Genomic DNA, 57,671 nt, shown 5'->3' with positions numbered 1-57,671 from the left:
GGTTTAATGTGAAAAGCTTAATGACTTACAAAACTTGTTTTTTGAGCAAGAAATAGGCAAAAGAAACCCCGTTAGCTAGTTATTCACTATCTATTTTATAATATTAGCGTCTTTATAATGTTTTACGCTTAATAAGCGCAATTCACAGCACTGGCTAACAATGTAAAAAACATAAGGTGCACATAGTGCAAAAAATTAAACATGACACGCCAAACATGTTAAGTTTTTTACCGTTTAATCTGCACAGACTGAAGATAAATAAATAGCTTCAGTTTCATAGTAAGGAAGCTGGCAAAGCTTGTCAAGTAGTTTTTAGTCACGTTTTTATGGGTAAAAAACGTGCTGCAAGCTGTTTCGATTTTACTTCCCTTTATCCTTTGGTTCGTTGTCAATATCTTCAAATTCATCATCTTCGTCATCAAACCCATCATCATCTTCTTCCTCATTAAATTCATCATCACTTTCTTCATCTTCAAACTTGTCGTCAAAATCTTCATAGTCGATATCTGTCTCTTTAAGTTCATCACCGGCTTCCAATTCATCATACACTACATCTTCGGTTTGATCTTCAACAGGATAATCAGCAGTGTTAGGCCCTTCAATAGCATTATTCTCTTCGTTGCCAACCTTGTCATTGTTGGCAGAAGAAAAAATCTTATTTGGGTCATATGGCTCCTGTGTAGGTACACGAGTTGGCTTGAGTAGCTTCCTTGTGAAGGTGCTGTCACTATAGTACAAAATTTTCTTTGATTTAATCGGGTAAGTTGATTCTATTAAAATTATCTGCTCATCACGTGGCAACATAATAATTTCTTGAGGTAGCAGCAATGCTCTCTGCGTTTCAGAAATATGTAACGACCTTGAAGCGGGATTCAAATCTAAAAATTTCGGCTTGTTTAACGACTCTTGCCGTACAGTTTTGTTTCCTATAAGTTGCGATATTAAATTAGCCGTTTCAATGTTATTTGCCGCAAAAGTTATTCTATAAGTCGAGTTTGATAAAAAGGAGTTCATTCCTGCTTCCTCGTATATTCCTTTGAGCTGCTCAGTATCCTGAACAATTAAGAATAATCTTACTCTATAACCACGAAAATATGCAATACCTGTTTGAAATTGCTCCATTTTTCCAAGTGTTGGAAACTCATCCATTAAAAACAATACGCCATAAGGCTCATCATCTAACGGTAATTTTCTACATAAAAATTCAGTTGCTTGCTGGTAGAAAACCTGCATTAAAGGTCTTAACCTGGTCAAGTTATCTGGAGTTAACCCAACATAAATTGTAGTTTTCTTCTTTTTAAAATCTAAAATATTAAAATCACTTGACGCAGTTGCAGTATCAATTAATGGGTTTGCCCACAATTCAAGCGATGAGTTCATAGTTGATACAACACCTGACCTTTCTTTGTCAGCTTTTTGTAAAAAGGCCGCAATGTTCATATACGCCACAGGGTGTATTATTTTACCCATTGTATCAAGAGCAACAGCAAGATTATAAACTACGTCATCACTGCGCATCGTGCGTACAACCTCACCAAAAGATTTAACTTTCTCTGGTGCAGCAAGTAGGTATAATACCACTCCAACAAACAAGCTTCTTGCTTCATTTTGCCAAAAGTCTTGTTCAGGCATGATTAAGTTGGCTATTTTCTGCACATCATCAACCATCTGCCCAGGCTTTTCACTAATCCATTGTAGCGGATTATAACAGTGGCTTATTCCATCTGGTTGTGCTGGATTCCATACAAATACCTCTTGCCCTAGCCGTTCTCGCCAACCACTTGTTATTTCATAGTTTTCTAATTTTATGTCGTGTACAATCACTGAATCAGTCCAGAACAATAAATTAGGAATTACAAAACCAACACCTTTACCAGAACCTGTAGGTGCAAATAACAATGCATGCTGAAATCCATCAGCAATAAAGTAGCCTCTTTTATCTTTACCAAGTAATAATCCCTTTTTGCTTCTTAACCCTGCTTTTCGTATGTCTTTTTCCAACGCCCACTTTGAGTCTCCGTGGAGTGATTCTTTCTTCTTAAACGGCCGCCACTCAATTATCCTCTCTCTCAAATTCCATAGAATAATCATTAAAACAATGATAGGCAGTGCAGAAGACGCAATCAATTTAATCTTGAGTTCAAGGCTATATAATTCTGGATGATGCCAACAATATTGTATATGATCAAAAATTGTTGGCCAAAGAGCCTGAGGGAAAGGTGTCAAGCTAGGATTAATTGCTTTAAAATCGACACCATCTGGACCATCGACAAACAGATAAAATAATATACCAGATAAATAGAAACAAAACTCTAGTACACTAAAAACTATAACACCCCCTATCAAAATATTGCGTAAGTGGTTTCCATTACTCATAAACTACTTTTTCTTATTATGTATAAACTTAAGCATTTTCACTTAAAGATCTAGTAAATAATATTTCAGAAATGCTCCTTTTTCCCCTACTGGTTCTTTTTAGTTGAATAACAATATCAATCACATTTCTAATGTATGGCATAATCTGATCTGGGGGAATACCGAGATTAGCTTGCATGACCATCAATTTTATTTGTTCAAGGGCCATCGCTGGGCTATCTGCATGAAGTGTTGATATCGAACCAGGGTGGCCAGTGTTTATTGCCCGCAGAAAACTAAAAGCTTCCGCTCCACGTAGCTCACCAACTATTATTCTATCTGGTCTTAAACGTAAGCATGCTTCTATCAAATCCTGAGTAGTCACTTTTGCCCTGCCCTGTCCTCCTTTGGAGGCAATCAAATGGACTTTATTGGGATGATCATTCAAAACGATTTCCCTTGCATCCTCAACGGTAATAATTCTTTCTTCAGCTGGAATAGCACGCAAAGTAGCATTAGTAAAAGTAGTTTTACCGGTAGAAGTTCCACCACTAATTATGATGTTTTTCTTATTTACTACAGCATATTCTAAAAACTCTTTTATTTTCTTTCGCTTTAATAGTGAATTCAGACTACGGTCTACTGGATTATCGGTTACTTCTATAACAGTTTCAGAAAAAGCCCCCATTCTTTCATAATCGTCCAATGCTAATTGCATGGTAGAAGGTTTACGGATCGACATGACTACTTTATCAGTCTCACATGCTGGCGGAAATACTATCTGTATACGATAGCCATTTGGTAGTGTAGCTGAAAGTAACGGGGCTTCTTCGCTAAGTTTTTGTTCTGTAGCCTGAGCAATTAATCTGCCAAGAGATTTCAAATGGTTAAGATCTAATACTTCTAACTTTTCACACCTGACTTTACCGCGATTTTCAATCCATACTTTCTTTGGCTCATTTATTGATATTTCATTTACACCTTCTTCTTGAAAGATGCTTTGCAACGGCTCTAAATACGTATCAAGTGCAGCATAGTTCATTTTATTGATTTAATATTGCTTGTGGAGGAAATACTATATCTTGGTTAACAAATACTTTCAATGCAGTGCCTTGATCAACATAAACAGTTGGTTTTTTATCTGTATATCTGTTGACTATATCTCGCATATCCTTAGAAAAATTATTGATCGATTTCCCACTTGCTTCATCATAAACAGATATGCCTTTTCTTTGAAATTTTTGCAGCAGTTGATTTACGTTTTCTAGACTTATATTTACCTCATTTTCTACAACTCCTAGTGCTTTTGCTATTTCCTCTTTCATTATTCTCAGTAAATCTTGCTCATTTTTAGTATTTCGAATTCTTTCAATAGCTCCAAGACCTAATTTCCATTTGTCACTAGATATTTCTTCTTTTGGTCTAATAACATCCTTGAGTGCAGAAAAATCTATTTCAGTTGCAGTTATGGATCTAACTGCATCCATGGCAGTTAGCACATCAATAAGATTAGAAACCTTTTGCCCTACAAAAGCTGAACCAATTGAAACACCTGCAAGCAATATTGAAGAAAACAACGCACTTGCTATTTTGTTATCAACTATACCAGCTATTCCTGCTCTACCAAGCTCATCGGCACCAGGTGATGAAATAGCAATGTCTATTCCATAAGGAAGAATGACCCTATTCCAGTTTATGTTTATGCGTGCTCTTGCAACATTTGAGTCAAATGAATAGCTACCTATCAATCTTGAACCTTTGGGTATTAAAACCGTATCACCAGTTTCTGCATAAACATTACTACTAACCACAGCACGTAGCATTCCTTGCAGATCAGAGTCTATTGCAGTTTCTAGAACAGCATCAACAATTTTACCCTGAGTAATCATAAATCCGAGCTTCCCTACTCTGGCAGCTATGCTCGGCTGTGCTGAAGTGGTGGATAAAACGGCATCAGCAGCCTTGTCCTCTCTACTGCTACCTGAAATTGCTAACATTTGTGCACCACGTCTGTCTTTAGGATAACCACCACCTCCTATTGTAGGAAATGAGGGAGGCAAACCGCCAATAATATCGCCATGAGGGAAGTTTTGCTTTGGCAAAACAGGCATATTTGACACAGGAGTTTCTTTTGGTTTTTCTTCTTCTTTCTTTACCACTTCTTCTTTTTTAATCTGCTTTATTTCTGGTATAACTTGCGGTGTAGGAAGAGGAGGTAAAGGTGGCAGATCAGTTATTACCCTTTCATGAACTATTGTATTATCTGGAACCTGCTCCAGTTTTCCTTTCAACTCTTGAACGTTTTGCTTAGGTTCTTCTTTTCTACTCACCTCCATATTCTCTTCATTAGAAGAAGGACTAAAATAGAGATAATATACCCCGCCAACTAGAAGCACTAAAATGATAATCATTAATGCCCTATGACTACGTGTAGAGCCAACTGTTACTACCTTGCTCTCTATTTCCGATTCATTTTCCGAATTGTTACGCCTCTCTTCATTCATATTGCATGTACCACAGCTAAAGTGACCTATTTATAATTTCAACTTCATCATTTTCATAACGCATGAACAACTTTTTATGCACCCCTTTTATTACAACATAGTCATCAAATAATAGCCTTTTACAAGGCAATTTAGTTTTACCCTGTTCTGTAAAAATCTTAGGTATTTTACTACCATCCTTAAATTTAAAGTAGGTTAAATAGCCGTCATCAAATAACTCAACTGGTATTATATCCGCATTACTACCCTCATCAATATATGTATAATTATACTTCGTATCATTTTCTTGTATTACTTCTTCTGGCTGCTCTACAACATATTGCATTTGAGTAGGCATCGATATTTCATCTAAATCAATATCAAATTCATCTTCCTCTTGAGGATAATAAAAACGTACTACGTAAGATATATCTTTTTCAGCAGAATAATCGTGTCTTATTTTTTCAGCATCGGTGCCTGGATATCTATCGTAGTTTGGCCTTGAGATTAAGTCAAAAATATAATTCCTTTTTTTTGTCGTTGTAATAATCATGTTAGTGCGGCTACTAACTTCAAACGGCATGATAAGTAATTTATTGTCATAAGGGCTAATTTTCCAACTTGATGCATCACCAACAGCGATGTTTTTGACTTTTTCTCCTTCTGCAAATTCAATATAAGAATAGTAACCTTGACTGAAAACAACTGTGAATACTTCGTTAGGATTGTACACAAAAGTTTTTATTCTGCTGTCTACAGAAATAGGCTTATAGTAATTAACTGATGCACTTAAACCACAACTTATCAGCAAAGCTAAAACTAACAATATTCTATACATACTCATCATCTACCCTATAAGAAATAACTTGAAACCCTAACGGATTAATATATCTTTGCTGATCATTCATTTCAAGTGGTGCATACCTATATGACATGATGACTATCTTGTTTTTTCTTATAGAACTTCCATCTTTTCGTGTAAATTCCACAGTAAATCTTACCTGAAAAGTATCATCATCCAATTTCTGAATCGAGCGAACCTTAAACTCGTTTTTAACAAAGTCTGAATATAAATTAAAAAGATCATTCATGCTCTGCGAGTTTATATAACTTCTAAATTCTCTATATACATTGGATGAAGAAAACAACCTCACCTTTGTGTAATAGTTATAATTGTAGTTATATGGATCAAAAACTTCCCTTGATTTTATATATTCTGCAATAAAATGATTGTTAAGTACTTCATCCGCGGAATATTGTTTTACTGTAACAGGATCAACCAACTGCACTATTCCCGATTTTTTTTCAATTTCTATAACAAATGGCTCAATAGTACTACTAGTACTAATTTTAAATATAGCCAGTATACCTACAGAAATTGCCATCAATAATACTAACGTAAATAAAAGTAAAATATTTCTCTGAGCAACAACCGTGCTATAGCGGCTTGAATTCCAACTTATATCCTTATCCAACAACTCGTTGTCTTTTTTTTGTTTAAAAAACTTTAGCATCTTAATATTCTTGAAATTTTAACTTATATTAACGAGCATAGTAAATTAACAAACTAGTTATAATAAAAAAGCTAAAAACCCTTAACCCATGGCCTAATCTGCTAAATTTTGTCTCCATATATGAATTGTTATATTGATTACGCTCCATAATAAGTGGTAGACACTTTGTAATCTCTATACCATTGTTTTTCAACTCCGATAACTTTCCACCATTATTTGTAAGTAATTGTATTTTCTTGATGCCCAATTTCTTGAGCATTTCAGCTGCAATAGCAAAACTCCTTTCGTCATCTTCAAAACCCAATATTCTATTTGCATCCACAGTATCGAGGTTATATTTTCTTTGCATATCATATGCCCTTAACTTATTAGTTAAACCAATGCCTCTTCCATCCTGCATCAAGTATAATATAATACCACTCCCAGAATCAGTCATTATTTGGATTGCCTGATGTAACTGGCTTCTGCAATCGCATGATAAGCTGTCTAATAAGTCGCCTGTATAGCATGAAGAATGAACCCTTACTAAGGGTTCACTATCTTTATCTAGGTTACCAATAATAATTGCATAATGTTCCTTTCCGCCACTCCTAGTTCTGTAAGATACGATACTTACTTTCTGAGTCTGTTTTAAAAATAACGATGTTTTGCACACTTCATATAAATCCTGATTTTGTTGAAAATTATTTATGAATGACGTGTCCAGCACAATAATGTCATTTTTCTCGCACCAATCCCACATTTCATCCTTATCTTTAAAAGTCATATCAACCACTAATGCGTATGGCAATAACTCTGAAAATTTAAGCAAAGTAATAGCATATTCATCTATTGCCTTTGAGCATTGCAATTTCTTTGTGCAATCTCCTGCTGAACAGCTTACTAAATGGAGTAGTTCATCAAAGGCGTTTATCTGTAAACGCTTGCTGTCATTTTCTCTATTTTGGGATGTATATTGCACCTTACTTGAAGTTAAAGTGATATATAGATTATCTGATATGAGCTTATACTGATTAAATAAATTCCTATCTAAAGTTTCAGCGGCAGCAAACAATAGATAGTCATTTTCATCATATATTACAATTGGCAGACCACGCCTGATTTCGCCGATGGCCCTTTCTACTTTATTTTCACCTTGATTGCCTATAAACATTTCACCTAACATTAACAACTACAAGACGTTTGGTGCGGCCGAGAAGACTTGAACTTCCAAGGCTTTATGAGCCACAGCGACCTCAACGCTGCGTGTCTACCAATTCCACCACGGCCGCACTTTATTCTAGTTTTTATATAATTATTTCAAATTACTTAATCATTTTAGAACTTTTCACCTAAAGTGTCAATCTGATACTAGGATAATTCAAGAATTGCCTGTATAACTTGCTTATGAATTTTGTGATTATAAATTTCAATTACTTAAGATGATTATATTACTAATTTTTAACTTGGGTTTTTATACAAATGAATATAGCTAATATCCTTATCTTTTTAGCTTTATCTCTTATAAACAGTTTTCATTCTGTCCATGCACAGATATTATACACGTGGTCTCAAGTTATTCCAGAAAATAAATTAAGTGTACGTACAATTATAGACAACAACATATGTCCTATTGCTTATGTCAACGGCGAGGAAGTAGAAATGCTAAGTCGCAGCTCAATTAACAATGGCAATCATATTGAAACAGTTTGTGAACTGACAGTAGAAACGAGTGCTAAAAACATTAGTATTGAAAATATACAGGTCCCCATACTACCAGAAAAGATCAGCAAAATTGCTTTCATTGGCGACACAGGCTGCAGAATAAATGCATTACTTCAGCAGGAATGTAATTCGGTAGATAGCTGGCCTTTAAAAAAAAATTTAGATTCTATTGCTTTTCATAAACCAGACCTAATTATTCACGTTGGCGATTATCATTATAGAAAAACAAAATGTAGAAATACACAGAAGTGCGGCAATATTCACGGGTATAATAAAGAAGCTTGGTACGCTGATTGGTTTAAACCTGCAAAGGATATTTTACTGCAATCTTCTTTTCTTTTTGTTAGAGGAAACCATGAAAATTGTGACAGAGCTTATGAAGGATGGTTTAGGTATCTAGATCCATACCATTTTTCACCTGAAAAATGTGAAAATTTTGTTTCTAGTTGGTCTTTAGACGCTGGACCGATAAGGCTTTTTATCTTTGACTCTTCGTCTGGTGAGGATATTTTTACAATCCAAAGCACAATTAACGCTTTTAAGAGACAATTTGATAAATTAATACAAGATAGTTCTGACAAGCCCACGTGGTTTTTAACTCACAGACCGCTTTGGAGATCTCCAAAAAAAGAGTTTTTCACATTAAAAAGCCATGGTAATCTTACACAAATCGAAGCCTTTGGTGATAAATTTCCAAGCAATGTTACTACCATAGTTTCTGGCCACATTCATATAGCTCAGATTTTATTAATGAATAATGCCCCAGACCAGATTATAGTCGGAAACGGTGGTGCATTATTACACGCTCAAGATCAGGAACCCACTTATCAAAACGTAGAATTTAGTTATTCAAATGGTAAAAACTACTTAGCACATGAAGTTAAAAATCTCTTCGGGTTCGGTTTTGCAATATTAAACTTGGACGATCACGAATTTACTTTCTATAATCAAGATAACAAGGAAATGTATTCTGCAAAGCTAACAGAAAGCTTCAAGCTTAAGGTAGACTAAAGCCACAACTGACTTATCTTAAGTGAATGTAGCTAACTACTTTTATATCAAATAACAAAGAAACGCTAATCAAACATTTTACCTTATTGTTCTAATGCATAGTACTAGGCCATAAGATCTGTGCTAACCTCTACTTAAACATTTTTCTTAACTGATTAATTTCATCAGCAAAATTTGAATCGGTTTTTATAAAATTTTCTATTTGCTTTACTGCATGTATAACAGTAGCATGGTCTCTGCCACCAAAGCTTCTTCCAATATCTGGCAGACTCTTTTGTGTAAATTTCTTAGCGAAATACATAGCTATTTGTCTTGGCCTTACAAGACCACGTAGCCTTCTATTGGAGTGCATATCTGCAACTTTTATATTAAAAAACTCGGCTATTTTCCTTTGTATTTCCACTATCGTAATCGATTTATGATTTGATCTAAGAAGATCAGCTAGAGTTTCACTGGCTGATTCTACTGTCATACTTCTTCCAATCAATGAAGTATGAGCAACCTTATTCAAGGCTCCTTCTAATTCCCTTATATTAGATTTTATATTCCTTGCCAAAAACTCTAGGACATCATTTGGAACATACATATTCATTTGCTCTACTTTGGCTTGCAATATACCAAGTCTTAGCTCGAAAGTTGTTTCATTAATATCTGCTACTAATCCCCAACCAAGCCGCGATTTTATTCTTTCTTCTACTCCATCAAGATCGCTAGGAGATCTATCAGCTGATATAACCAATTGTTTATTTTGGTCTATTAACGCATTAAAAGTGTGAAAAAACTCTTCTTGTGTACTATCTTTACCACTGATAAATTGCACATCATCTACCATCAATACATCTACTGATCTAAACTGCTCTTTAAACAACATAATATCTTTGCTTCGTAGCGCTGTAATATATTGGTACATGAACTTTTCTGCAGATAAATATGCCACTTTTCTTTTCGCTGATGGAGAATTAACTATGTGCCAGGCTATAGCATGCATTAGATGTGTTTTACCAAGTCCCACTCCGCCATATAGAAACAGAGGATTGCTGCCCGGTATCGGATCTATAGACTCTGCCACACGCTTTGCAGCTGTAAATGCTAATTCATTTGGTTTTCCCACTACAAAATTATCAAAGGTGAATCTCGGATCCAGCGGCGAACCAAGACTATGATTACTTTCCTCCCTATTTTTTGATATAGTACTAGGATTTTGATTCCTTTCTTCAGTTACTTGAATATCAATAGAACGTATACTTTTATCCTCATTTTGCCACAATGACAGCATCTTTTCCATGTAATGCACTGTAATCCATTCTTTTATAAACCTTGTTGGCACAGACAACAAAATTTCTCCATTGCTACTACTGACAAATTTAAGTGAACTCAACCAGCTGTTATACGTTGCCTCTCCATAGAGATTATAAAGACAATTTTGAATTTTCTCCCAAGTAACATTGTGATCCGTTACTGTAACAATTTGGTCAAAAAACATAGCAGAAACCTTAGGGTTAATCAAGCTCATATACCACACCAAGAAAAAAGTAATAATTAGAAAAATATAAGATAATCAATAGCTTGCTGCAAAGTGAAAAGCTAACACTACTCAATACACACTCAAAATTATGATGATTTTTGATGAGTTGTAAAGGGTATAAAAGCATTAAAATTGATCATTTTTCTTTCAATAAAATGAAACTTCGCTTACGTCAAGGATTAGCAGTGTGCTAAAAAAATAATAATATATCATGTATAAATAAGATATTAAATTTATTGGCAAAAAAGTAAAGTGCTCATATAAATATAGATAATCTCATATGAATTTACTGAAGCAAACCTATGATTACATTAAGTAATTTGAATTGTTATACTATAATTGGTATAGAACTGGAATTTTATATCGAAGGAATAGAAAAAGAGTACCTATTTCTTAGTGGTGTAAAAAATAAAATAGCTTCACTTGGATTTTCCTGTGAGAAAGAGAGTTCCATACATCAATATGAGATAAAAAGTGGTTGTTATACGGATCTCAATGACCTAATTAAGCATTTTGAGTTAGCACAAGAATTACTTACTGAAACAGCACAAAAACTTGGTGGGAATGTTTCTTTTAAAGCAAAGCCTTATTTGGATAGAGCAGGTAGCTCACTAAACGTACATGTTAATTTAGTGGACTCAAACAACAGTAATTTATTTTACTGCAGTAAACAAAAGTACAGTAATTGCTTAATTCATGGCATTGGTGGATTATGCGCTATGATGAAAAAACATATGTTACTTTTTGTTCCAAATGATGATTCATATTTAAGATTTCAATATCCGGATATTCACACCCCAACCACAGTTAGTTGGGGTGTGAATAATAGAACTGCTGCAATTAGGATTCCCAATTCTAGTGATAAATGTCGCCTAGAACACCGCGTTCCTGGAGCAGATTGTAACCTTGAAAAAGTTCTCGTAGCAATAATTGAAGGCATGGTTTTTGGCATAGAAAATAAAGTTCTCCCACCAAATAGAGTATATGGAGTTGCATCTGACCCTCAATATAAGATGGACAGTTTAATATGAGCTCTAACCATTAGATATATATTTAACAAAAGAAGGTGAGCTGCTTACATTTTTACCTATTGGATTCCGGCTACGGTCCCAGCTCCTGCCCTTAAAGGCATGGACTGGGCTAGGGAATGGGAAACTTCTACAAGATACATATACTCTACTAGAGAAGCGTTTATCACCTCCCGCAAATTTACCACCTCTAATCCCCCCAATATTGATAGATCTAAAGGGAACGTCTGAATTCCAGCTTCCTGTATCATATTTTTAGATGTTGATGCATCTTTACTAATAGAAGGAGCGCTATTGCTATCGGTATAATCGGTAGTAGGCACATTAGGTAATGCTGCATGGTTTTACTTCTCTGCTTCCATTGATTTTATATTTTCTTCACATTCTCCTTTTTTAGGTCCAGAATCATGCTGCGTTTCTAAGAATGCCTACACAGCCTTATATAAGGAAAGGCCTTGAATATGTAATTCCTCATTTTGTTTTATTAATTTTTTATCTTCCTCTGACAATAATGTATAATCCTTACCACTGAATTTTAGTATTTTAGTTATGCCACTATCACTAACATTCATAACCATGGTACAAAGTGAAATCACCTCCCCAAACTCATTTTTTACAGGCCAAGTGCTTGTCATTTGATAATGTGCTTCCTCTTTAAATTCATAATATCTTTTCTTACCTTCTCGACAAGCGTATATGTCATGGTTTTTGTTGCAGTAAATATTCAATTCGCCAATATCTTTCTCCTGCTGTAAAATATCACTAATCTTAATTGGTTCACCCCCATTATAGTCAATAAGATTAATGTTTAAGGCTCTACCAGCATTGCCAATTTCTTTACAGTAAGCTTGAAAACTTGCTTTTCCTTCAAAGGACTTATCTGCAATTTGCTTTCCCCGTACTGCCAACTTTACACATCTATCCATATTTTTCTTAAAATTCTCACTAACAGGCCATTCTTTTTCTTCTATAATTCTATTACATATTCTTGTCTAAAATTAGCACTACCTATTAAATCAATAAAACACCAATCATCATAGGCTTTTCATATAGCAGTAAAATCTATATTTACTCTCAAAAGCCTTAACAATTCTATTCTATTGCTTAGACCTTCTAACTTAAAAACTTTTACTATATCATTCAATTGAGAGCTTATTTGTTCATAATTAGTAGAACTAGATGTGCTGCAAAAATCTTTGATGAGATCATCGAGCTTATATAATTCGTCATATAGTTTTTATCTACTAAAATTGGGTGAAGAAATTTCTTTATAGTAAGGTTAGAAGGCTCCTTTTCACACACAATATGGCTCTGAAGAAGTTGAAACTTACACAGCCCATGACCAGATTAGCTGAACTCCTTTACATCATTAATACAATCGTTGCCCTGTGATGAACATAATTTACCATGAAGTTCTAGCAATTTATTCATTGCATCAACCACTTCTACTGCAAAAAGGAATTCATCGTGCTGATTTTCTATCCTCAGTGTTTCTAATAAGTTGCTTCCTGCACTGATCATAATATAATTCCACTATATTACTGTTAAAATCTCTCCTACGATAACCTTGATGATGAAACTTAACTTCTTCCATACACTAAATTTACCCTCACCATATATCATTATGCAAAGCTGTTTTGAATAACAGATTAATGCTTGAAGTCATGCAAGTGTTTTTCCGCTGAACAAAAGTTTTTTTAGAGTTTTTTTATTGAATAATAGTCAATTAAGATACAAGGGCACCCTCAGAAAATTTAACATCTCTCAGCTCAATAACATCCTCCCTCTTTGGACTAGTTGAAATCAGATGAATTGGTACACCTACTAATTCTTCTACTCTTCTCATATACTTCATCAAATTTAAAGGTAACTCCTTAACCGATCTTTTGCCCTGAGTGTTTTCTTTCCAGCCAGGAAATTCTTCATATATTGGTTCTAATTCTTCTTGTATCGAATGTGATGCTGGCAAATAATCGTAAATTTCTCCACTGTACTTATAACCAGTACATACCTTAATTGTGTCAAAAGAATCAAGGATATCTAGTTTAGTTAATACAATACTTGAAACTCCAGAAAGTTGCACTGCCTGGCGTACTAAAACTGCATCAAACCATCCGCAACGTCTCCTCCTATTGCTTACTGTTCCAACCTCCTTGCCTATAGTAGATAAGTTATTTCCCACTTCATTTTTTTGCTCAGTAGGAAATGGACCATTTCCCACTCTTGTTGTATAAGCTTTTGCCACACCGATAACATAAGCACTGGAAGACAATCCTGAGCCTATTACTGCTTGCGATGCCACAGTATTACTTGAAGTAACGAAAGGATATGTCCCATGGTCGATGTCTAAAAATGTGCCTTGGGCACCTTCAAATATTATTCTCTTACCTTTTTTTACAAAATCATCCAATATTCTCCACAATGGCTTTTTATATGGAAGAATTTTTTTTGAGACCTCCTTAATCTCCCTTAACATTTCTTCTTTCTTTACCACCTGATAGCTTAGGCCTCTTCTGAGAGCATTATGGTAATTAAGAAGAGTATCCACTTTTTTATTGAGCTCATCCACATTTTCTAAGTCACAAAGGCGTATAGCTCTTCTTCCAACTTTATCTTCATAACACGGTCCTATTCCTTTATTTGTTGTGCCAATTTTGTGATTTACATTCAAATCTTCTAACAACTTTTCTTTATCTTTATGTATACTAAGTATCAATGGACAGCTTTCCGATACCATCAAATTGTTAGGATTGACATCCATCCCTTTAACTTTCAATGACCCTATTTCTGAAATTAAGGCATGCGAATCAAGAGCAACACCATTTCCTATGACAGATATTTTGCCCCTTCTTAAAACAGCAGAAGGCAGCAAATTTAATTTATAAACCTCATCATCTACTACTATGGTATGCCCTGCATTATTTCCTCCTTGGAATCTCACAACTACATCCGCATTTTCAGAAAGATAATCTACTATTTTACCTTTTCCTTCATCACCCCATTGCAGACCAACAATTACAATATTATTCATCAATATCTTCTGGATTAACATATAAATATTAATGCAGTAAGCTACAAATGCAAGAGACTTCTTGCATAACAAACTTTTGGCAGCGCGTTGGATGAAACGAAAAAACTTCTTGACAAACTTAATTAACCTCATTATCTTGGCAACAAGAGTGTTTTTGACTTAAAACTTATTTTAGAACTGTAGGTCCAATGACAAAATTCAGTAAAAAACTGAAAGTATTTTTTGTCAGATTAATCAAATTATTGCGGCTGCATGTCTTTTAAAATTTTTCTACTTCAGCCAAACCGCACTTAAATTAAGCGTCAGCAAATTATTACAGCGCCAATTTACAGTATTAGAGGGTGCAAAACTTGCACCATGGGGTTTTTTTGCCTTTTTTTACTTAGTAAATTTCTTAATTACTTAGATTAGTTGCAATTTAAGAGTCCAAGAGAGACATCATGTCACCTAAGTAAAGAAGGCGCTCTTCCTCACTCAACCTCAGAACCGTACGTGAGACTTTCACCTCATACGGCTCCTCTACAATTTGGTACCTGTCATACACACTTCCATTTAATTTGTCACGGCAATGTACATGCAGCAAGGATAAATTTTGTTCATATTATTGCGTCTGTTATGGTCTTTATGATGTATCTCTAGGATATCATCATTTTTAAACCAAAGTTGACATGACCACATTTACCTTGTTGCAACTTCGTTAATTTTATTACCCTTGGTGGCTTATCCGGAATCCTTCTTACCCGATTATCCCAATCCCCATCATATAGCGATTTAGTTCCTTTCACTTTGACATACTGTTTAATAGTATGATCAATGCGTTTAATAAAGTAAACCTTGTTATTTGTTATAAATCTCCAGTTGTCATTTTTATACTTATTAAAGTATTTCCTCTTAACCCAACATTTACCTTTGTTTTGGTGTCTAAAAACTGCCCATTTTCAAAGATTCCTATACACTATACTGCTCATTAATTCAAAGGTTTTTCTGGAAACTACCAACGTGTAGTATTGACCTCATCCTCTAACCATAAGATTAAGTTCTTTTATTACTATTTCTTGCGTTGCTCCACGTAATCCTTTAAGTTTATGTTTAATAGTAAGTTTATGCTGTTTTATAGATTCTTGACTTAGTCTGATCAATAACTTGTAACCTTTCTTACTACTTCTTATTGGATAATGTCTTATAGAAAATCTCAGAAAATTAAATCCTGGCCTTTCTCCATTTAAAGTGTGAGCAATCTTTGTCTTTGAAACTTTTAATTCCAGTCCAATGGTTTTTAACCATTCCTTGACTACTATCCTTGCCTTAAGAAGGATTTCTTTACTTTCATGTAGAACCACAAAATTATCGGCGTAAACGATTACACTTATTGATTGTTCTGCTGCCCTGCATGATGCCTTGCTACCATATTTCCTTTTTGTGTATTGAAAAAGTTCACATGCTAATGCTTTTTTAGCATGACTCTCTAATTCATGTAATGCAACACATGCAAGTAAAGGTGAAATTGTTTCTCCTTGAATTGCGCCACATTTAGCGGATTTAAACTTTCTGTCTTCCATAACGCCTGCTTTCAACCATCCTTTTATAATTTTCTTTAAAGTTGGTGTGGTATTGAGTTTTTATAGCAATGCGTGATAGTTGATATTGTCAAAACACCCAGAAATATCTGCATCTAAAATAAATGCGGATTTCTTATAAAGCGCACAAAATATGTGCCTTATAGCATCATGACAAGACCTACCAATCCTAAAACCATAAGTGCTCGGCTCAAATTTTGCCTCCCATGCAGGTTCTAGCTCCATTTTCTACAAGTGTTTGTTTTGTTCGACACGATATAGTTGAAATACCTAGCGGGCGATATTCCAATGGCCTACTAGATTTTGGTATCCATACACATCTTGATGGTTTTGCCTTTTCTTTTATATCCAAAGAACATGCTAATTGCAACCTTTCTTTCTGATTAAGATTAGCTTTTCCATCAATACTTGCAGTCTTTTTCCCTCTATTATCCTGAGTTACCCTCCTAACAGCAAGCATTCTTGCACTTGTTGATTTTAGTAATAATCTCTGAAGTCTATGCATCCTCTTGATATCATTACATTTAGAAGCTCGGTAAGTTCGTTACCCACTTCTGCCTCATGCTTGCATCCCAAAAATTGCCACTCTTTGAGATGTGAGACATACATTATCCCTGATATCTAGGAAAGACGGAATTTAACCATCACACAAACCGTAACATCAGATCGTACCTCAGTGTCTGGGCACTGGGATAATATCTCTGGAGCTTGATGACATCATAGAAGTACTTGGATGACATCAACGCTAACTCTGGATCTTATATCTTCTTCGTATCAAAAAAACTTGTTTTTTAACATGAATAATTATATATTTTTAATAAATCAGGGATTTATACGCAATGAAAAGCTTAAAGGAATTATCCTTAAGAATTAAGAATATTAAGTCTATACAGAAAACTACAAAAATAATGCAAATGGTTTCTGCAGCAAAGTTATTACAAAGTCAAAAAAAGTTATCATGTTCAAAATTGTATATATCTAAGCTGTATAGTATTATTTCTTCATTAATGTTATCAGTCGATCAAAAACTACTGGCAGAAATTTTGAATACTGGTGACGACAATTCTTATCTAGTATTCATTATTGCATCTGATCGTGGCTTGTGCGGCAATTTTAATTCTTCTATTGTCAAATCAAGTCAAGAGCATGTAAATAAATTAATCACTAGCGGTAAAAAAGTAAATATTGTATTTTTTGGTAAAAAAGCTTTTGATATAAGTAAAAATAGATTTGACTCCAGAAGTATTCTAAAAGTTGAAAACAGTAAGGGAATTACGCTAAAGCATGTGGAAGCTTTGGTTGATGGTATAGATCTAAGTAAATACAATAAGGTTAAAGTTTTTCATAATAAATTTTATAATACCTTCACACAAAAACCAATTTTGGAAATAATCAAACCATGGAATAAAGATACATCTTTGATTGACAACTCTCTGGTCAATCCAACAATAGATTACAACTACGAATGTGAACCACAAAATACTGAATTTATTTTACGATCTTTGATTCAAAATTATGTTACAACTGCCCTTTACTCTGCTTTGCTTGAAAGTGCAGCAAGTGAGAACAGTGCTAGAATGGTTGCTATGGAATCAGCAAATAGGAACACTAAAGGAATACTGAATAAATTAGCTTTACTTTACAATCGTTCTCGTCAAGCAGCAATTACAACTGACTTGATAGAAGTGATAGGCGGTGCAGAGTCTTTATAGAAACCTTAGGAATAAAAATGAATATATTAAACATTGCAGCAGATATCATTAAACTAATAAAAAAACAAAATCAAGACGCAGAAGTTATTATATATGAAACCAACAAAATCTTAGTTTCTCAACGCCTATCAAAGATTGAACAAATATCACAATCTAAGGATTGCACTGTAGGAATCAGAGCTATAGCAGGTAAAACCAAAGCTGCGCATATTTCTACAAACGATTTAAATAATCTTGGCGATACGGTAAGCCAAGTAGTAGAAATGGCAAAGAATGCGCCAGAAGATCCTTACATTAATTTTGCTGTAGATGGAAATAATTATACTTCTTCTTCAGATTTAGGTATCTTAGACAATAATGTTGTAACTATTGATAATCTAAAAGAAATTGCCGAAGCTGCAGAAAATTCAGCTCTTTCACATAAAAATATCACTAATTCCGAAGGGGCTTCCGCTTCACATGCTTTAGTAAATACAGTATTATCTACCGCTTCTGGTTTTATTGGCTCATTTAGTAAATCAACCTTTGCTAACCAGGTTTGTGTTGTTGCTGGAAAAGAAAGTGAAATGAAGGCTGGTTATGATTACGATGTAGCATGTAATTTCAGTGATCTAAAATCGCCAGAGTTAATAGGAAAAGAAGCAGCAAAAAGAGCGATTGACCAATTGAATTCACGTTCAATTAAAACTGGCACACTTCCAGTTATTTTTGAAAAAAGAGCAGCAAAGGAGCTAATAAAAAGTTTTGCTTCTGCTATAAATGGCAATAATATTATAAATAACATCTCTTTCTTGAGAAATAGTTTAAATACTCAGATTTTTAATAATAGAATTAACATTATTGACAACCCATTGTTACCAAAGGGCATAGAATCAAGACCATTTGATGGAGAAGGAATAACTAGCAGGAAGAACACGCTTGTAAAAAATGGAGTATTACAAAATTGGATTCTAGATCTATATTCGGCTAAAAAATTAAACTTGGAAACAACTGGAAACGCAACTCGTGCAAGCAATGCCGCAATCATTGCTGCAGCTAGTAACCTTTATATAGAAAACGACAATATATCATTTAAAGAATTAATTGAGGAAGTGAAAGAGGGAGTATATATAACTGATTTATTTGGTTTTGGTGTTAATCTAATCAATGGTGATTACAGTCAAGGTGCATCAGGATTTTTTATCGAAAATGGAAAAATAACGTATCCAATACACGAGATTACTGTTGCCAGCAATTTAAAAGACATGTTTAGCAACTTAGTCGTTGCAAATGATTTAACCTTCTATGGGCAATTTAATTCACCAACAATTAAAGTTAGTAAAATGACAGTTGCAGGCTCACTTAACGGTTGCAAAATTTAGTTGCATCAAGTACAATAATTGTATATTATGATCATGTAATGTTAAGGGTAGACTATGGAATATAGGAGTTTAGTTTTAATAGCTAAGCTTCGGGCATTCCTAATTGTAGTTTCAAAGTTTTTCATCACATTAGTAATATTAGTTAGTAATTTTAGGGGTTGTTAAAATGGAATTTGGCAATATAAAGTGGTTTAATGCTGAAAAAGGTTATGGTTTCATTAAGCCAGAAACTAAAGGCAGTGATGTCTTCGTGCATATCAGTACGCTAGAGCGTTCAGGAATAAGGCCTGATTCACTAAGGGGAGAAAACAAGGGAAAGGGAATAAAAGGAGAAAGGGTAAGCTACGAGCTCAAAGAAGAGCGCGGTAGAAATGGAGAAGAGAAAAAATCTGCAATAAATTTAAAGTTGCTAGAAGATTAACTACATTTTGATGGTAGAAGTTTTGAATGGAGCTGTAAGCAGCTTTCATGAGATAGACCTCCCAGTTTTGCTTAAGCAAGCTTTAGATAAACACAATTTTTTCATTCCAACTCCGATTCAGACACAGGTAATTCCCCTAGCTCTACAAGGTAAAGATATTCTTGGGTCTGCTCAAACGGGAACTGGAAAAACTTTGGCGTTTGCTGTTCCATTGGTTGCTAAGTTGTTAGATGAACCTAATGCTAGTTCAGCTTTAATTATCGTACCAACCAGAGAGCTTGCACAACAGGTAACGAATGAAATAAGAAAAATCTTGTCTCAAAATTTTCTGTTAAAAATTGCCTTATTGATCGGTGGTGAGCCTATTTTCAAGCAGCTAAATCAGCTTCAGAAAAAGCCGCGAGTTGTAATAGGTACTCCCGGTCGTATTATAGACCATATTGAACGTAAAACTTTGATGGCTCACAATGTTAGCACCCTTGTACTTGATGAAACCGATCATATGTTCGATATGGGATTTGGAATTCAAATTAAAGAGATTATGAAATATCTCCCAAAAATACGGCAAACCCTTATGTTTTCTGCAACTCTTCCCGATGATATAGTTAAACTTGCTGAAAAGTACCTTAACCAACCAGAGCGTGTTTTTGTTGAGCATGAAGTTACAACCTCCACAAAAATCAAGCAAGAAATTGTTTATACAACAGAGTCAGAAAAATACGGCAAACTTATTACACAATTAAGTCATCGTGTAGGGTCGATCATTATCTTTGTCAAAACAAAGCAAGGGGCAGATCAGCTCGCCTATAAATTAGGCAAGGACAACTATAGCGCTTTGGCAATTCATGGCGATTTAAAACAGCACAAACGCGAAAGGGTAATTAATTCTTTTCGTCGTGGCTGCAATCAAATCATGGTTGCAACAAATGTTGCCTCTCGTGGCCTTGATATTCCCCGCACCCAACACGTTATCAATTATGATGCGCCACAATCGCAAGTTGATTACATTCATCGCATAGGTAGGACTGCACGCGCTGGAGCTGAAGGATATGCACTATTTTTTATTACGCCTCAAGACAAGAGAAGGCTGCCTGCACTTACAGACAAAAAAGGAGAACTAAATTTTGATTGTAATGTAAAGTTTAAAAAACTTGGCAGTAAAAAGATCTTTAAAAAACCAAGTGCACTAAAAACTAAACATGGAAGAAAAAAGATCAATACCTTTAAAGGGAAAAGCAGAGCGTTAGAAAAGGTGCTTCCCTCTATTTTTTAGAAGCTCAAATATAAAAAGTAAGAAAAAGCGGTCTGCAAGCAGACATAATAACGACAGATGTTTCCAATGATCCTTATAATGTTCAACTAAAAAAGAGAAAATTATCCCAGTCTTTAAGACTTGATAGCGTTTCTATAACGAAAATTATGGCTACAATAGCTGTAATTCACCTCTAAGCCTAGTCAGCCCCACACAGGTGTGTAATATACCTTGCACTAGCAAAAGTCAGTGCAGCAACCACGGCAGTATCTACTCTTAAAATTCTTTTCCCTAGACTTAATTTCTGACAAAACTTATCAGCAAGGCTAAGTTCATTGTATGAAAAACCACCCTCGGAACCAACAATAATAGCAATATTTTTCTTGTTTTTCAGAACTTTATTAGAAGATTTTTCCTTTCCTGTTTCATCACATAAAATAAAATTTCTACCCTGCGAGTCAGGTAAGCCACGGAAATTGACAGAGGCAAAATCTCTGGCACACTGTTCTACTACATTACTCTGCAGCTTCAATTGCCTGCAATCTTGCTCTGCTTAGATTAATATTTTTGACTACTGTATGCTCCGTCAAAATGAATTGAATACAGGTTACTCCCATTTCAGTTGCCTGTTTTATTATGTTGCTCAAAGCAGCACTTTTTACTATAGCACAATATAGGTACAAATTTTCTTCATATTGCTGCTGCTTAGTGCATTCTTTGAAAGCAATTTTCACTAATTTACGTGATAAATTACTATTTCCCTAAATACTCCCCATCTTTTCCATTAAAAAAAGAGATATTATCATTCTTCCTAAGCCGCATTACGTTGCAAATGTAGTGTGGACTAAGCACCAAACTAACACCTTGCGACAATGCTTCCTCAACGTAAAGTCTAATTTTTTCCATTTAATATATACTTTTATTAACGATCAACTTACTAGATAAACCATCACCTCCAAACTTGAAGGATTGCCCTTGCACTTGACTCTGTTTGAGTGACTCTTACGGGATTTGAACCCGTGTTACCACCGTGAAAGGGTGGTGTCCTAACCACTAGACGAAAGAGTCAATATGAATTGACTAAGTTATATTGATTATTCATATAAAGTCAATTCTATTGTTTTATATCGCAAACAGTCTGATTAGAGCATATACAAAAACTAAACCTTATCACCAGGCTTAACAAATAAGTGACCTAATGCTATTAATTTTATAGGTTTATCTTCGTTATTTGCCACTATCCAAACTCCATCGCTCTCATAATCAACAATTTCTATTGGTGTAAATACTACATGATTATTGTCATCAACAATCTTTATTCCAAGAATACCTTCGTCACTTAAGCTCATGGCTGAAGAAGGAATTTTATATGCAAATTTTTCACCTGAAGCCAGGCTTATACTGGCAGTTAGTCCTTGCAATGATATAATTTCATTATTAATTACCTTTACTTCTACCCCATAAGATCCGGTTTTGGGCTCAGCAATTTTACTAATAAAACTCACTTCACCTTCTAACTCCCTTCCGTCCAGCAAATTAATCTGAGCTGTGCTACCTAGTTCTATCTTATTTATCTCACTCTCCGAAACGTACAACACCACAAGCACTTGATCAAAATTAACTATGTCAGCTATTTTTTGCCCAGCGTTAACAAAATCCCCTTCATTTACGTTGATCTTATCAATACAACCATCAATAGGAGATTTAATCGCAGTATTTTCTAAATCCAACTCTAGCTTTTTTAGGTCAGCTTTTGCACTTTGCAACGCAGCAAAAGCTGCTTCTACTTGCATTTGCGCTCTATAGCCCTTTTTACTCAGCTTGGCAGAGGAATTATATTCAATTTCACGCTGTTTTAAAAGCGCCCTGACTTTTTCAACTTGCTCAGTTCGGCCAAAATCTTCTATTTTTAAAACTATATCATTTTTTTTCACCTTTTTACCATCGGATAAATAAATAGCAGCAACTTTACCACTTACCTCTGAAATAAGGCTGGCTCTACGTAAAGGATTTACTGTACCAGAAAATTTTAAATATACAGTGCGACTTTGTGGCCTATATTCCTGAATCTTCACAGAAAAACTATCAGTTGCATTACCATTATGAATAGCCTGATCTTTCTTTAAAAACACACTTTTGACAAAAAACAGCAGAACAAGAGTGATACTGGAAATGATGATTACTTTATTCCTCATTTTTAAGCAATTAAATCTGTTGACTAATTTCGTTAGAAGCAACCGCATAAATTAAATTTTTGCATCATGAATATAAGTACAATATTAATCATATTATCACCACTGTCACCTTATAAATGGTTTCATATGAAAAGAAACACAGGAGATATGTTATTTACAAAAATTAATTATCAACTTGATTGGATAAGTTAATATCAATACTGCTAACAGACCACCAACCCACAAAACAGCAAACCATAGCTATTGCTTCACTTGAGAATGGCGTTTTAACCACGAGACCACTAACTTATTAATATAGTATGTTCATCATTTGATTTCCCACGAAAAACATAATAGGAATAACCAGTGTAAGTTAAAATTAGTAGTAGCAGTGGTATCATAACAACCAACATCAATGATAAACTTGGCCTAGAAGCAGCTGCATCAAGAATAGTTTAGTGAAAGGATATGATCCATGGATATATACTAATTCCTAAACCTAAATATCCCATAAAAAAATGGCAATACTAAGAAAAAATGGACGGTACTCCTATTTATCATTCTGAAGATCAAACCACAACATGAGAAATAGCAAAGATGTTAGTAGTGGAAAAAAAGTAAATAATAAAAATTCGGCAGGCTAAACCAAAAGTTTTTAATACCTTCATTAAAAAATAGGGTTACTATACTAACTAGTGCCATGAAAGTACTCACAAAACTAAGCGTATAAGAAGCAACCTTGCGCGCCTATTCTTGTGTCACATTTTCTGTTTTTACTATGAGCCATGTAGAACCTAAAAGCACATACTCAAATACCATACAATGTATGTCATTACACTAAAAGTACTTGCCCAATCAAATTTGGCCGACAGAAAAGTTGCGTTCGTTTATTTCCACACCATGTACAAATGCACCTAAATCATGCCTTGGCAAAAGGCAGCACTAGGCGATCCATAATGAAAGGCATAATTCCATATTAGTCTGGATTTTCCTTCTGCTTTAAAATAGAACTCAAAAGATACCTCACGTAAGGACAAGGCCAAGCAACATAATAATAATAGGGATATAAAAACAGGTAATTAATATTGAATATGCAGAGGAAAAGCAGCAAACAACCCTACACCACTAACACCAACCATATTTCACTCCCATCCCAAAACGGTGCGATTGGGTTTATCATACGATCATGGCATTTATCTGACGGTGCAAAAGGAAGTAAAATACCAACACATAAATCAAAACCATCCACTAGAACATAAAACAAAACAGCTATAGCTATTAGCAATCCCCAGATTAATGGTAAATTAATTAATGAGGAAAAATCACACATGTTCTCTGTTCTTTCCAGATTCAATCACTGAAGCTTCTATAACATGTTTATAAAATTGCTCTTCTTCGTTAATAACAGGCATTCCCTTATATATTAATTTTAATATAATAACTACCTGCCCCACATATAAAAAGATACATAACAATAAACGCAATTAAAGACTATAAAACCTGAGGACAAGTAATCGCAGGTGAAAATGATTCGATTGTGCATACAACTCCATATACAGTGTAAGGCTGATGACCAATTTCAGTAGTAAACCAACCTGCAAGTAATGCTACGAACCCAGAAGGCATCATTAACATCAACCACCTACATAAAAAACAATTTCTGAATAACCTGCCACGAAAGTATTGTATCACACTAACTAATCCAATCATAATCATTAAATCCCAATTCCAACCATTACACGGAAGGACCAAAATATCCAAGTTACAGGTGATCCATCCTCCTTTTTCCATTCTTCTAATCCTTTTACTTCTCCTGAGAAATCATGTGTTAAGATTAAGCTAGCAAGATTAGGAACCTTTACTTCATAGCGATTAATTTCGTTCTGCTGATCCGAATAAGCAAACAAACGTAGGCCAACATCTCTCTCGATTTTCCATAAAATTTCCATCGCAGCGACTTTAGCAGTGAGCATAATTCTTGCTTGAGGAACATGTCGTTCTTTCCAAAGATAAAATGCACCTACACCACCCACTATGAACGTTGTTATAAGATAGGCTCCTGTCACCATATAAATAAAACGATAAGGAAAAGAAGGATTAGAAATAACTCTTAACCAACTGGCTGGCTATAGAAGCGCATCTTCGCCAATTGAAAATCCAGCAGGTGTTTGCATCCAACTATTGGCTGCAAGAATCCAGAAGGCTGAAATAAGCATCCCTACTGCAACAATACAAGTAGAAACAAAGTGCATACGAGGACTTACACTATCCCATCCAAATAACATAATGCCTAGAAAAGATGCTTCCAAAAAAAAGCTGTTAAAATTTCAAAGCAAAATAGAGGGCCAAGAACATTAGCCACACGGTCAGAAAACACTGACCAACTAGTACCAATTTGATAAGATAGAACAACTCCGGATACCACCCCCATACTGAAAGCAACAGCAAAAATCTTGACCCAGAATTTATAAATATCACGGGAATGCGTATTACTAGCCCTAAGCCAACTCCATTCCAAAAAAGCTAGAAAGCTTGGAAGCCTGATTGTGAAAGCAGGAAATATAATATACAAGCTTATTGTAAAGGCAAATTGAACTCGAGCTAGCAGTAGAGGATCAAATTTAAACATTTTATCTAACACCCATATATTACAGGTAATAGACGAATTTGTCTATAATCAACTTCTTTTTCTAAAAAATATCTCCGGCAAAAATATCATGCTAATTAACATCATAAAAAATTTAATTGTTTACTTCTTACCTTTATCAAAAAATAGTACGTATATTTGTAAGAACTTTTTACCTAAAAATAGGTTGCGAAAATAAAAATGTAAAGTTGCTGCAACAAAATTAGGTACGTTAGTACATACTTAAATGGGTAAAAATAGGCTACTACTGGAGGTTTTATAACCATACTAGAATTAATACAAAAATCGATGAAGTAGTTTGGTGGGACTAGTGCGATTCGAACGCACGGCCCTCGGATTAGGAATCCAATGCTCTATCCTACTGAGCTATAGTCCCTTGTTTTCTGTCACTTGCGCAAGATTATAGCAAAAAATCTCGCGTTTTTCTAAATTTCCTGAGTAATAAACCTATAGCAACAGAAAACATTTCTATATATTTCTTGAGTATAATGCTATTATATTTAATAACACGATTTAAACTGAAAGATTAATGCTAGTTAACAACGTTAGTTATTTTTATAACAACCAAGACAACTTTGCTTTAAGCAATATAAATATTGAGGTAAAGAAAGGAAATGTGACATGTTTATTGGGGCATTCAGGCTGCGGCAAGTCAACGATTTTGAAATTAATTGCAGGAATAGAAAATCCAAAATTTGGCACCATCTTTATAAACGATAGGTTAGTTGCAAGCAGCAACACATTAATTGCAATAGAGCATAGGAATGTTGGATTAATTTTTCAACACTCTGCATTATTTCCTCACAAAACAGTGGTGGAGAATATAACCTTCGCTATTCGTAGTTCTTCTAAAAAAGAAAAGTATCTCACCGCTTTGGAAATCTTGAAGCTATTAAATATAGAAAAATATGAAAATACGTATCCTAATGCTCTATCGGGAGGGCAGCAACAATTAGTAGCAATAGCAAGAGTAATGGCGCAAAGTCCTGATGTTGTGTTACTTGATGAGCCATTCTCTAACCTAGACATACTGCTAAAATGCCAAACAAGACAACGTATATTGTCTCTTTTTAGAAGTAAAAATATTCCTGTGCTAATGGTAACTCATGACCCGCAAGAGGCATTGAAAGTCGCAGATTTTATCTACGTAATGAAAAGTGGTAGAATTATTCAATCAGGAGTCTCCAGTGACATATATCACAGGCCTAAAGATGACACACTAGCAAAATTCTTTAGTGAGATTCCTTCTACAGTTAGGCGAGAAGCTTCCACTTGACGATACATTTGCCGAAATAAAATAATCTAGTCTGAAATTATTATAAAATAGATTAAAAAATTTTAACCTATAATTAAATAAAGGTGATATAATTCATGTGTTACTTGACTTCAGTCAGGTTTTAATATCTAAAAGTTAATATTTTAAATGGAGGTACTCATGAGTTTAGGGCCGTGGCAATTGTTTTTAGTCTTAATAATAATCTTAGTTCTGTTTGGTGCAGGCAGGTTACCACAAGTTATGGGTGATCTAGGAAAAGGCATTAAAAACCTCAAACAAGAACTTAAGGATTCAGAAAAACTATCATCTAACGAGCCAGATCGTTAGCGTCCTTATATTCCATGACACGCTCTAAAGTGCGTGTCATTTACTTAAAATCTGGTCAGGCTAAATAACAAAGAGAGATATTATGTATGTTGAAATACAGCGATAATTATGTTAGTTAGAGGAAATAATTTTGTTAAAGGGTAGCTTTGCAAAAAAGTGAGAAGCTGACCGAAAATAAAAAATTAGCTTCTGATGTTCTAAAAGAGGTTGCAGGTACCAACAACGCTAACAGTGATAAAGGACATTGTTTGACATTAAAGGAGCTTTGCATGAGCATGGGTTTAGCATTTTAATAATTATCTTTTCCTTGCCGCTATCCTTGCCCATACCAGTTCCACCTGGTTATACAACTATTTTTTCTATACCTTTAATTTTATTTTTGCTACAGCTTCTATTTGGTTTTGACTCTCCTCGGATACCTCACTGGCCGGAAAGAAGATCTTTTCAGCGTTCAACACTAGCTCTTGTGGTAAAGAAAACTTCCCCTATATTGAAAAAAATAGAAAAATTCACGAAGCCAAGAATGTCTTTCGTTTTCTATGGGCCTGGTGAGAAAATTCTAGCTTTTATGATGTTGCTCTGTACAGTAATAATAGCTTTTCCACTGCCTTTTACTCACTTCCTTCCTGCAATTGGCATAACTCTCCTTTCGTTTGGTATAATGAGTAAAGACGGACTTCTCTCTATATTGGGAGTTTCAATATTATTGTGTTCATTGTTACTTACTCTTATTGTGATAGTCAAAGGGTGACAACTTATAACAGGAGCATTTCCTTTCCTTATAAGCTTAGTACATGGTTAAGTTCTAAACATCTTAACAAAAGAATAAACTACGATGTAAAATGAAGGATGAATATTGAAATATAGTAGTAATTATGTTAGCTAGGAGAAATAATTTTGTTAAAGGGTAATTGTGCAGGAAAGTGAGAAATTGACTAAAAATAAAAAATTGGCTTCCGATATTCTAAAAGAAGTTGCAGATACCAACAATACTAATAGTGACAAAGTGACATTGTTTGATATCAAAACAGCTTTACAAGAGCGCGGTTTTGGTATTTTAATAATCATCTTTTCCTTGCCACTATCGGTACCTATACCGGTTCCACCTGGCTATACAACTATACTTTCTATACCTCTAATCTTATTTTCACTGCAGCTTCTGTTCGGTTTTGATTCTCCTTGGATGCCTCACTGGCTGGAAAAGAAATCTTTTCAACGTTCGACACTAGCTCTTGCGGTAGAGAAAACTTCCCCTGCATTAAAAAAAATAGAAAAGTTCATGAAACCAAGAATGTCTTTCATTTTCTGTGGACCAGGTGAAAATATTTTAGCATTTATAATGCTGCTTTGTGCATTATCGATAGCCATTCCACTGCCTTTAACTAACTTTATTCCTGCAATTGGCACAACCCTCATTTCACTTGGTGTTATGAGTAAAGATGGACTTCTCTCTATACTGGGAGTTTTAGTATCATTGTGCGGGTTATTACTTACTCTTATTGTGATGGTCAAAGGACCACAACTTATAATCGAGGCATTTTCTTTTTTAAAAAGCTTTGTATATGGTTAGGCTCTACAATACTTTGACAAAAAAAAAAGAGTCCTTTACGCCGATCAATAAAGATCATGTAAAAATATATGTTTGTGGACCAACGGTATACGACACGGCACATATAGGTAATGCACGTTCTGTTGTTGTTTACGATGTGTTATTTCAACTGCTTAAATTTTGTTATGGTAAAGTTACTTATGTGCGTAATATAACCGACATCGACGACAAGATAATCAATGCAGCAAATGAGAAAAATAGCGATATAGAAAGTATCAGCACATATTACACTAATGCTTTTCATGAAGATATGAGAAACATAAACTGTGCAGAGCCAACGCATGAACCAAAAGCAACGGAAAATATAGATTGCATTATCGAATTAATTGAATATTTGTTGCAATCTGGTCATGCTTATGAAGCCAATAAACATGTATATTTTAGTGTAGAATTTTACCCTGAATACGGTGCTTTATCAGGAAAAAAAATTGATGAATTGGATCATGGCAGTAGAGTTGAAATTGGTGAAAATAAAAAGCACCCAGGAGATTTTGTACTGTGGAAACCCGCAAGTGATATTGACTATAAACTTTCAAGTTACTGGAATAGCCCATGGGGAAAAGGAAGACCAGGATGGCATATAGAATGTTCAGCAATGTCATATGCTTACCTTGGTAAAGATTTTGACATTCATGGTGGCGGTATAGATTTACAATTTCCTCACCATGAGAATGAAATTGCACAGAGTAAATCTGCATTTGCTGGATCAACGTTTGCAAAATATTGGGTACATAACGGTTCTCTTACAGTAAATGCAGAGAAAATGAGCAAGTCTTTATTCAATATAGTCAAGGTAAGAGATCTACTAAAGGGTGGAATAAAGGGCGAAGTAATACGTTATGCACTGCTCAAAACTCACTACAGAAAACCACTTGATTGGACAGAAAACGTTATTTCTGAATCGCAAGAAGCTTTAAACAAGTTTTATCGGTTATTACGTGGTGTAAAAGTAGCAAGCATTGAGAAAAGCGATTCAGAAATCTCTAAAGGTTTTATAGAAGCTTTGAAAAATGATTTAAACATTCCTGAAGCCTTAGCTATATTACATGAAATGGCCACAAAAATCAACAAAACAAGTAACGAAAATGAGAAGCTCAAATTAATTGAGAGTTTCGTTAAGAGCGCAAGATTGATTGGTCTTCTTGAGTCAAGTTATCAAGAGTGGTTTACTACTGGCGCAAACCATCAAGAAATAGAAAGATTGATAGACTTAAGAAGAGCAGCAAAACAAAACAAAGATTACGATACTGCAGACAGAATAAGAGATCAGTTAAAAAGGATGGGAGTTATAATTTCTGATAATGAAGATGGTATAACAACCTGGTAAATCCATATGGAAAATTACTTTCTGCTGTTTAAAGATACTCTACTATCATCGTTAATCTTACCCATACACCAAGGTTTTGTGTTTTATACTATGTTGTATTTCAGGTCGTGTTACAATCCACTGCTTATGTTACTTTTTGGAGTATTGGGGTCAAGCCTTGGCGGAATAGCTAATTGGTACTGGGGTATAATAGTAATCTCTACCAGAAATTTACATCACAAATTAGGGAACGAGCACACAACACCAAAAACTGTAAGAAATCTACTAATTTGTGCAGTTGCATTACTCTCGTGGTCGACAGTACTTGGCAGTGTGATTCAAGTTCTATCAGGCTATTTCAAGTTAAAACTCAGTGTTTTCACTTTGCTAACTATCCTATCCAACTTTTTCTACTTGTTATACCTCATCATTACTGTTCAATAAGTTGCTTAAGTAGCTGAGTTGGCTGCTAGTTTCTCACAACCTCTTCCTTTGCCTTTTCTAAATATTCTAATATAGTTTCATGTAGTGCAGTCCAAGACATTTGCTTTTCCATATTAGGTATAAATTTTTGTTTCCAAGTGTCCTTAAATTCTTGAAACCATTGTTTCTCAAAATTTTCAAAATCAGACAGCACTTCTGACCTAAACTCATTAATTAAACTTGAAACTTCCGTAGCCTTTTCAGAGCTCATAGACTTTAAAAATAACACTTCATTTTTTAAAGCGTCTAACTTTGCAAATGCATTAAGCTTGAATGGCATATAAAGCGAAGAGCTTATATTATATCTTAGATAAGAGTCGTAATACAGCTTGATCTTATACATCAACGTAGCAAACGCATCAGAGGAAATGTTGTTTCCGTATTGTACAAGAGAAGATAATAAACATTTGTAATCCTCCTCATTTAAAAATGGTGGTTGTAAACTTGTTTTAATTCTGTCACTTAAAGATGTGAATTTGTTGAAAGCACAACTGCCATACTCGCCTAAAAGTTCAGGCAGAATATCTTCCCTTTCTAACTTTAGGAGTAATCCTTTTCTAATCCCTTTTGGTAAATGGCGCATTGAAAATTGATTGACGACCCACACAAAATTCTCATCAAACTCATCTGAGTAACCAACGTTATTGTCAGGAAAAATCACGTTACCTTCTTTGTCATGCCAAGGCAATATTTTGTAAAAAAAATTGTTTAATCTTTTTTTTAATTTCAAAATGCTTTTATTTTTATCACCTACCTTATATAAAACTTCACCTATTTTTTGTTCTGCGTCTTGAAGCCCGATCTTATCACCTATATGTAGTCCAATGCCATTTTTCTCTAATAACTCCCAATCAAACAACTTATGTGGGTCGGGTTTACGTATCGTGTAGCCTTCAATAGCTGAGTTGTATACTATAGTACCTACTTCAGCATGACTAAATATCATATCTTTTCTGATCTTAAAGCGTTTCATAAGGTATAAAATCAGATCTTTAACAGATTGCATTTGCTCTTCTGGAAAAGGCTCAAGCCCTGTGTTTACAATTTCAATGCCTATAGAATAATCATTCAGTTTCTGTAGTTCTTCAACCACGTTATCTGTTTGAACTTTTGCATAACTTATACCAGCATGCCATGCTCTTTTTTCGAGTGGAACCATCAAAGTAATGCTGCCATCTCTATCAACAATGAGCTGCACTGATATTCCTGTGGAATTTAATGCGCATTTTGTGCTTTTTAATGTTGGCGATTCGGTATGATGCACTATTACCATCGACACTTTTTTGCCTTCTCTATCATCATAATTTGAACTTGGAGCAGGGTCTAAAAATAGCATATTTCTTAAGGATGGTAGATTTCTTTTCAAATCTTGAAAATCGTCCTCAATACTATTTGAGTAAGACTGTTGCTCAGATATAAGGGGCGCTGGAATGATAACAAGCAGCAACAGTGCAGAGACAAACAAAATTGACAAACATTTCTTCACTATAAGCTTCATGTATCTCTAACGTTCCGCAAATTGCAGAAACTACTTGTAGTATAACTAAATTAATATAATACGTACAAAACAATATTTGTTTAGTTTTTTTTAAGCTAACTTGCCTATTAAAGTTTGCTACAGCTACAATTAATACTCTTATCATTACTCTTTGGCGTTAAGTCAGGATAGAACATAAGTACGGCATCATTCTTTCTCACAAACATTGATTGATAATTGTCATCCTCCATTTTATACAGGCACATTCCACCTTTTCCTAATTCTTTAAACGCTTTAGTTGCAGAGACTAAAATATCATCAGCATAAAGGTTACATACATACCACACTTGGGCACTTAATTTTCACTTCACTATCCCTACCTAAATATCTCATTCCAAATGTATAAACTGGCAGGTTAACATTCAATATATTGCACAGAGACTTATCATTCCAAGTCGCACCCGCCCATTTATTCTCTTGAGCTTCAACATACCTACCTACAAAACGCATACCACCTAATTTATTGTTTAGCTCACCACAAAAAATATGTCCAAACCCTATAGTTTCTTTTTCAATCCCGCTTGGAGTAACCCAAATTCTAGTCAGTCCATCCTTAAATAATTCCAAGTCTGCATTGGCTGTAACCACTTGATGATTGAGCTTATCATGCATTTCTTTTACCACCTCTTGATGCTGTGGACTATTAAGCAAAACTCTGAAATCTTCTCTATCAGAGTGTTCCCCAATCTCACAAACTCTTCACACCCCTCTATCAAAGTCAGTTAACTCTGGAAGCGATGTAATGTAATCTGGACCTGAAGAACCTGTTTTGAAAAACGGCTCAAAGTTAATTCGTGAATTTGTACCACTAAAATAATAGTTCTTAATACAAAAAATAAACTCCATTAACGTTGTTATTAAGCACAAGATTAACTTAGCTGTTTTCGGTGTAATTACAACACAACTTTACAAAAAAGCTAATATACAAACAATAATCTAAAAAAGTTTTAATCTAATGCTGATTGCAGTGCAGCAACCCCCGGCATTTCGTTACCACTTAGCCAACTTAAAAATGCCCCACCACCAGTTGAAACATATGTAAAATCTTTATCAGTCAGACCCGCAGCATTTATTGCAGATAGGCTATCCCCTCCCCCTATCACGCTGGTTAATTTTCCCTTATGTGATAAGTCACTTACAACTTTCATCACCCCTACTGTGCCATTTGCAAAAGCTGTATGTTCAAAAACACCGATAGGTCCATTCCACAGCAGAGTCTTACTACTTGCTATTATACTGTTTATTGTGCTTAAAGTTTGAGGCCCAATATCTAAAATTACATCATCGTCTAAAATGGATTCAGTTGTTCTTGAAACGCTAGTATCATAATCAGAGTTTATTGAAACTAGGACATCTTCCGGCATAATTACTTTGCAATTGTTTTTATTTGCTGTTTCAACAATATTCTTCAGAAGATCATCAATACCATTTTGAAAGAAAGATTTGCCTACATTTACTTTATTAAATAATAAAAAATTATTAGCAATCGCACCACCAAGAACCAGGTAATCAACATTTTTTGCTAGCTTTATAAGCATTTTTATTTTAGTTGATATTTTAGCTCCTCCAACTATTGCAGTAATAGGTTTAGCGTCAAATGATATGACCTTTTCAAGATATTTTAGCTCATCTTGCAAGCAAAATCCTGCATAGGAAGGTAAAAACTCCGTAATGCGTGAAATAGAAGCGTGAGCTCTGTGAGAGCAAGAAAATGCATCATTGACATACGCATCCGCTAGAAATGCTAGTTGTTTGGCAAAATTTGCGTCATTCTGCTCTTCTTCCCTATAAAACCTCAGATTTTCTAGTAATATTACATCTCCTCCATCCATCGCATTTACTGCTCTTTGTACTTTTTCACCAACGCAATCATCAACAAACTTCACCTCTTTGCTTAGCAGATGTGATAAAATTTCAACTATGTTTTTTAGCGATAGATTATTATCTTTGCCTTTTGGGCGTCCAAAATGCGATATGATAATAATTTTTGCACCCGCATTTACCAAGTGTTGAATAGTAGGCAATGCTCTCAAAATACGAGTGGTATCATGAACTTCCCCATCTCTTACAGGAACATTGAAATCAACTCTGAGTAAGACAGCTTTATAGCGAAGATCACAATTCTCTATGCTAGGTACATTCATTACAAAATTGAAGCTATAAAACTACTATACAGCAGCTTGATCTAAAGTAAAGTTTTGAGTTATAGAAAGGACGCTTGATGCTGAAATGATACTTTGTGTTCGAGATAAAACAGACTATAACATTTGTCTTCAACACAATAGAAAACACCTTACTTGGTTACTGGCTCATACTTTTTTCCTCTTGAAGAAAAGCATTCATTCACTTTGTTGACTATAAGTGATATAATATATTCACTCACTTTATCAGCTGCCAATAATGTAGCTAAGATTGCAAAGACCCCTATAATTGGCGCTATTGCTCCTAACTATTACACCTGCAAAGCTGCAGGTCCCGCTCCAAGCATTGTAACAGGAAAAATAGCAGCCGCAGCTGCAGCAAGGCCGACTCCAACTGCAGTGCTTGCAGTGCATAAATAAGCAAGCGTAAAAAGAGTTTCTTTGGAGAATTCTCCTTCTATTACCCGATTGCATGCAAATTGTGCACTGAATAATATTGTAGGAACGGCTGTAACAATTCCACCCATTATTAAAAGTGACAAAGCTGTGAAATTTAATCCAAGACTTGTAAATGCCCCTATTATTGATGCTGTACTACAAAGTGTTAAAAATTCTTCGCCTATATAATCCCCTAAAATTAATTAATACTTTTCTTGAGGATCTAACTTCCTTTATTGCTATTATAATTCAAATTAGTCAGATAGTCAAATTATTATTCAATTCTTTTGAAAGAAGAAGGGTCTCAACTTACCAGTTATCAATGGTTAATGTAGAATTTTACAGTTAAACAAGGCACTGCTTAGCGTCAGTTCATCTAGCTAAAAACATTAAGAAATTTACTAAGTGGAAAAAAAGGCAAAGAAACCCTGAGCAGCGAGCTTTGACCCTCTAATACTGCAACTTGGCGCTGTAATAATTTGCTGACGCTTAGTTTAAGCACAATTTGGCTGAATGTAGAAAAATTTTAAAAGACATGCAGCGTCAATAATTTGACGTAACTGGCCAAAAAACACCTTAAACTTTTGACTGAATTTTGTTATTGAACCACGCAGATCAAAAACAAGTTTTGAATTAAAAATACCCTTGCCATTATAATAAGGAGGCTGGCAAAGTTTGTCAAGCAACTTTTTCGTTTCTATCAGCTACTTGAATGATATCGAGTAATACTCAAACAGAGGTTAGATATCCATTAAAACTTTAAAGTTATTTAATATTGACGCTATACACTCAAGTGTTAAAATAAAATGAGAAATTTTTAGGAGTTCATATGGTAGCAGGCGGAAAAGCAAAAACAGCTAGTAAAAATAACCCTACTCAGCGTAAGAAAGCCGAACAAAAAATGTATAAAGATAAACCGGTAAAACCGGTTAGATATATAGACCGTGATTCACGTATGAACTATATGTCTGCTCAATATGATAACGGCAATCTCGTTGAAGATGAGGTAAGTGGTAACCCTATAAAATGGGAAGCTGTATAGCGGGTTTAAACTTGTGGTTAAGGTCACTATTAACTCTAAGGAATGTGAAGTAGAATCTGGGCTCACTATAATTCAAGCTTGCGAAGTCATGGGTGTTGAAATTCCACGCTTTTGTTATCATGAGCGCTTAGCAATTGCCGGTAACTGCAGAATGTGTTTGGTCGAGGTAGAAGGCGGTCCTCCAAAACCAGTAGCCTCTTGCGCAATACCAGTTGCAGAAGGCATGGTTATTCATACCGATACCCCAAAAGTCAAAAAGGCACGTGAAGGAGTGCTCGAACTTTTGCTAATTAACCACCCGCTTGATTGCCCAATTTGCGATCAAGGGGGTGAGTGCGACTTACAAGATATAACGATGGCCTACGGGAAAGGAACCAATAGGCTTGACGAGCATAAGAGGGCTGTACCAAAAAAACATTTCGGGCCGCTTATTGAAACTGCGATGAATCGATGCATCCATTGCACTCGGTGTGTTAGTTTCTTGTCCGATGTTGCAGGCACAAATGAACTTGGAGGGATTGGCAGAGGAGAAAACGTAGAGATTAGCACTTATATAAAAAGGCATATCAGTTCTGAATTATCTGGAAATATTATAGATCTCTGTCCTGTAGGAGCTTTAACTTCAAAACCTTACTCGTTTAAGGCGCGCTCATGGGAGTTATCACATTGTGAAACTATAGATGTGCTCGACGCTGTGGGAAGTGCAATCAGAGTTGATTATCGTGGTCCTGAAGTTATGCGAATATTGCCAAGACTTAATGAAGAAGTGAACGAGGAATGGATATCAGACAAAACTCGTTTTGCTTACGATGGATTAAAAGTGCAGCGCCTTGACCGACCTTATATAAAAAAAGAGGGCAAATTAGTTCCAGCCGATTGGAATGAGACATTAACTGTTGCTACAAAAAAACTAAGGAGTACAAAGCCAAACAAAATAGCGGCAATTGCAGGTGATCTAGCAGATTGTGAGTCTATGTTTTTGCTGAAAGAAATGATGCAGAAGCTTGGCTCAGCAAATATAGATTGTAGACAAGATGGTGCAAAGCTTATACCAAATAATCGTGGGTCATATGTATTCAATACCACCATTGAGGGTATTGAAAGTGCAGATTTGTGTCTGCTTATAAACACAAATCCCAAAGTAGAGGCACCAATTATCAATGCACGTATAAGAAAAAGATATTTACAAGGCAATTTTCCCATTGCAAGCGTTGGTCCTGATGTTGAGTATTTATATCACGTTGAGAAGTTAGGCAATAATCCTAACATTTTAAATGAAATAGCGAAAGGGAATCATAAATTTTGTCAGCTGCTGAGTATCGCTCAAAGCCCTATGCTTATCATCGGTCAAGGTGCATTGACAAGAAACGATTCCGAATCAATTCTAGCTTTAGCTGGTTCAATTGCAGAAAAATTTAATATTGTCAGAGATGACTGGAATGGTTTTAATGTGCTGCATAAAGCCGCAGCAAGAGTCGGTGGATTAGACATTGGCTTTGTCCCCCAAAAAGGCGGAAAAGATACTACTCAAATACTAAAGCAAGCAAAAAATGGTGAAATAGAAGTTGTTTATCTTCTTGGTGCAGATGAAATTGACACATCAAAATTAGAAAATACATTTGTAATTTATCAAGGTCATCATGGCGATAGAGGAGCACACATAGCAGATGTCATCTTACCTGGAGCTGCATACACAGAAAAATATGCAACTTATGTAAATACTGAAGGGCGGGTGCAGAGGACAAATTTAGCTGTATTTCCTCCTGGTGAAGCAAAGGAAGATTGGTTGATTATTAAGAATTTATCCCAATATTTGGGCCTTTCTTTGCCATATGATAGTTTATTTGACGTAAGAAAAAAATTAGATACTATTGGCCCACAGTTCAAAAATGCTGATCAAGTGGTAAAAAACAAATGGGTGCCAATTACCTGCGATGGAATAAAATTAAGCAACGTCCCCTTCTTCCTAAAAGAGTGTAATTTTTATACGACAGATTCAATAAGTCGCGCTTCAAAAATAATGGCAGATTGTACTAAAGCCTTTTATGGACACGCTAGTTAACATCCTATTTATTTTGGTACTGCTGTTGCTTTCAGTTGCATATTTGGTGTACTTTGAGCGCAAAGTTATTGGGGCAATGCAACTGAGGCATGGTCCAAGTGTAATTGGACCTTTTGGACTACTACAGCCATTCGCAGACGCTATTAAGTTACTAATCAAAGAGCCGATAATACCGTTTAGAGCAAACACTATATTATTTATCATGGCTCCGATACTTACCTTTATCTTAGCATTAATTGCATGGGCAGTGATACCATTTAGTGCTGAAGTAATCACAAAAAACGGACAGCAGATAGTAATTCCTAAGGTAATAGCAAATATCAATGTTGGAGTGCTCTATGTCCTAGCTATATCCTCTTTAGGAGTATATGGCATTATTATCGCAGGCTGGTCAAGTAATTCCAATTATGCATTTCTTGGCGCTATAAGGTCAGCTGCTCAAATGATCTCATACGAAGTTTCAATAGGCCTAATAGTTGCAACAATTGTTATTATAACTGGCACACTAAATCTCGGAGAAATGGTAGTAACAAAGCACAATGCGCCATTTTGGGTTGATCTACTACTAACGCCTATGGCAGTAGTGTTCTTTATCTGTCTTCTTGCAGAGACTAATCGCCATCCGTTCGATTTACCAGAAGCCGAAGCAGAGCTTGTCTCTGGATATAACGTTGAATATTCATCAATGCCTTTTGCTCTCTTTTTCTTGGGAGAATATGCAAACATGATTTTAGCAAGTGCTATGATGGCAATATTCTTTCTAGGAGGATGGTATCCCCCTCTAGAACTTAGTTTACTGTATAAAATACCAGGCTTAATTTGGTTCATTTTGAAGATAGTTTTATTATTATTCATATTTATTTGGATTAGAGCAACGATACCTCGTTATCGATACGACCAACTAATGCGCCTTGGTTGGAAAATGTTTCTGCCGATATCAGTACTTTGGGTAATACTTATTTCAGGAGTGTTGCTCTTTACTGGGAGTTTGCCGAATTGAGAGTTGTAAATATATGCTGATTGCGGTAGTAAATTTTTTTGATAAGCTTTGCATTATAGTACATAATATTAAGGTTTTGAAGATCCTTTTGCTATGGCTTTGTCAAAATTTCTCGATCTAAAGTTAGACCTAACCTTTAAAAAAATCTTTGGTACTAAAAAAAATAAGAATATTCTCATCCACTTTTTGAATGATATTCTAGGATTTACTGAGGTAAATACTATACAAGAATTGGAATTCCTCAGCACAATTATGGATCCTGAAATTGCCTCCGATAAACAAAGTATTATTGATGTTCTGTGTAGGGATTCTAGCGGGTCCAGATATGTGATTGAAATGCAGCTCGTTCGCGATAGAGGTTTTGAAAAACGCGCTAAACTATATGCCGCTAAGGCTTATTCAAGGCAAGCTGATAAAAGTGGTCAGTACATTGATTTAAAGAAGATTTTCTTTATTGCAGTTTCAAATTGTAATTTCTTCCCTGAAGAAGTTAATTATATCTCTACTCATAATATACGTGATATTAAAACCAACGGACATTACTTAAAAGATTTTCAATTCGTCTTTATTGAGTTGCCTAAATTTACAAAAAATAGGGTAGAGCAGCTAGAGAGCACAGTAGAAAGATGGTATTTCTTTTTTAAGTATGCAGAAGATACTACCGAAAAGGACCTAAAAAAGATCGCTAAAAAAGCGCCAATAATAAAATTGACATATGATGAGCTAGACAAATTCAGCCGGAATGAAAAAGATCTAATAGCGTATGAAGAGAGAGTAATGGGCCTACAGAAAGAAGAAGCTATTCTTGAATACAAACTTGATCTTGCTATTGAGAAAGGTAAGAGAGAAGGCATGGCAAAGGGTATAGAAGAAGGTAGAAAAGAAGGCAGGAAAGAAAGTAGAGAGAAAAGCAAAAGGAAAGCCAAAATAGCAGCAGCCAAGAATCTGCTAAAAGCTGGCATATCTATCAATATTATAGCTGAAACAATTGGGCTGTCTGTTGATGAAATAAAAAAGTTGCATGAAATGGAAGTGAATTGATTGATAAAATAGATAAATTGTATGTTCTTCTTTACAAGAATGAAATTTGAAGAGAAATCACAGAAATGCTATTAATATTTGCTTCTGTTAGGATAGTTTTGAAGAGGTATGATGTTTAATTTCCCCAACACACGGTTAAGGCGCAGGCGCTCAAATGCATGGATTCGCAATTTAATAAGTGAAAGCATTTTATCGGTAAATGATTTGATCTTTCCTCTGTTTGTTCATGACAGAGAAGAAACAACTGAGCCAATTCCTGGTTTACCTGACATCAAATGTCACTCAATAGATGGATTGGTTCCCATAGTTAAGGAAGCTGAGGGCTTAGGAATTAATGCTGTTGCAATTTTTCCTGTAGTTGATGGTAAATTAAAATCCGAAAACGCTGAGGAAGCATATAATCTGGACAATTTAATCTGCAAGGCAATTCGTATTGTAAAATCAAAGGTACCAGGCGTTGGCATTATCGCAGACATTGCACTGGATCCATACACTACTCACGGCCATGACGGCATTTTAAAAAGCAATCAGATAGATGTGAAAAACGATGAAACTGTGTCAGTATTGTGTAAGCAAGCACTTGCTTTAGCAAAAGCAGGATGTGATATAGTTGCTCCTTCTGATATGATGGATGGTAGAATAGGAAAGATAAGAAAAGCGTTAGATGATAATGACTTTCAGAATGTATCAATATTGTCTTATGCAGTAAAATATTGTTCCAGCTTTTATGTACCATTCAGACAAATTGTTGGTTCTTGTGAGCCATCAAATTCTATCGATAAAAGTGGTTATCAGATGGATTGCAGAAACGCAAGAGAAGCTATTTGCGAAATTGAAATGGATATAAATGAAGGCGCAGATTTTATTATGATAAAACCAGGTACGCCATACTTGGATGTAATAAAAACAGCAAGTGATAAATTTAACTTTCCAGTTTTTGCCTACCAAGTAAGCGGTGAGTACGCAATGATAAAAGCTGCAACAAACAATGGTTGGCTGGATTATGACAAAGCAATTTACGAGTCTTTAATTTGCTTTAAACGCGCAGGTGCAAGTGCAATATTCACTTATGCTGCACTTGATGTTGCAAAAAATTTGGGGTAAGGAGCATAACACACCCTACAAAAAAGCTTACTCTTTATCATTTACGTATTTAAGAATAACTTCTGCTAACCTTTTACTAATTCTAGTTACGTTTTGAATTTCAAACAGAGAAGCTTTTCTTATGTTTTCCACTGAACCAAAATGAGACATTAATGCATTTTTTCTTTTGTTACCAACCCCTGGTATTTTGCTCAACTGTGAAACTATAAACTGTTTGTTACGCCTTTTTCTGTGTGAAGTGATTGCAAAACGGTGGGCTTCATTACGCAGCAATTGTAAGTAAAGCATGACTTTGCTGTCATTGTCCAAAGTAAATCCTTCCCTGCCTGGCATATAAAACCTCTCACTCCCTGCGTTGCGATAAGGGCCTTTTGCCATGCAAGCAAAAGGAACGTCTATATTCAATGTTTCCAATAAATTCTGTACTATAGACACATGTCCTGGACCACCGTCAATCAACAGAAAATCAGGCATTATGTCCTTTATCTTGCCCGAAAAACGCCTGGTTAGCACTTCCCTCATCATTTTATAGTCATCGCCTGAAATCTTCTCTTTTATAGTAAATTTTCTGTATTCACCTTTCAAAAAACCTTCTTGCCCTGCAACAACCATAACACCAACTTGTTGATTCCCAGATATATGGCTATTATCGTAAACCTCGATACGCTTTGGAACATTTGGTAATGAAAAAACTTTGCTCAGTTCTTCAAGTTTTTCTAGATTCTTCTTATAATCAGTAAGCCTTTGCTTTAGGCTATGTTGAGAGTTATCATAAACAAATTTCAACAAACTAAGCTCTTTTTTATCTTTTGCGTGCAAAACTTTTATTGGTTTTTGAGTAATGTTGCATAGAGCTTGCTCTATGATTTCCTTATCCTTAACCGAACCAGGAACATAAGTTTGTACTGGAGGTATGTTAGCTGAATTATACAAATTGATCAAAAAGGTGGATAAAATTTCATCATCTGGATGATCACTACAGTTTTCGACAAAGTAAGGAGTGCTTCCATAGTTGTCTTTATTTCTGAATGATAACACACCAATACATGCCAAATCTTTTTCACGTACAATGCTTAAAAAGTCTGCATCTTTTTCAAAAGAAAAATCCATCGGCTGCATTTGAATTTGCTTAAGAAAGCCTACCCGATCTCTATATATAGCAGCAAGTTCATAGTTCTGCTCATCGCTGTACTTTTCCATTATAGAAAGTAACTGTTTTTCCACTTCACCATTTCTTCCAAGCAATGTGTCCCGTGCTTGTTTTACTGACTGCCAGTAATCATCTTTAGTGATTTTACCCACGCATGGTGCTGAGCAGCGCTTAACTTGATACTCAAGACATGGCCTTCTTGTTGAGGAAAAATATCGATCTGAACACACTCTCAAAAGGAAAGCTTTTTGCAATGACAATATAGTTTGCTTAACAGCAGCAGCAGATGTAAAGGGACCGTAATAGTGAAATTCACTCTTTTTGAATTTGCCTCTATATTGTACTATTCTTGGGTAATCGTGTTTGGAAATCTTAATATAAGGATAAGATCTTCCATCCTTGAGTACAATATTATAAGGCGGTTTCAATGACTTTATTAACTGCGCTTCAAGAAGTAGTGCTTCTATTTCATTTTTAGTTAGAAAAGTCTTAACCTCAACAACTTGTGAAAGCATAACTTTGATTCGTTCAGAAAGGCTTTCGAACCGAAGGTAGTCAGACAATCTCGATTTTAAGTTTTTTGCTTTTCCAACGTACAAAACTTTGCCCTTATTTCCAACCATTTGATATACACCACAACACTGTGGAGACAACTCGATTTGTTTTTTTATCGCCTGAACATTTATGACATAGCTCATTGCTTTAGTATGAGGTTAAAATCTGCTACTAAATGAAAGACGGAAGCTATATTCGCAAGTAAAGATAATCTATTTCTTTTCAACTCGCTAGAATCACAGTCGATTTTTACATTATCCATAAACTGATTGATAAACGGAGCAAAACCAGTAAGTTCATTAAGCGCTACATTAAAGTGACTATTTTTTATTGCTTGTCTAATGTTTTTACGAGCAGCTATAACATGACTCGATAGCGCTATCTCTTCACTCTCAACCAAAAACTTCTCATCATAAGATGTATCGTAAGTAGTATTGTCATTTTTTTCTGCTTTGTTAACTATGTTACTGATCCTTTTATAAGAGCTTAGAATCTGTTCGCCTTTAGGTGTATTAAGATAACAATCTAACATAACAGCTTGCTTCTCCGCCATTAGCAAATCATCAACATCGGCTTTATGCAATATTGAATCTATAACATCTTGCCCTATACCTCTACTTTTTAAAATAACCCTGAATCTTTCTAGACAAAACTTAAGCACTAGTTCTGAAATTTGTTCTCTATTTAACTTATTGGATCGATCAATTAACATTGTACCTTCAGTAAATACAAGTTTTGAATATAAAGATAACGATTTATCTATCAATAGCCTGATCGGAACATGCAAATTATTTTCAAGTATTGTTCTAATTACACCAATTGCCATCCTTCGCAGACCAAATTGATCATATGAACCAGAGATCTTTTCACCCGCTGCAATCAAACCAACTAACCCATCTATCTTATCAGCAATAGCTACAGCAACCGCAGTAGAGGATTTAGGACACTCTTGCTCTAGCCCAATTGGTTTATAATGTCCAGTTATAGCTTCCACTATTTCTTCATCCTCTTGAAAGTAAGAAGCATAATACCCACCTATCATTCCTTGCAACTCAGGGAATTCTTTTACTATAGATGTTGCTAAATCGGCTTTTGCTAAATATGCGGCACGTTCAACCTTAATTAGTGAAGCATGTGGAACATATATTGCTATATATTTTGATAGAGTGATAATGCGCTTTACTTTTTCTCCAACGCTACCAAGAGAAGCATGAAATAATATCGAGTCTAATTTTTTGACATAGTAATCCAGATTTTCCTTTTTGTCCTGAGATATCAAAAACTGAGCATCAGCAAGACGTGCTTCTAATATTTTTTCGTGTCCTTTGATAACCTCATCATTGTTAACATTGACAACGGTGACAAAGTGTGAAATTCTCTTCCCATTACTTAAAGCAAGATATTTTTGCTGCGTATTAATTATGCTAAGCATTACCTCCTTCGGTAATCCTAATGACTTTTCTTGATTTACCTCACCAAACAGTACAATTGGCCACTCTATAAATCCCGTTAATTCATTCAGTAAATAATCATTTTTTTCAAGTTGTAAATTCCTCTCTTTTGTGAACTTATCAATCTGATTCAGTATATATTGCTTTCTTTTATCTGGTTGAAGAATTACATTGTTTTTTTCTATTAATTCAAAGTAGTCTTTAGGTGTTTTAACAGTGAACGCCATATCGCTTGAGAGAAATCTATGGCCATATGTTGTGTTGCACGCTGCAACCCCTGCAAAAGACACAGGTATTATCTCATCATTCAAAATGCATAAAATGTTTTTAATTGGCCTAACCCATCTTTCTTTTCTTTCACTCCACCTCATGCTCTTTGGCCAGGAGAAGTTTTTTAACATCTCTTCTAGCTGATTTTTTAGAAATTCTTGAATGTTAAATGGGTAAACATCCTTTTTAATGAAGTAAAAGTCCCCATTGCTCACTCTACGAACAAATAAATCTATCTCACTTTTCCCATTTTTCTTTAAAAAACCTTCAACGGCATTTTTCGGTGCGTTGACATGTGGCCCCTTAATTTCGTTATTAGAATCTTTTGGCTCTGTAATGCCTATATTATCGACAAAAAGGGTGATGCGACGTGCTGTTATAAAAACCTCTATAGACGCAAATTTCACATTATTTTTATTGAAAGTATTAACAACATAACCCTTAGCTTGAGCTGCAGCTGAATTCTGCATTCTTGATGGTATTTCCTCTGAAAGGCATTCAAACAATAACTGTGATGACATATGTTACTTACTCATGTATAACTCACAACATTTTTTTGTCAGCTCTCTCACTCTACCAATATACACTGTACGCTCATTCACACCAAGCACACCCCTTGCATCAAGCAGATTAAGTAGATGACTAGTTTTAACACATTGGTCATAAGCTGCTACCGGTAATTCCTTTTTAATAAGAAATTCACACAGTGCTTCCGTATCCTCAAATTGCTGTTGCACTACCTCAGTATTACAGTAGTCTAATGCCAGGTAAGAAAACTCATACTCTCTTTGTTTAAAAATATCTCCGTAAGTTACACCGTTGTCGTTCCAAATTATATCGTAAACTTTATCTATACCCTGTATGCACATCGCTAAACGTTCCAACCCATATGCCACCTCACCAGGGATTATTCTGCAATCAATACCTCCCACTTGCTGTATATAAGTAAGTTGTGTTACTTCCATTCCATTACATATAACTTCCCACCCAAGACCTGATGCGCCAACACTTGGATTTTCCCAATCATCCTCAATAAATTTAATATCATATTTCTCTATAGATATGCCAAGAGCTTTCAAGCTACCTAAGTAAACATCTTGCAAATCATTACCAGAAGGTTTTATTATCACTTGATATTGATGGTGTTGATATAAGCGATTAGGGTTATCACCATATCGTCCATCTGCCGGCCTAATTACTGGCTGTAGATATGCAATTTTTGTTGGCTTTGCGTCGACTGCTGACATAATTGTTGCAGGATGTAACGTTCCAGCCCCAACCTCAGACGTATATGGGTGAAGTATAGTACACCCTTCACTAGTCCAAAAATCTTGTAACCCCTTTATTATATTTTGTAGATCCACGTAAACTGCACACTTTTTATACTGAATATATAAGCAAATAAGTACTATTCAATACTTATTTTTTTAACAGTGTTACGTAAATAGTCACTCAAAACTATTGAACTTTCTTTCACATACTGAAATATGCCTTTATTCAGGACAATTGCATTATGTATAGTTAAATCGCAGAATATAAATGCAGTCAAATACAGTAAAATTACTGAATAAAACGCGAGAAAAATCCCTTCAAATGTAATTGATATTGCATTGTTATAATTGAGTTGTATTGAACTTATTGGCCAAGGTTTTATCACTTCCACAACATTAAAAAACGCATAAGGTATTATAAAGAAAAAGAACAAGTGCATGAAATCATTAAACCAAAACGGACATTGAAGTATTCCCTTACATATACTTCCATAGAGTTTACTTACAGTATAATAAATTGACATTATTGCTGGCATTGAAAGCGCAACGGTCAGCACCTGCCCTAACGCTATTTGTATTACTATATTTTCATCACTGCTTGCTGAAGGATCTTGAGTATGGAAAATAGATATTCCAACTAATTGCAGTATCAACACCACTATTGCCAACTTCGCAAAAATAGCAGCCACAATTATGCCTGAACTTGGCATTCTATATAGTATAAAATCGCCTCCATATGTGAAAACTAATATAATATCGGTAACAAATAATATCAAAAAAGAAGACCAATAGTTCTGCCAACCTGGCAAATACCCTATTCCTAAAAAAGAGCTCACTATCTTAGCAGGAAAAACTTTGCCTAGTATCTTTTCCAGAGTCGTCCAAAAAATCTCCATGTGTCTAAATAACGTTTCGCTAACAAAACTTACAATACTTTATTGTAACAGACTTATCAATAGTTCAAGATAAATAAAGCAGACACACATTCTCTACAAAATCTCTCCATTGACAAATATTAACACTACTCTACCTAAATATGTTTGTAAATTTTTGCCAAAACCCTGGTTTATTACTATTAACCTTCGTGAAGATTATACTTAAACTGTATCTCGGGTCGTTTGGCACATCATATTTAATGTTAAGTGTTGAAATTTTGTTATTATTATAAGTATAAACATCGTCATATGATAACTTTGTTGTGTAGCACTTCATACGCTTTTGCTTATCATATACTAGACCACTTGATTCTCTTTCTAGCTCCACAAACTTCGTTTTCTCCTGACATTCCTTTATTTTTATTGAGTCTTGATCTAGTGATATTGAAATAGGTAGCATATTTCCAGCATATTCTTTAGCTAAAAGCTCACTTTGAGGATACATTTTTATCTCCCTGCCATAATGCGAGTCTATAAAATTGCTAGCATAAAATTTATCTCCAACATGTATATACCCATCGGTGGCATAAGGTACACAACCGTAACTGCATTGAACTTTATAGTCCCCTACCCCGTTATTTTGAAAAAAACCGTGAATGGTAGCGTAATTATCAGAAGCATCATTTATGTAATCCATTACTTAACTACTAAAATTCTTAACTCATCATATAATGCATAATTATATCAATCAACTAGAAAACTTTTTTTAATTGCTTTTTAGCAAGTATCTAAGAAGCGTATTGATAAGATTGTGACTTTCGTGCCTCCCAGTTTTTCACATACTGTTGAACTAATTCAGGATAGTCTTCAATAATTAATAAATTTTCAGCATTCCCTCTTTCAGCCCCCTTACTAAGGTTAAATGATCCTGTGATAATTTTCTGATTATCAACAATTATCACCTTATTATGGGCGATTTTCGGCTTATAATCGATCCAAACTGGTATTCCACTTGAAAATAATTCATTTATAACACTATATTTTGAGTAAAGTTGAGATTTATCCAAAATAACTTTAACATCAACGCCACGCTTCTTAGCATTAATCAAAGCTTTCGCAGCTGCTTCAAGAGTAAACGTGTATTCCTGAACTAAGACAGATTCTGTAGACCGGTCTATCTCGCTAATTATCGGCACAGCACAATCCTCTTCAGGCGAAAAGCAAACCGTAGCTTTCGGGCAAGGTGAAAATATAGAACCTGCATAGTAATACAGAGAAAAACACACTAATAAAAGCAAAAGATATAAAAACCTCACAACCCACCACTTAATACATGGCAATAGGCTATATTACAGCTTAATTGTCTGTCAATAGACTTACATAACAATTTGGCAGCGCTTTAGGCACATAACAAACCGTTAGAAACGAAAAAGTTGCCTGACAAATTTTGCCAGCCTCCTTATTATGGGGGCAAGGGTATTTCTGACTCAAAACTTGCTTTTGATCCGCGCGGGTTCAATGACAAAATTTAGTAAAAAATTTAAGGTATTTTTTGGCCGACTACATCAAATTATTGAGACTGCATGTCTTTTAAATTTTTTCTACATTCAGCCAAATCGGGCTTAAACTAAGCGTCAGCACATTATCACAGAGCCAATTTAAAGTATTAGAGAGTCAAAACTCGCTACTCGGGGTTTCTTTGCCTTTTTTCCACCTAGTAAGTTTCTTAATATTTAGATTAGTTGCAATTTAAGAGCCCAAGAGAGATGGAGATTGCCCTAAAATTAAAATGTTCGTACAGTTGTATGCTGGCTACTTGAATGACACCCATTCCTGACAGACTTAAATCACAATTACCAGTCATGCTAACTTCAGCACTACAAAAGGCGCCAAACTTTTTTCTACTTTTATGCAAGAAGTTTAATCGGTACATCCCTCCCATTTTTCAGTAACTTTTCTTACTATTTCTTCACTCATCTCAATTTTTTTCCCCCATTCTCGTTTGGTTTCAGGTGGAATTTTGTTTGTCGCATCAAATCCCATTTTACTTCCAAGTCCACTTTCAGGGGAAGCAAAATCCAAATAATCAATCGGTGCATTCTCTATCACGATTGTATCACGCACAGGATCCATCCTAGTTGACATTGCCCACATCACTTCCTTCCAATCACGTATATTTATATCATCATCAACAACTATAATAAACTTTGTATATAAAAACTGTTTAAGAAAAGAGAGTATGCCCATAACAATTCTTTTTGCATGCCCTGGATAAGATTTTTTTATTGAAACTACTGCTATTCTATAGGAACAACACTCTGGCGGCAGATAAAAGTCTGCTATCTCTGGAAATTGGTTGATAAGAACTGGCACAAAAATCTCGTTAAGTGCTTCACCAAGAATTGATGGCTCATCTGGCGGCTTGCCAGTAAAGGTGCTGAGGTAAATAGGTTTTTTACGCATTGTAATTGCAGTAATATCAAATTCAGGAAACTGCTCAACAGAATTATAGTAACCAGTATGGTCTCCGTATGGTCCCTCATTTCTATACTTATCCAAACTAACATAGCCTTCCAGAACAATTTCCGCATGAGCCGGCACTTGAAGTGGAATAGTCTTGCAATTTACAAGTTCAAGCGGCTTTTTTCGCAGTAGTCCAGCAAATTGATATTCCAACAATGTTTCTGGCACCGGAGTTACTGCAGCAATAATTGTTGCAGGATCAGCCCCAATTACAGCGGCAGCAGGAAATTTCATGTTTTGCCCTTTCTCTCTCCACCGTTTATGATGACTTGCCCCACCACGATGTGCAAGCCAACGCATCAGAGTTGTTTTTTTATCAACAACCTGCATACGATATACTCCAAGATTGAAATTATCTTGTTTGTTTTCTGTTGGTCCTTTTGTTACCACAATCGGCCAAGTGATAAGTGGTGCAGGTTCATTTGGCCAGCATGTTTGAATGGGCAGTAACCCAAGGTCCACTTCATCTCCTGTTAGCACCACTTCTTGGCACGGAGCTTTTCTCACGACTTTACTTCGCATTGACAATACAACTTTCAATAGAGGAAACATCTTCACAGCATCTTTAAAGCTTGTCGGCGGTTCAGGAGATTGCAAAAATGCTAGAAGTTTACCCAAGTCCCGTAGTTCACCAGGATTTATGTTCAGTCCCAATGCAATTCTCTCAACAGTGCCAAACAAATTTACCAGCACTGGTATCGAATTTTTGCCGTTTTCTGTAACAACATTTTCAAAGATGATAGCTGGCCCTTTGCTTAACATAACTCTACGATGAATTTCCGTCATTTCAAGAACCGTTGAAACTTCCTTTTTAATCCTAACCAGATCTTTTTTTTCTTCTAAAACTCCAATGAAGTCGCTTAAATTGTTGTACATAACTTAAAATAAGTCTTCTAAAGTAATCACATGATATATTGCATCTTTTAGATACTGGTTTTCAGAAGCTCCATTTGCAGCAATTAACACCCAGAATATCTGTTCCTTTGACTTCGTCTTTTCTATATAAACCGTTTCTTTTCTCTTTCATTGTTCAACAAATTCCTTTGTTACTGCATAAGGTTTATCACCATATTTTATTTCACAAAGCATTGTACACCCATCTTCTCGATAGAAAACTAAGTCAATCTGAGCACCACTTTCCTTACTATTCTTCTCTGGATAATATTGCCAACTCCACATATAACTGCTATAAGCTCTATATCCAATTTTCTTCTAATTCTATCGGCATGTTTAAAACATATTGCTTCAAATGCTTGCCCCGTCCATGTTAGCCAAGCTGATTTCTTGATTGCTAGCTCCCAAGAGTGTACATCACTCATTATTGCCCTTTTTGTTACTTCCCTAAGCAATTCAATCCATGCTAGATAGTATAGCACATACTCATCAATTAACCTATAATATACTCCTCTCTTTCCCTTGTTCAACGGTAAAAAACCACCAATAAATCCAGCCTCTTCTAAATTCCTTAATTTAGTAGTTAAGCGACCACCTTCAGTGATTTTAGTCACTTTTATAAGTCCTTTTCTGCTGACCTCTTTTGGCTTTTTTGCAATTGCGCAAATGACATTCAGATATGTTTCTGGCTCTTCATACAAAGAATGGAATAGCATATTAAACTCATCAAACAATAAATCACCCTTCTGAAAACAGATCGTATTAATATTTTGTGCTGCTGATAGTCCTTTACTTACTTCCTTAAAGTAATGCGGTATCCCTCCCATAGCCATATAGATCTGTAATATCTGCTGGTGATTAAGGTTGACCCCTAAACATCTTAGATACTCTTTAGTTTCACGTAAGTTAAAAGGCTGCAAAGGTATTCTTACAGTAATACGATTATGTAAGCCTCCTTTACTATAGATTAAATTTTCTAACATCCAGGAAGCCGCCGAACCACAAACAATTAAGATAAGCTTCTTTCGGTATGTCCAATGTATATTCCAAAAACATTCTAATGCTTTTAGAAAACCAGATTTTTTCGTAGCCACCCACGGTAGTTCATCAAAAAATAAGACAACTTGTTCATTCCCATGTGTATTATCAATAGCAAGTGTTAATTGTTGTAATGCATCCATCCAATTTTTAGGCAAAGCCATTCTTGCACCTTTATAAAAAGCATTTGATAACGACTGTGTAAAAATCGCAAGCTGCTTCTGCAGAGCACCATGATTAAGACCTGTCTGTTCAAATAAAATATCGGCATGTTTACTGAAAAATTGTTTTTTAGGTACGTCTTACCTACACGACGTCGACCATACACGGCAGTAAACTCAGCAGATTGGGAAAGAAGCTTACTCTCCAGAATGGTTATTTCCTTTTCTCTACCAATTATTAGTTCGTTCATATAATTTACCGTCGCGTTTGTCAGCATTATACACGGCAGTTATAAGATAATCAACTTTTTTACCGCCGTGTTTATAATTACTATATGCGGATAAAAGATAGGACATCCTATAATTGTCTATTCTAGCGTGTTTCTGCCACTTGTATTGCTAAGTTTTCTGACAAACTCTGTGGCCAATGTGCTTAGTTTTCATTGTATGTAAAGTTTGCATTCTAGGCAAAACTGGCTATAAAATACACTTGATATAAATGTTTTTATACATTAACATTAGATGCTTTTTCTAATATACAGATAATGTGTACTAAAAGTTTTATATTGTAGGTCACTTAAATAAGGGTATGTCCAGAATATCGTTTTTATTGATTTTTATACTGGCAGTAGCAAGTTTACCAGTAATAAACAATTGGCTTTCGCACCGCAGTCAAACCCTAAGCGATGATCAAATAGGTAAGAGATTAGATGACTATATCAGTAAAAATTTTGATAAGATTATTAAAACCCTCCGGGAAGAATCAATTAAAAGCAGTTATGCTGCCCGAGATAATGCGGTTAAAGGTAAAATTTTACAGTACAAAAATGAAATATTCGACCCAGCTTATCCTTACTCAGGAAATAAAAACAGCAAAGTTATAGCTGTAGGCTTTTTCGACTATTCTTGTAGATATTGCAAAGCTATAAAGAACGATATAAAACAGTTAACCAATGACGGCAAAGTTAAATACATCTTTAGGGATGCTCCAATACTTGGTAACGCTTCTTTAAAAGCAGCAAAAAGTGCTTTAGCTATTTATTTTATCGATAAAGAAAAATATTTTGATTTTCACTACGCTGCTTTAAGTCACAAAGGAGAATTCTTAGATGAAACTATATTAGGTATAGTGAAAAATATAGGGATTAATGAGGACGACTTCAATAATTCTATGAAAAACAATGCAGATAAAATTGAGCAAATGATAAACAACAGCAAACTTTTAGTAAGGGAACTGGGAGTAGGCGGCACACCTCTTTTAATAATTGGGGATAGCCTGTTAGTAGGGGCAACTGATTTGAATGTATTACGCAAAAAAGTAGATGAATTAAGCCGCGAGCAAGGCTAATTGCCATAAAATTTTATTTTTTTTGCTTGACAGCACAAGTGAACCTAAGTACAGTAACCATAGGTGTGATAAGTAACAGCACACAGAAGGTATACAGTTTAATTACTTGAATGGTATTCTACAGGTGTAGTTTGTACAAGTTTCTCCTTCTGTCATTATTTTTAATAAAATTGTGTAAAACTAGATTCCAGAGTCACGTGCTGGAATGACACTCTTTCCTAGTGGAGATTGCACTTAAATCACAACGTTTGTGCAGTTGTGCACCTAGCTACTCTCATGAAGCCACTTACTATGTGAAGTGTTTCCAAATTAAAACTTTTATACACTTTCTTTAGCCAAACCATCTTAATCTTACTTTCACGGGAGAACATATCTCGTTTACAGAAATTAGATTTCCAGAAAACATATCTTACGGTTCCTCTGGAGGGCTAGAATTTTCTACTGATATTGTAACAACTCATAATGGTTGTGAACAGCGCAATATCAATTGGGGTCAGATCAAATGAGCAGCTACAAGAATTAATAACATTTTTAACGCATGAAAAGGTAGAGCAATAGGATTCCGTTTTAAAGATTGGTCAGATTTTACAGTCACTAATCAAGAATTGGAATAGGAAACAATAAAAAAACGACTTTTCAACTGATCAAAACCTATGTAAGTGGAAAGGATAAGCACGTACGTATAATTAAAAACCAGTACATGGCACAGTAAAGATCTATTTAAACGGTAAAGAAGAAAATAAATACTCAGTAAATTATTCAACAGGAGAAATAACATTTACGAAACTACCAGTGAAAGGCGTAATAACCACTGCAAGCTTCAAATTTAATGTGCCTGTACGTTTTGATACAGACTACTTAAAAGCTTTTATTGATAACTATGGCAGCAGCAGCTGGAACAATATTCCCCTGGTGGAAGTGAAACTTAGCTAATTTTCTCACAAAGTACTTTTGAAAAAGGTTATTCAATAACTTGCTTGAAAATTTCCTCTTGTTGCTGAGCATGAATGCCAGCATAACCACATGCAGGAGATGCAGCAGCAGGTCTTGCAATGCACTTGGGCCTTTTTGCTTGAATATTAAGATTGGATAACACTTCTTCTATCAATGGGTTAACAAAAAACCACCCTCCCATATTTTTTGGTTCCTCTTGACACCATATAATTTCAGCATTTTTGTACTTTGCAAGTTCGTTACTTAGTTTATCGGTAGGAAACGGATAGAATTGTTCTAAACGTATTACTGCTATATCGCTTATTTTTTGTCTTTCACATGCTTCAATTATATCATAATAAACTTTACCGCTACATATTACAATTTTACGCACCTTATCACTGGAAACTAAACCTGTTCTATATTCTGGAATTACCATGAGAAATTTCTCTTCAAAGTCAGACAGATTAGAAACTGCTCTTTTATGACGTAATAGCGACTTAGGTGTAAATATTATTAGAGGCTTACGAAAGCCTCTATGTATCTGCCTGCGCAAAGTATGAAAGTAATTTGCCGGTGTTGAGCAATTAACTACTTGCATATTATCTTCTGCACAGAGTTGCAAAAACCTCTCTATACGCGCGGAACTATGCTCAGGCCCCTGTCCCTCATAACCATGAGGCAACAGTAAAACTAGACCGCTTGATCGCAACCATTTTGTTTCTGCAGATGCAATAAATTGGTCGATCATAATTTGCGCACCATTTGCAAAATCACCAAATTGCCCCTCCCAGAGCACCAATGAATAAGGAGAATCAAGGCTATATCCATACTCAAAGCCCATTACAGCATACTCTGATAAAGCGCTATCTATGACCTCAAAGTGAGCTTGCTCTTTATTTATATTGTTTAGTGGAATAAACGTTTCTTCTGTCACTTGGTCAACAAGCCTTGCATGACGGTGCGAGAAAGTGCCTTGACCCGAATCTTGTCCTGACAAACGCACTCCTATTCCTTCTGTAAGTAGTGATGCAAACGCAAGGCTTTCAGCAGTTGCCCAGTCTATATCGTGACCGGAATTTATACTATTTATTCTTCCATTGAGTATTTTTCTAACCTTATTATTGACATTAAAACCTCTTGGAATATTGTTATTTATGTGCACACCTAATTTTTTCAACTTACTTTGCGAGACACCAGAATCCGCACAGTACTCGCTCAAATCGTTCAACCTCGCTCTTCTTAATTTTGACCATACTCCACCGAACCAGTCAGCTTTTTTGGGAGTGTAAGTTACTGACTCAGTAAGGCTTTTATCCAATCTTACCCTAAATTCGCAGCGCAATTTATTCACTTCATTATCACTTAATACTTTCTCTGCAGTCAACTTCTCTTCATATAGCATCCCTGAAGTTTTATGCTTTGATATCGCCTGATACATGAGTGGCTGAGTGAAATTTGGTTCATCACCCTCATTATGTCCATACTTGCGGTAGCATATTATGTCAATCACCACGTCTTTTTTAAACTTCTGCCTATATTCGACTGCAAGGCCCGCAACAAAACTTACAGCTTCTGGATTATCCCCATTAACGTGAAATACTGGAGCTTCTATAGATTTAGCTACATCAGTACAATAAAAAGATGACCGTGTGCAGCTTGGGCTTGCAGTAAAACCAACTTGGTTATTAATGACAATGTGCACGATACCATCCACTTTATAGCTCTCAATGTTGCTTAAGGTCAGGGTTTCGGCAACCACTCCTTGACCGATAAACGCTGCATCACCATGTATTGATATTCCAAGCACAGACCTTATTTTTTGCTTTGCTCTTATTCTTCCAGCCAGAACCGGGTTTATTGCTTCAAGGTGAGATGGATTAGGACATAAACTTAAGTGTATTTTTTTACCACCAGTAAGTGTTCGATCAGAGGAGTAACCAAGATGATATTTAACATCACCAGACACCTCAAGATCACTTGGATATGCAAGATTGCCTTGAAATTCAGACAGCATTGCTGCATATTCTTTCCCTACAACTTTGGTGAGAACATTGAGCCGTCCACGGTGAGCCATGCCAAGAACTATCTCTTCAATACCAAAAGCCGCGGAATCGCTAATAATTTTCTCAACTGCAACAATAGCTGATTCCCCACCTTCTATAGAGAAACGTTTATATCCAGGAAATTTGATATGGAGAAATTGCTCGAACATCTCAGACTCAATCAAGTGCCTCAATATTTCTTTCTTATCTTGTGAGCTCAGCGTATAGGTCTGGTTTTCAATTTTCTCCTGCAACCATATTCTCTCCTCATAAGAGGAGATATGCATAAATTCAAAACCTATATTCTTGCAGTAAATATCTCTATAGATTTCAGCACCACGCGCTGGAGATAGATTCGAGTATTTTTGATAATCTATTTCCTTATTCACATTTGGTGATAATGGATTAAGATCTGCAAAAAAATGACCATAGGACCTGAAAAAATTTGCTACAGAATCATTCGCCTTGGTTGCATGCTGTGCACCACAAGACTCCACTTTATTAACTTCTAAATTGCTTGAAAAAATCCTGTACCAATCTTCTCCGATTGATTTATCGCCTTGCAGATAACGACTATACATTTCCTCAATAAATTCCGCATTATCACCATAAAGACAGGAGTTGTTTCTTAAACATAGCATAATCTCTATAAAAGGCATCAAATATTTATAACTATACCTTAAATTTCTTAAAAAGGAACTCCTTTTCATTTCTAATTATTAAGCTGCACTTGCGAGACCACGCGATTTTTGACTATTAAGAAACTCTGCCCTAGCTTTAATGAACTCAGACGATAGCCCTGGTAGAAAAAATAGAGTTTTTACTGTACAACACGCTCAACATAATGCAACAGCAGCCATATCTACTGTAAGAGCAGAACACCAAACTTTACTTAATATATACGTCTGCAACTCCAAAAACCAAAGTAATACTACCTGCTGTAATTAATAGCTTAGTAATTCCGAGTATAGCTACTTTTTCATAGTTAATAGCACCAAATAGTTTTCCAATATCACTGTTATGGTAAGCATGATTTACCGGCTTTGCCATCTTTATCCTTCAAATCTGGATTAGCACCTCTCCTTAAAAGCAATTTTGCAATTTCAACACTACCTTTTTTATAATATTTGTCACACACGCAATTCAAAGGGCGTCCTACCCTGATCGTCCCGTGTATTAGAATCAACACTTTTATCCAATAAAGCAATTACACAGTTTTATAGCGATCAATATCACCATAATTATCAATAACACAACGGAATAGTGATTTACCTTTTTGATCTTTTATATTAGGATCGGCACCATTCTCCAAGGGCCGTTTTACAATATCGTCATGCCCACAAGAAAGCGCTTTATGTAATAGAGATTCACCATGTTCATCTCGTGCATTAGGATCTGCACCATGTTTCAAAAGTAGTTCTACAATATTACCATGCCCTCTTGAACACGCCTCATGTAATGGAATTCACCATATTTATCGCGTACATTAGGATTCGCAACATTTTCCAAGAGCAATTTTACAAGATCAACATTGCCGAAAAAACAGCAGAAGATAACGGTAAATCATTTCCAAAGTGCTTTTCATTGATATAATCACCAAGTTTCCATCCTTACTGCTTTTGAACTTAGAAAAGAGCTTTTTAAGAAATGCTATATCCTGCCTTAAAAGAGCTTCATGTAAATGAAACTTTAAATCTTCAACAGAATTAATATCCCTATCTTCACTAGTTAGTTTTGTAGATTTTTTTGTATTTTTATCAGTTTTCGCATTTTTCTGAGTAAGAAATTTATATACAGCATCTAATTCTTTAAATTTTTCCTCATTTTATTCTCGTACATCCTTACTCCTATCTGAATGTTTATCAGGATAATATTTAAGGGCTAATTCTCTATATACTTTTGTAACCTGTCACCTAAGTAAAGAAGGCGCTCTTCCTCACTCAACCTCAGAACCGTACGTGAGACTTTCACCTCATACGGCTCCTCTACAATTTGG

Annotated in this window: 50 protein-coding genes, 3 tRNA genes and 7 pseudogenes; 19 read left to right on the top strand and 41 right to left on the bottom strand. The window is 35.2% G+C overall.

Features of this window, described 5'->3' with window-relative positions; translation table 11 throughout:
- Window positions 1-360: 360 nt before the first annotated feature.
- The 7 genes from QUS22_RS04385 to QUS22_RS04355 form a co-directional block, all read right to left on the bottom strand.
- Complete coding sequence (locus tag QUS22_RS04385) at window positions 361-2,376, bottom strand: type IV secretory system conjugative DNA transfer family protein (RefSeq protein ID WP_289513774.1); 2,016 nt, start codon at window positions 2,374-2,376, stop codon at window positions 361-363.
- A 28-nt stretch (window positions 2,377-2,404) separates the two neighbouring features.
- Entirely contained in the window at window positions 2,405-3,397 is a 993-nt protein-coding gene (gene virB11 / locus QUS22_RS04380) for a P-type DNA transfer ATPase VirB11 (protein WP_289513773.1), read from the bottom strand.
- A 1-nt stretch (window position 3,398) separates the two neighbouring features.
- A complete protein-coding gene (locus QUS22_RS04375; protein ID WP_289513772.1) occupies window positions 3,399-4,859 on the bottom strand; it encodes a TraB/TrbI/VirB10 family type IV secretion system protein in 1,461 nt (486 codons plus the stop codon).
- 16 nt (window positions 4,860-4,875) lie between these two features.
- Window positions 4,876-5,682, bottom strand: coding sequence for a P-type conjugative transfer protein VirB9 (gene virB9 / locus QUS22_RS04370; RefSeq protein WP_289513822.1), 807 nt, complete (start codon window positions 5,680-5,682; stop codon window positions 4,876-4,878).
- On the bottom strand, window positions 5,669-6,352 hold the full coding sequence (locus QUS22_RS04365; protein WP_289513771.1) for a VirB8 family type IV secretion system protein: 684 nt from the start codon (window positions 6,350-6,352) through the stop codon (window positions 5,669-5,671). The genes virB9 and QUS22_RS04365 overlap by 14 nt, the downstream gene beginning before the upstream one ends.
- Before the next feature lie 28 nt (window positions 6,353-6,380).
- Window positions 6,381-7,505, bottom strand: a complete 1,125-nt coding sequence (locus QUS22_RS04360; RefSeq protein WP_289513821.1) for a GTP cyclohydrolase II — start codon at window positions 7,503-7,505, stop codon at window positions 6,381-6,383.
- A 30-nt stretch (window positions 7,506-7,535) separates the two neighbouring features.
- Window positions 7,536-7,623, bottom strand: a tRNA-Leu gene (locus QUS22_RS04355).
- 190 nt (window positions 7,624-7,813) lie between these two features.
- Between QUS22_RS04355 and QUS22_RS04350 the strand changes: the two genes are divergently transcribed.
- Complete coding sequence (locus QUS22_RS04350) at window positions 7,814-9,067, top strand: metallophosphoesterase family protein (RefSeq protein WP_289513770.1); 1,254 nt, start codon at window positions 7,814-7,816, stop codon at window positions 9,065-9,067.
- Between the two features lie 130 nt (window positions 9,068-9,197).
- Here QUS22_RS04350 and dnaA read toward each other — a convergent pair whose 3' ends face one another.
- Window positions 9,198-10,580 carry a chromosomal replication initiator protein DnaA gene (dnaA, locus tag QUS22_RS04345; protein WP_289513769.1) on the bottom strand — a complete coding sequence of 461 codons (1,383 nt, stop codon included), beginning with the start codon at window positions 10,578-10,580 and terminating at the stop codon, window positions 9,198-9,200.
- Between the two features lie 314 nt (window positions 10,581-10,894).
- Here dnaA and QUS22_RS04340 point away from each other — a divergent pair, with 314 nt between their 5' ends.
- Window positions 10,895-11,623, top strand: a complete 729-nt coding sequence (locus QUS22_RS04340; protein WP_289513768.1) for a type I glutamate--ammonia ligase — start codon at window positions 10,895-10,897, stop codon at window positions 11,621-11,623.
- Window positions 11,624-11,679: 56 nt separating this feature from the next.
- On the opposite strand, the gene QUS22_RS04335 is transcribed toward QUS22_RS04340, so the two are convergent.
- The 7 genes and pseudogenes from QUS22_RS04335 to QUS22_RS04305 all read right to left on the bottom strand — a co-directional run.
- Window positions 11,680-11,943, bottom strand: coding sequence for a hypothetical protein (locus QUS22_RS04335; RefSeq protein ID WP_289513767.1), 264 nt, complete (start codon window positions 11,941-11,943; stop codon window positions 11,680-11,682).
- A gap of 105 nt (window positions 11,944-12,048) precedes the next feature.
- Window positions 12,049-12,546, bottom strand: a complete 498-nt coding sequence (locus tag QUS22_RS04330) for a hypothetical protein (protein WP_289513766.1) — start codon at window positions 12,544-12,546, stop codon at window positions 12,049-12,051.
- Window positions 12,547-12,967: 421 nt separating this feature from the next.
- Window positions 12,968-13,141, bottom strand: coding sequence for a hypothetical protein (locus QUS22_RS04325; protein ID WP_289513765.1), 174 nt, complete (start codon window positions 13,139-13,141; stop codon window positions 12,968-12,970).
- A gap of 205 nt (window positions 13,142-13,346) precedes the next feature.
- A complete protein-coding gene (locus QUS22_RS04320; protein ID WP_289513764.1) occupies window positions 13,347-14,651 on the bottom strand; it encodes an adenylosuccinate synthase in 1,305 nt (434 codons plus the stop codon).
- A 635-nt stretch (window positions 14,652-15,286) separates the two neighbouring features.
- On the bottom strand, window positions 15,287-15,436 hold the full coding sequence (locus tag QUS22_RS04315) for a hypothetical protein (protein WP_289513763.1): 150 nt from the start codon (window positions 15,434-15,436) through the stop codon (window positions 15,287-15,289).
- Between the two features lie 228 nt (window positions 15,437-15,664).
- Window positions 15,665-16,453, bottom strand: a pseudogene (locus QUS22_RS04310) (reverse transcriptase domain-containing protein).
- Window positions 16,419-16,760: pseudogene (locus QUS22_RS04305) on the bottom strand (reverse transcriptase N-terminal domain-containing protein); the annotation flags it as partial. The pseudogenes QUS22_RS04310 and QUS22_RS04305, both read right to left, overlap by 35 nt.
- 307 nt (window positions 16,761-17,067) lie before the next feature.
- Between QUS22_RS04305 and atpG the strand changes: the two are divergent.
- The 4 genes from atpG to QUS22_RS04285 all read left to right on the top strand — a co-directional run bounded on the left by atpG (window position 17,068) and on the right by QUS22_RS04285 (window position 20,995).
- Window positions 17,068-17,940, top strand: coding sequence for an ATP synthase F1 subunit gamma (gene atpG / locus QUS22_RS04300; protein ID WP_289513762.1), 873 nt, complete (start codon window positions 17,068-17,070; stop codon window positions 17,938-17,940).
- A gap of 17 nt (window positions 17,941-17,957) precedes the next feature.
- A complete protein-coding gene (locus tag QUS22_RS04295; RefSeq protein WP_289513761.1) occupies window positions 17,958-19,301 on the top strand; it encodes a TldD/PmbA family protein in 1,344 nt (447 codons plus the stop codon).
- A 166-nt stretch (window positions 19,302-19,467) separates the two neighbouring features.
- Window positions 19,468-19,722 carry a cold-shock protein gene (locus QUS22_RS04290; RefSeq protein ID WP_289513760.1) on the top strand — a complete coding sequence of 85 codons (255 nt, stop codon included), beginning with the start codon at window positions 19,468-19,470 and terminating at the stop codon, window positions 19,720-19,722.
- A gap of 10 nt (window positions 19,723-19,732) precedes the next feature.
- Window positions 19,733-20,995: a DEAD/DEAH box helicase gene (locus tag QUS22_RS04285; RefSeq protein WP_289513820.1), complete on the top strand. Its 1,263-nt coding sequence runs from the start codon at window positions 19,733-19,735 to the stop codon at window positions 20,993-20,995.
- 178 nt (window positions 20,996-21,173) lie between these two features.
- On the opposite strand, the gene QUS22_RS04280 is transcribed toward QUS22_RS04285, so the two are convergent.
- The 8 genes and pseudogenes from QUS22_RS04280 to QUS22_RS04250 all read right to left on the bottom strand — a co-directional run bounded on the left by QUS22_RS04280 (window position 21,174) and on the right by QUS22_RS04250 (window position 26,171).
- A complete protein-coding gene (locus QUS22_RS04280; RefSeq protein ID WP_289513759.1) occupies window positions 21,174-21,506 on the bottom strand; it encodes an RsmE family RNA methyltransferase in 333 nt (110 codons plus the stop codon).
- Window positions 21,490-21,708, bottom strand: a complete 219-nt coding sequence (locus QUS22_RS04275; RefSeq protein WP_289513758.1) for a 16S rRNA (uracil(1498)-N(3))-methyltransferase — start codon at window positions 21,706-21,708, stop codon at window positions 21,490-21,492. The genes QUS22_RS04280 and QUS22_RS04275 overlap by 17 nt, the downstream gene beginning before the upstream one ends.
- Window positions 21,709-21,727: 19 nt before the next feature.
- Window positions 21,728-21,796 carry a hypothetical protein gene (locus tag QUS22_RS05560; protein ID WP_353477741.1) on the bottom strand — a complete coding sequence of 23 codons (69 nt, stop codon included), beginning with the start codon at window positions 21,794-21,796 and terminating at the stop codon, window positions 21,728-21,730.
- 174 nt (window positions 21,797-21,970) lie between these two features.
- Window positions 21,971-22,042, bottom strand: a tRNA-Glu gene (locus tag QUS22_RS04270).
- Between the two features lie 92 nt (window positions 22,043-22,134).
- A complete protein-coding gene (locus tag QUS22_RS04265) occupies window positions 22,135-23,169 on the bottom strand; it encodes an efflux RND transporter periplasmic adaptor subunit (RefSeq protein ID WP_289513757.1) in 1,035 nt (344 codons plus the stop codon).
- Window positions 23,170-23,450: 281 nt separating this feature from the next.
- Window positions 23,451-24,478, bottom strand: a pseudogene (gene cydB, locus QUS22_RS05555) (cytochrome d ubiquinol oxidase subunit II).
- Window positions 24,471-25,777 (bottom strand): annotated as a pseudogene (locus QUS22_RS04255) (cytochrome ubiquinol oxidase subunit I). Before QUS22_RS04255 ends, cydB begins: the two co-directional pseudogenes overlap by 8 nt.
- A 317-nt stretch (window positions 25,778-26,094) precedes the next feature.
- Window positions 26,095-26,171 (bottom strand) — tRNA-Arg (locus tag QUS22_RS04250).
- Window positions 26,172-26,324: 153 nt separating this feature from the next.
- Here QUS22_RS04250 and QUS22_RS04245 point away from each other — a divergent pair.
- From QUS22_RS04245 to QUS22_RS05550, 6 genes and pseudogenes are all read left to right on the top strand, one after another.
- Entirely contained in the window at window positions 26,325-27,071 is a 747-nt protein-coding gene (locus QUS22_RS04245) for an ABC transporter ATP-binding protein (protein WP_289513755.1), read from the top strand.
- A gap of 159 nt (window positions 27,072-27,230) precedes the next feature.
- Window positions 27,231-27,398 (top strand): twin-arginine translocase TatA, encoded by a 168-nt coding sequence (gene tatA / locus QUS22_RS04240; RefSeq protein WP_006013840.1) that lies wholly within the window; start codon window positions 27,231-27,233, stop codon window positions 27,396-27,398.
- Window positions 27,399-27,544: 146 nt separating this feature from the next.
- Window positions 27,545-28,149: pseudogene (locus tag QUS22_RS04235) on the top strand (exopolysaccharide biosynthesis protein).
- Window positions 28,150-28,311: 162 nt separating this feature from the next.
- Window positions 28,312-28,968, top strand: coding sequence for an exopolysaccharide biosynthesis protein (locus tag QUS22_RS04230; RefSeq protein WP_289513754.1), 657 nt, complete (start codon window positions 28,312-28,314; stop codon window positions 28,966-28,968).
- Window positions 28,961-30,334, top strand: coding sequence for a cysteine--tRNA ligase (cysS, locus tag QUS22_RS04225; RefSeq protein WP_289513753.1), 1,374 nt, complete (start codon window positions 28,961-28,963; stop codon window positions 30,332-30,334). Before QUS22_RS04230 ends, cysS begins: the two co-directional genes overlap by 8 nt.
- Window positions 30,335-30,340: 6 nt before the next feature.
- Window positions 30,341-30,757 (top strand): DedA family protein, encoded by a 417-nt coding sequence (locus QUS22_RS05550; protein WP_353477735.1) that lies wholly within the window; start codon window positions 30,341-30,343, stop codon window positions 30,755-30,757.
- Between the two features lie 25 nt (window positions 30,758-30,782).
- Here QUS22_RS05550 and QUS22_RS04220 read toward each other — a convergent pair whose 3' ends face one another.
- The 4 genes and pseudogenes from QUS22_RS04220 to QUS22_RS04205 form a co-directional block, all read right to left on the bottom strand.
- Window positions 30,783-32,294, bottom strand: coding sequence for an N-acetylmuramoyl-L-alanine amidase (locus tag QUS22_RS04220; RefSeq protein ID WP_289513752.1), 1,512 nt, complete (start codon window positions 32,292-32,294; stop codon window positions 30,783-30,785).
- A gap of 107 nt (window positions 32,295-32,401) precedes the next feature.
- Window positions 32,402-33,179, bottom strand: a pseudogene (locus tag QUS22_RS05665) (EndoU domain-containing protein).
- A 101-nt stretch (window positions 33,180-33,280) separates the two neighbouring features.
- Window positions 33,281-34,477, bottom strand: coding sequence for a phosphoglycerate kinase (locus tag QUS22_RS04210; RefSeq protein WP_289513750.1), 1,197 nt, complete (start codon window positions 34,475-34,477; stop codon window positions 33,281-33,283).
- Between the two features lie 308 nt (window positions 34,478-34,785).
- Window positions 34,786-35,016, bottom strand: a complete 231-nt coding sequence (locus QUS22_RS04205; protein ID WP_289513749.1) for a hypothetical protein — start codon at window positions 35,014-35,016, stop codon at window positions 34,786-34,788.
- 725 nt (window positions 35,017-35,741) lie between these two features.
- Here QUS22_RS04205 and QUS22_RS04200 point away from each other — a divergent pair.
- From QUS22_RS04200 to hemB, 5 genes are all read left to right on the top strand, one after another.
- On the top strand, window positions 35,742-35,954 hold the full coding sequence (locus tag QUS22_RS04200) for a hypothetical protein (RefSeq protein ID WP_289513748.1): 213 nt from the start codon (window positions 35,742-35,744) through the stop codon (window positions 35,952-35,954).
- A gap of 13 nt (window positions 35,955-35,967) precedes the next feature.
- Entirely contained in the window at window positions 35,968-38,016 is a 2,049-nt protein-coding gene (gene nuoG, locus QUS22_RS04195) for an NADH-quinone oxidoreductase subunit NuoG (protein WP_289513747.1), read from the top strand.
- Window positions 38,000-39,016 carry an NADH-quinone oxidoreductase subunit NuoH gene (gene nuoH, locus QUS22_RS04190; protein WP_289513746.1) on the top strand — a complete coding sequence of 339 codons (1,017 nt, stop codon included), beginning with the start codon at window positions 38,000-38,002 and terminating at the stop codon, window positions 39,014-39,016. Before nuoG ends, nuoH begins: the two co-directional genes overlap by 17 nt.
- Before the next feature lie 93 nt (window positions 39,017-39,109).
- A complete protein-coding gene (locus QUS22_RS04185) occupies window positions 39,110-40,057 on the top strand; it encodes an Rpn family recombination-promoting nuclease/putative transposase (protein WP_289513745.1) in 948 nt (315 codons plus the stop codon).
- Between the two features lie 111 nt (window positions 40,058-40,168).
- Entirely contained in the window at window positions 40,169-41,161 is a 993-nt protein-coding gene (gene hemB, locus QUS22_RS04180; RefSeq protein WP_289513819.1) for a porphobilinogen synthase, read from the top strand.
- A gap of 27 nt (window positions 41,162-41,188) precedes the next feature.
- Here hemB and uvrC read toward each other — a convergent pair whose 3' ends face one another.
- From uvrC to QUS22_RS04135, 9 genes are all read right to left on the bottom strand, one after another.
- On the bottom strand, window positions 41,189-43,009 hold the full coding sequence (uvrC, locus tag QUS22_RS04175; RefSeq protein WP_289513744.1) for an excinuclease ABC subunit UvrC: 1,821 nt from the start codon (window positions 43,007-43,009) through the stop codon (window positions 41,189-41,191).
- Complete coding sequence (gene glyS / locus QUS22_RS04170; protein WP_289513743.1) at window positions 43,006-45,108, bottom strand: glycine--tRNA ligase subunit beta; 2,103 nt, start codon at window positions 45,106-45,108, stop codon at window positions 43,006-43,008. Before glyS ends, uvrC begins: the two co-directional genes overlap by 4 nt.
- A gap of 3 nt (window positions 45,109-45,111) precedes the next feature.
- Window positions 45,112-45,951: a glycine--tRNA ligase subunit alpha gene (locus tag QUS22_RS04165; RefSeq protein WP_289513742.1), complete on the bottom strand. Its 840-nt coding sequence runs from the start codon at window positions 45,949-45,951 to the stop codon at window positions 45,112-45,114.
- A gap of 44 nt (window positions 45,952-45,995) precedes the next feature.
- Window positions 45,996-46,754, bottom strand: coding sequence for a phosphatidylglycerophosphatase (locus QUS22_RS04160; RefSeq protein WP_289513741.1), 759 nt, complete (start codon window positions 46,752-46,754; stop codon window positions 45,996-45,998).
- A gap of 130 nt (window positions 46,755-46,884) precedes the next feature.
- A complete protein-coding gene (locus QUS22_RS04155; protein WP_289513740.1) occupies window positions 46,885-47,430 on the bottom strand; it encodes a hypothetical protein in 546 nt (181 codons plus the stop codon).
- A 91-nt stretch (window positions 47,431-47,521) separates the two neighbouring features.
- Window positions 47,522-48,049 carry a phospholipase D family nuclease gene (locus QUS22_RS04150; protein WP_289513739.1) on the bottom strand — a complete coding sequence of 176 codons (528 nt, stop codon included), beginning with the start codon at window positions 48,047-48,049 and terminating at the stop codon, window positions 47,522-47,524.
- Between the two features lie 604 nt (window positions 48,050-48,653).
- Entirely contained in the window at window positions 48,654-50,132 is a 1,479-nt protein-coding gene (locus QUS22_RS04145; protein ID WP_289513738.1) for a UbiD family decarboxylase, read from the bottom strand.
- A gap of 239 nt (window positions 50,133-50,371) precedes the next feature.
- Window positions 50,372-51,352, bottom strand: a complete 981-nt coding sequence (locus QUS22_RS04140; RefSeq protein WP_289513737.1) for an AAA family ATPase — start codon at window positions 51,350-51,352, stop codon at window positions 50,372-50,374.
- Window positions 51,310-51,600: a hypothetical protein gene (locus tag QUS22_RS04135; RefSeq protein WP_289513736.1), complete on the bottom strand. Its 291-nt coding sequence runs from the start codon at window positions 51,598-51,600 to the stop codon at window positions 51,310-51,312. The genes QUS22_RS04140 and QUS22_RS04135 overlap by 43 nt, the downstream gene beginning before the upstream one ends.
- A 338-nt stretch (window positions 51,601-51,938) precedes the next feature.
- On the opposite strand from QUS22_RS04135, the gene QUS22_RS04130 reads away from it, so the two are divergent.
- Entirely contained in the window at window positions 51,939-52,697 is a 759-nt protein-coding gene (locus tag QUS22_RS04130; RefSeq protein ID WP_289513735.1) for a DsbA family protein, read from the top strand.
- 371 nt (window positions 52,698-53,068) lie between these two features.
- Window positions 53,069-53,630, top strand: a pseudogene (locus QUS22_RS05545) (TIGR02217 family protein).
- A gap of 28 nt (window positions 53,631-53,658) precedes the next feature.
- On the opposite strand, the gene QUS22_RS04115 reads toward QUS22_RS05545, so the two are convergent.
- The 5 genes from QUS22_RS04115 to QUS22_RS05535 all read right to left on the bottom strand — a co-directional run bounded on the left by QUS22_RS04115 (window position 53,659) and on the right by QUS22_RS05535 (window position 57,229).
- Window positions 53,659-56,316 (bottom strand): 2-oxoglutarate dehydrogenase E1 component, encoded by a 2,658-nt coding sequence (locus QUS22_RS04115; protein ID WP_289513734.1) that lies wholly within the window; start codon window positions 56,314-56,316, stop codon window positions 53,659-53,661.
- Window positions 56,317-56,563: 247 nt separating this feature from the next.
- Window positions 56,564-56,725, bottom strand: coding sequence for a hypothetical protein (locus QUS22_RS04110; protein WP_289513733.1), 162 nt, complete (start codon window positions 56,723-56,725; stop codon window positions 56,564-56,566).
- On the bottom strand, window positions 56,694-56,813 hold the full coding sequence (locus QUS22_RS05540) for an ankyrin repeat domain-containing protein (protein WP_353477740.1): 120 nt from the start codon (window positions 56,811-56,813) through the stop codon (window positions 56,694-56,696). Before QUS22_RS05540 ends, QUS22_RS04110 begins: the two co-directional genes overlap by 32 nt.
- Before the next feature lie 69 nt (window positions 56,814-56,882).
- A complete protein-coding gene (locus tag QUS22_RS04105; RefSeq protein ID WP_289513816.1) occupies window positions 56,883-57,140 on the bottom strand; it encodes an ankyrin repeat domain-containing protein in 258 nt (85 codons plus the stop codon).
- Entirely contained in the window at window positions 57,095-57,229 is a 135-nt protein-coding gene (locus QUS22_RS05535; protein ID WP_353477739.1) for an ankyrin repeat domain-containing protein, read from the bottom strand. Before QUS22_RS05535 ends, QUS22_RS04105 begins: the two co-directional genes overlap by 46 nt.
- Window positions 57,230-57,671: the final 442 nt, after the last annotated feature.

The organism is Wolbachia pipientis (assembly GCF_030373985.1).
Taxonomy (GTDB): domain Bacteria; phylum Pseudomonadota; class Alphaproteobacteria; order Rickettsiales; family Anaplasmataceae; genus Wolbachia; species Wolbachia pipientis_D.
The sequence above is the reverse complement of the archived record's forward strand: the minus strand, read 5'-3'. Positions and strand labels throughout refer to the sequence as shown.

Coding starts and splice junctions, on each gene's coding strand:
- tatA (WP_006013840.1), top strand. CDS start 27,231: ATGAGTTTAGGGCCGTGGCAATTGTTTTTAGTCTTAATAATAATCTTA.
- QUS22_RS04295 (WP_289513761.1), top strand. CDS start 17,958: ATGAATATATTAAACATTGCAGCAGATATCATTAAACTAATAAAAAAA.
- QUS22_RS04265 (WP_289513757.1), bottom strand. CDS start 23,169: ATGAGGAATAAAGTAATCATCATTTCCAGTATCACTCTTGTTCTGCTG.
- QUS22_RS04130 (WP_289513735.1), top strand. CDS start 51,939: ATGTCCAGAATATCGTTTTTATTGATTTTTATACTGGCAGTAGCAAGT.
- QUS22_RS04385 (WP_289513774.1), bottom strand. CDS start 2,376: ATGAGTAATGGAAACCACTTACGCAATATTTTGATAGGGGGTGTTATA.
- QUS22_RS04140 (WP_289513737.1), bottom strand. CDS start 51,352: ATGGCTTTGCCTAAAAATTGGATGGATGCATTACAACAATTAACACTT.
- QUS22_RS04325 (WP_289513765.1), bottom strand. CDS start 13,141: ATGATCAGTGCAGGAAGCAACTTATTAGAAACACTGAGGATAGAAAAT.
- QUS22_RS04145 (WP_289513738.1), bottom strand. CDS start 50,132: ATGTACAACAATTTAAGCGACTTCATTGGAGTTTTAGAAGAAAAAAAA.
- QUS22_RS04330 (WP_289513766.1), bottom strand. CDS start 12,546: ATGGATAGATGTGTAAAGTTGGCAGTACGGGGAAAGCAAATTGCAGAT.
- glyS (WP_289513743.1), bottom strand. CDS start 45,108: ATGTCATCACAGTTATTGTTTGAATGCCTTTCAGAGGAAATACCATCA.
- hemB (WP_289513819.1), top strand. CDS start 40,169: ATGTTTAATTTCCCCAACACACGGTTAAGGCGCAGGCGCTCAAATGCA.
- QUS22_RS04365 (WP_289513771.1), bottom strand. CDS start 6,352: ATGCTAAAGTTTTTTAAACAAAAAAAAGACAACGAGTTGTTGGATAAG.
- QUS22_RS04320 (WP_289513764.1), bottom strand. CDS start 14,651: ATGAATAATATTGTAATTGTTGGTCTGCAATGGGGTGATGAAGGAAAA.
- uvrC (WP_289513744.1), bottom strand. CDS start 43,009: ATGAGCTATGTCATAAATGTTCAGGCGATAAAAAAACAAATCGAGTTG.
- QUS22_RS04360 (WP_289513821.1), bottom strand. CDS start 7,505: ATGTTTATAGGCAATCAAGGTGAAAATAAAGTAGAAAGGGCCATCGGC.
- QUS22_RS04375 (WP_289513772.1), bottom strand. CDS start 4,859: ATGAATGAAGAGAGGCGTAACAATTCGGAAAATGAATCGGAAATAGAG.
- QUS22_RS04350 (WP_289513770.1), top strand. CDS start 7,814: ATGAATATAGCTAATATCCTTATCTTTTTAGCTTTATCTCTTATAAAC.
- dnaA (WP_289513769.1), bottom strand. CDS start 10,580: ATGAGCTTGATTAACCCTAAGGTTTCTGCTATGTTTTTTGACCAAATT.
- QUS22_RS04245 (WP_289513755.1), top strand. CDS start 26,325: ATGCTAGTTAACAACGTTAGTTATTTTTATAACAACCAAGACAACTTT.
- QUS22_RS04135 (WP_289513736.1), bottom strand. CDS start 51,600: ATGAACGAACTAATAATTGGTAGAGAAAAGGAAATAACCATTCTGGAG.
- nuoH (WP_289513746.1), top strand. CDS start 38,000: ATGGACACGCTAGTTAACATCCTATTTATTTTGGTACTGCTGTTGCTT.
- atpG (WP_289513762.1), top strand. CDS start 17,068: ATGAAAAGCTTAAAGGAATTATCCTTAAGAATTAAGAATATTAAGTCT.
- QUS22_RS04200 (WP_289513748.1), top strand. CDS start 35,742: ATGGTAGCAGGCGGAAAAGCAAAAACAGCTAGTAAAAATAACCCTACT.
- cysS (WP_289513753.1), top strand. CDS start 28,961: ATGGTTAGGCTCTACAATACTTTGACAAAAAAAAAAGAGTCCTTTACG.
- QUS22_RS05550 (WP_353477735.1), top strand. CDS start 30,341: ATGGAAAATTACTTTCTGCTGTTTAAAGATACTCTACTATCATCGTTA.
- QUS22_RS04290 (WP_289513760.1), top strand. CDS start 19,468: ATGGAATTTGGCAATATAAAGTGGTTTAATGCTGAAAAAGGTTATGGT.
- QUS22_RS04115 (WP_289513734.1), bottom strand. CDS start 56,316: ATGCTATGTTTAAGAAACAACTCCTGTCTTTATGGTGATAATGCGGAA.
- QUS22_RS04185 (WP_289513745.1), top strand. CDS start 39,110: ATGGCTTTGTCAAAATTTCTCGATCTAAAGTTAGACCTAACCTTTAAA.
- virB11 (WP_289513773.1), bottom strand. CDS start 3,397: ATGAACTATGCTGCACTTGATACGTATTTAGAGCCGTTGCAAAGCATC.
- QUS22_RS04340 (WP_289513768.1), top strand. CDS start 10,895: ATGATTACATTAAGTAATTTGAATTGTTATACTATAATTGGTATAGAA.
- QUS22_RS04110 (WP_289513733.1), bottom strand. CDS start 56,725: ATGGCAAAGCCGGTAAATCATGCTTACCATAACAGTGATATTGGAAAA.
- QUS22_RS04220 (WP_289513752.1), bottom strand. CDS start 32,294: ATGAAGCTTATAGTGAAGAAATGTTTGTCAATTTTGTTTGTCTCTGCA.
- QUS22_RS04285 (WP_289513820.1), top strand. CDS start 19,733: ATGGTAGAAGTTTTGAATGGAGCTGTAAGCAGCTTTCATGAGATAGAC.
- QUS22_RS04210 (WP_289513750.1), bottom strand. CDS start 34,477: ATGAATGTACCTAGCATAGAGAATTGTGATCTTCGCTATAAAGCTGTC.
- QUS22_RS04155 (WP_289513740.1), bottom strand. CDS start 47,430: ATGGATTACATAAATGATGCTTCTGATAATTACGCTACCATTCACGGT.
- virB9 (WP_289513822.1), bottom strand. CDS start 5,682: ATGAGTATGTATAGAATATTGTTAGTTTTAGCTTTGCTGATAAGTTGT.
- QUS22_RS04160 (WP_289513741.1), bottom strand. CDS start 46,754: ATGGAGATTTTTTGGACGACTCTGGAAAAGATACTAGGCAAAGTTTTT.